54 protein-coding genes, 1 tRNA gene and 1 pseudogene (2 of these 56 cut by a window edge) are annotated in these 57,364 nt (G+C 60.1%); 42 read left to right on the top strand and 14 right to left on the bottom strand.

Going from position 1 to position 57,364, the window contains the following annotated elements; genetic code table 11:
• Positions 1-27: the 3' end of a DUF6491 family protein gene (locus tag AB6B39_RS10955; RefSeq protein ID WP_284370440.1), read on the top strand. Its footprint begins 456 nt before the window's first position; the window shows 27 of its 483 coding nt (coding positions 457-483); its start codon lies off the left edge, out of view; the stop codon is at positions 25-27.
• Positions 28-101: 74 nt separating this feature from the next.
• Here AB6B39_RS10955 and lysM read toward each other — a convergent pair whose 3' ends face one another.
• Positions 102-551: a peptidoglycan-binding protein LysM gene (gene lysM / locus AB6B39_RS10950; RefSeq protein WP_284370442.1), complete on the bottom strand. Its 450-nt coding sequence runs from the start codon at positions 549-551 to the stop codon at positions 102-104.
• 270 nt (positions 552-821) lie between these two features.
• On the opposite strand from lysM, the gene AB6B39_RS10945 reads away from it, so the two are divergent.
• The 11 genes and pseudogenes from AB6B39_RS10945 to AB6B39_RS10895 all read left to right on the top strand — a co-directional run bounded on the left by AB6B39_RS10945 (position 822) and on the right by AB6B39_RS10895 (position 8,501).
• Positions 822-953, top strand: coding sequence for a hypothetical protein (locus AB6B39_RS10945; protein WP_284370444.1), 132 nt, complete (start codon positions 822-824; stop codon positions 951-953).
• Between the two features lie 15 nt (positions 954-968).
• Positions 969-1,943, top strand: coding sequence for a calcium/sodium antiporter (locus AB6B39_RS10940; protein ID WP_284370446.1), 975 nt, complete (start codon positions 969-971; stop codon positions 1,941-1,943).
• A 10-nt stretch (positions 1,944-1,953) separates the two neighbouring features.
• Entirely contained in the window at positions 1,954-2,319 is a 366-nt protein-coding gene (locus AB6B39_RS10935) for a 6-pyruvoyl trahydropterin synthase family protein (RefSeq protein WP_284370448.1), read from the top strand.
• A 21-nt stretch (positions 2,320-2,340) separates the two neighbouring features.
• Positions 2,341-3,057: pseudogene (locus tag AB6B39_RS10930) on the top strand (SDR family oxidoreductase); the annotation flags it as partial.
• Entirely contained in the window at positions 3,057-3,488 is a 432-nt protein-coding gene (gene folB / locus AB6B39_RS10925; protein WP_284370452.1) for a dihydroneopterin aldolase, read from the top strand. The pseudogene AB6B39_RS10930 and the gene folB, both read left to right, overlap by 1 nt.
• Complete coding sequence (locus AB6B39_RS10920; protein WP_284370454.1) at positions 3,485-3,868, top strand: DUF2237 family protein; 384 nt, start codon at positions 3,485-3,487, stop codon at positions 3,866-3,868. Before folB ends, AB6B39_RS10920 begins: the two co-directional genes overlap by 4 nt.
• Positions 3,869-3,877: 9 nt before the next feature.
• On the top strand, positions 3,878-5,752 hold the full coding sequence (uvrC, locus tag AB6B39_RS10915; protein WP_284370456.1) for an excinuclease ABC subunit UvrC: 1,875 nt from the start codon (positions 3,878-3,880) through the stop codon (positions 5,750-5,752).
• A gap of 4 nt (positions 5,753-5,756) precedes the next feature.
• Complete coding sequence (locus tag AB6B39_RS10910) at positions 5,757-6,425, top strand: CDP-alcohol phosphatidyltransferase family protein (RefSeq protein WP_284370458.1); 669 nt, start codon at positions 5,757-5,759, stop codon at positions 6,423-6,425.
• Positions 6,422-7,048, top strand: coding sequence for a CDP-diacylglycerol--glycerol-3-phosphate 3-phosphatidyltransferase (gene pgsA / locus AB6B39_RS10905; protein ID WP_284370460.1), 627 nt, complete (start codon positions 6,422-6,424; stop codon positions 7,046-7,048). The genes AB6B39_RS10910 and pgsA overlap by 4 nt, the downstream gene beginning before the upstream one ends.
• Before the next feature lie 74 nt (positions 7,049-7,122).
• A complete protein-coding gene (surE, locus tag AB6B39_RS10900; RefSeq protein WP_371398573.1) occupies positions 7,123-7,878 on the top strand; it encodes a 5'/3'-nucleotidase SurE in 756 nt (251 codons plus the stop codon).
• The gene (locus tag AB6B39_RS10895) at positions 7,875-8,501 is read left to right on the top strand and encodes a protein-L-isoaspartate(D-aspartate) O-methyltransferase (RefSeq protein ID WP_284370463.1); all 627 of its coding nucleotides are present in this window, start codon (positions 7,875-7,877) and stop codon (positions 8,499-8,501) included. The genes surE and AB6B39_RS10895 overlap by 4 nt, the downstream gene beginning before the upstream one ends.
• 25 nt (positions 8,502-8,526) lie before the next feature.
• Here the strand turns inward: AB6B39_RS10895 and AB6B39_RS10890 are convergent, their stop codons facing one another.
• The 3 genes from AB6B39_RS10890 to tsaD are packed head-to-tail and all read right to left on the bottom strand — an operon-like array spanning position 8,527 to position 10,866.
• Entirely contained in the window at positions 8,527-8,769 is a 243-nt protein-coding gene (locus AB6B39_RS10890; RefSeq protein ID WP_284370465.1) for a hypothetical protein, read from the bottom strand.
• Positions 8,770-8,782: 13 nt separating this feature from the next.
• Complete coding sequence (locus tag AB6B39_RS10885; protein WP_348520159.1) at positions 8,783-9,784, bottom strand: NAD(P)H-dependent glycerol-3-phosphate dehydrogenase; 1,002 nt, start codon at positions 9,782-9,784, stop codon at positions 8,783-8,785.
• Positions 9,778-10,866: a tRNA (adenosine(37)-N6)-threonylcarbamoyltransferase complex transferase subunit TsaD gene (gene tsaD / locus AB6B39_RS10880; RefSeq protein ID WP_348520160.1), complete on the bottom strand. Its 1,089-nt coding sequence runs from the start codon at positions 10,864-10,866 to the stop codon at positions 9,778-9,780. Before tsaD ends, AB6B39_RS10885 begins: the two co-directional genes overlap by 7 nt.
• A 71-nt stretch (positions 10,867-10,937) precedes the next feature.
• Here tsaD and hemC point away from each other — a divergent pair, with 71 nt between their 5' ends.
• From hemC to AB6B39_RS10850, 6 genes are all read left to right on the top strand, one after another.
• Positions 10,938-11,873: a hydroxymethylbilane synthase gene (hemC, locus tag AB6B39_RS10875; protein WP_284370471.1), complete on the top strand. Its 936-nt coding sequence runs from the start codon at positions 10,938-10,940 to the stop codon at positions 11,871-11,873.
• A complete protein-coding gene (locus tag AB6B39_RS10870; protein ID WP_284370473.1) occupies positions 11,863-12,519 on the top strand; it encodes a uroporphyrinogen-III synthase in 657 nt (218 codons plus the stop codon). Before hemC ends, AB6B39_RS10870 begins: the two co-directional genes overlap by 11 nt.
• Before the next feature lie 9 nt (positions 12,520-12,528).
• Positions 12,529-13,317, top strand: a complete 789-nt coding sequence (locus AB6B39_RS10865; RefSeq protein WP_284370475.1) for a hypothetical protein — start codon at positions 12,529-12,531, stop codon at positions 13,315-13,317.
• Positions 13,314-14,789 carry a heme biosynthesis protein HemY gene (locus tag AB6B39_RS10860; protein WP_284370477.1) on the top strand — a complete coding sequence of 492 codons (1,476 nt, stop codon included), beginning with the start codon at positions 13,314-13,316 and terminating at the stop codon, positions 14,787-14,789. Before AB6B39_RS10865 ends, AB6B39_RS10860 begins: the two co-directional genes overlap by 4 nt.
• Positions 14,790-14,850: 61 nt before the next feature.
• Positions 14,851-14,926: transfer RNA gene (locus tag AB6B39_RS10855), tRNA-Thr, on the top strand.
• A gap of 121 nt (positions 14,927-15,047) precedes the next feature.
• On the top strand, positions 15,048-16,316 hold the full coding sequence (locus tag AB6B39_RS10850; protein ID WP_284370478.1) for a hypothetical protein: 1,269 nt from the start codon (positions 15,048-15,050) through the stop codon (positions 16,314-16,316).
• Between the two features lie 45 nt (positions 16,317-16,361).
• On the opposite strand, the gene AB6B39_RS10845 is transcribed toward AB6B39_RS10850, so the two are convergent.
• Together AB6B39_RS10845 and rimK are read right to left on the bottom strand one after the other, a co-directional pair.
• Positions 16,362-16,664, bottom strand: coding sequence for a YggT family protein (locus AB6B39_RS10845; RefSeq protein ID WP_284370481.1), 303 nt, complete (start codon positions 16,662-16,664; stop codon positions 16,362-16,364).
• A gap of 50 nt (positions 16,665-16,714) precedes the next feature.
• Positions 16,715-18,115, bottom strand: coding sequence for a 30S ribosomal protein S6--L-glutamate ligase (gene rimK / locus AB6B39_RS10840; RefSeq protein WP_371398572.1), 1,401 nt, complete (start codon positions 18,113-18,115; stop codon positions 16,715-16,717).
• A 105-nt stretch (positions 18,116-18,220) separates the two neighbouring features.
• Here rimK and AB6B39_RS10835 point away from each other — a divergent pair, with 105 nt between their 5' ends.
• From AB6B39_RS10835 to AB6B39_RS10820, 4 genes are all read left to right on the top strand, one after another.
• Positions 18,221-19,906 carry an electron transfer flavoprotein-ubiquinone oxidoreductase gene (locus tag AB6B39_RS10835; protein WP_284370484.1) on the top strand — a complete coding sequence of 562 codons (1,686 nt, stop codon included), beginning with the start codon at positions 18,221-18,223 and terminating at the stop codon, positions 19,904-19,906.
• Positions 19,907-19,997: 91 nt separating this feature from the next.
• Positions 19,998-21,704, top strand: a complete 1,707-nt coding sequence (locus tag AB6B39_RS10830) for a tetratricopeptide repeat protein (protein WP_284370486.1) — start codon at positions 19,998-20,000, stop codon at positions 21,702-21,704.
• Positions 21,705-21,728: 24 nt separating this feature from the next.
• Positions 21,729-22,547, top strand: a complete 819-nt coding sequence (locus AB6B39_RS10825; protein WP_284370487.1) for a 4-(cytidine 5'-diphospho)-2-C-methyl-D-erythritol kinase — start codon at positions 21,729-21,731, stop codon at positions 22,545-22,547.
• Positions 22,544-23,602, top strand: coding sequence for a glycosyltransferase family 4 protein (locus tag AB6B39_RS10820; RefSeq protein WP_284370489.1), 1,059 nt, complete (start codon positions 22,544-22,546; stop codon positions 23,600-23,602). Before AB6B39_RS10825 ends, AB6B39_RS10820 begins: the two co-directional genes overlap by 4 nt.
• On the opposite strand, the gene AB6B39_RS10815 is transcribed toward AB6B39_RS10820, so the two are convergent.
• Positions 23,599-24,612: a polyprenyl synthetase family protein gene (locus tag AB6B39_RS10815; RefSeq protein ID WP_371398571.1), complete on the bottom strand. Its 1,014-nt coding sequence runs from the start codon at positions 24,610-24,612 to the stop codon at positions 23,599-23,601. The genes AB6B39_RS10820 and AB6B39_RS10815 overlap by 4 nt on opposite strands.
• 119 nt (positions 24,613-24,731) lie before the next feature.
• Here AB6B39_RS10815 and AB6B39_RS10810 point away from each other — a divergent pair, with 119 nt between their 5' ends.
• The 6 genes from AB6B39_RS10810 to AB6B39_RS10785 all read left to right on the top strand — a co-directional run bounded on the left by AB6B39_RS10810 (position 24,732) and on the right by AB6B39_RS10785 (position 32,398).
• The gene (locus tag AB6B39_RS10810; RefSeq protein ID WP_371398570.1) at positions 24,732-24,950 is read left to right on the top strand and encodes a DUF2007 domain-containing protein; all 219 of its coding nucleotides are present in this window, start codon (positions 24,732-24,734) and stop codon (positions 24,948-24,950) included.
• 111 nt (positions 24,951-25,061) lie between these two features.
• Positions 25,062-25,961 (top strand): glycine--tRNA ligase subunit alpha, encoded by a 900-nt coding sequence (locus AB6B39_RS10805; protein ID WP_284370495.1) that lies wholly within the window; start codon positions 25,062-25,064, stop codon positions 25,959-25,961.
• Positions 25,958-26,395: a hypothetical protein gene (locus tag AB6B39_RS10800; protein ID WP_284370497.1), complete on the top strand. Its 438-nt coding sequence runs from the start codon at positions 25,958-25,960 to the stop codon at positions 26,393-26,395. The genes AB6B39_RS10805 and AB6B39_RS10800 overlap by 4 nt, the downstream gene beginning before the upstream one ends.
• The gene (gene glyS, locus AB6B39_RS10795) at positions 26,395-28,608 is read left to right on the top strand and encodes a glycine--tRNA ligase subunit beta (protein ID WP_371398569.1); all 2,214 of its coding nucleotides are present in this window, start codon (positions 26,395-26,397) and stop codon (positions 28,606-28,608) included. Before AB6B39_RS10800 ends, glyS begins: the two co-directional genes overlap by 1 nt.
• Before the next feature lie 130 nt (positions 28,609-28,738).
• Positions 28,739-31,390 (top strand): pyruvate, phosphate dikinase, encoded by a 2,652-nt coding sequence (gene ppdK / locus AB6B39_RS10790; RefSeq protein ID WP_284370501.1) that lies wholly within the window; start codon positions 28,739-28,741, stop codon positions 31,388-31,390.
• Positions 31,391-31,651: 261 nt separating this feature from the next.
• The gene (locus tag AB6B39_RS10785; RefSeq protein ID WP_284370503.1) at positions 31,652-32,398 is read left to right on the top strand and encodes a cell wall hydrolase; all 747 of its coding nucleotides are present in this window, start codon (positions 31,652-31,654) and stop codon (positions 32,396-32,398) included.
• Positions 32,399-32,499: 101 nt separating this feature from the next.
• On the opposite strand, the gene AB6B39_RS10780 is transcribed toward AB6B39_RS10785, so the two are convergent.
• The 3 genes from AB6B39_RS10780 to AB6B39_RS10770 all read right to left on the bottom strand — a co-directional run bounded on the left by AB6B39_RS10780 (position 32,500) and on the right by AB6B39_RS10770 (position 35,183).
• Positions 32,500-32,976, bottom strand: a complete 477-nt coding sequence (locus tag AB6B39_RS10780; protein WP_284370505.1) for a hypothetical protein — start codon at positions 32,974-32,976, stop codon at positions 32,500-32,502.
• 87 nt (positions 32,977-33,063) lie between these two features.
• On the bottom strand, positions 33,064-33,783 hold the full coding sequence (locus AB6B39_RS10775) for a Crp/Fnr family transcriptional regulator (RefSeq protein WP_284370507.1): 720 nt from the start codon (positions 33,781-33,783) through the stop codon (positions 33,064-33,066).
• On the bottom strand, positions 33,780-35,183 hold the full coding sequence (locus AB6B39_RS10770; RefSeq protein ID WP_284370509.1) for a flavin monoamine oxidase family protein: 1,404 nt from the start codon (positions 35,181-35,183) through the stop codon (positions 33,780-33,782). Before AB6B39_RS10770 ends, AB6B39_RS10775 begins: the two co-directional genes overlap by 4 nt.
• A gap of 112 nt (positions 35,184-35,295) precedes the next feature.
• Between AB6B39_RS10770 and AB6B39_RS10765 the strand changes: the two genes are divergently transcribed.
• From AB6B39_RS10765 to AB6B39_RS10755, 3 genes are all read left to right on the top strand, one after another.
• A complete protein-coding gene (locus AB6B39_RS10765) occupies positions 35,296-36,744 on the top strand; it encodes an MFS transporter (protein ID WP_284370511.1) in 1,449 nt (482 codons plus the stop codon).
• Complete coding sequence (locus AB6B39_RS10760; protein WP_284370513.1) at positions 36,725-37,522, top strand: hypothetical protein; 798 nt, start codon at positions 36,725-36,727, stop codon at positions 37,520-37,522. Before AB6B39_RS10765 ends, AB6B39_RS10760 begins: the two co-directional genes overlap by 20 nt.
• 607 nt (positions 37,523-38,129) lie before the next feature.
• Positions 38,130-39,080 carry a hypothetical protein gene (locus tag AB6B39_RS10755; protein WP_284370515.1) on the top strand — a complete coding sequence of 317 codons (951 nt, stop codon included), beginning with the start codon at positions 38,130-38,132 and terminating at the stop codon, positions 39,078-39,080.
• A gap of 58 nt (positions 39,081-39,138) precedes the next feature.
• Here the strand turns inward: AB6B39_RS10755 and AB6B39_RS10750 are convergent, their stop codons facing one another.
• The 3 genes from AB6B39_RS10750 to AB6B39_RS10740 all read right to left on the bottom strand — a co-directional run bounded on the left by AB6B39_RS10750 (position 39,139) and on the right by AB6B39_RS10740 (position 43,643).
• Entirely contained in the window at positions 39,139-41,490 is a 2,352-nt protein-coding gene (locus AB6B39_RS10750; protein ID WP_284370517.1) for a 3-hydroxyacyl-CoA dehydrogenase NAD-binding domain-containing protein, read from the bottom strand.
• A gap of 25 nt (positions 41,491-41,515) precedes the next feature.
• Entirely contained in the window at positions 41,516-42,724 is a 1,209-nt protein-coding gene (locus AB6B39_RS10745; protein ID WP_284370519.1) for an acetyl-CoA C-acetyltransferase, read from the bottom strand.
• A gap of 166 nt (positions 42,725-42,890) precedes the next feature.
• Positions 42,891-43,643, bottom strand: coding sequence for an HpcH/HpaI aldolase family protein (locus tag AB6B39_RS10740; protein WP_284370521.1), 753 nt, complete (start codon positions 43,641-43,643; stop codon positions 42,891-42,893).
• A gap of 150 nt (positions 43,644-43,793) precedes the next feature.
• On the opposite strand from AB6B39_RS10740, the gene AB6B39_RS10735 reads away from it, so the two are divergent.
• The 3 genes from AB6B39_RS10735 (at position 43,794) to AB6B39_RS10725 (ending at position 49,415) form a co-directional block, all read left to right on the top strand.
• Positions 43,794-46,451 carry a TonB-dependent receptor gene (locus AB6B39_RS10735; protein ID WP_371398568.1) on the top strand — a complete coding sequence of 886 codons (2,658 nt, stop codon included), beginning with the start codon at positions 43,794-43,796 and terminating at the stop codon, positions 46,449-46,451.
• 219 nt (positions 46,452-46,670) lie between these two features.
• Complete coding sequence (locus AB6B39_RS10730; RefSeq protein ID WP_284370525.1) at positions 46,671-47,828, top strand: acyl-CoA dehydrogenase family protein; 1,158 nt, start codon at positions 46,671-46,673, stop codon at positions 47,826-47,828.
• Positions 47,829-47,843: 15 nt separating this feature from the next.
• The gene (locus tag AB6B39_RS10725; RefSeq protein ID WP_284370527.1) at positions 47,844-49,415 is read left to right on the top strand and encodes an acyl-CoA synthetase; all 1,572 of its coding nucleotides are present in this window, start codon (positions 47,844-47,846) and stop codon (positions 49,413-49,415) included.
• A gap of 40 nt (positions 49,416-49,455) precedes the next feature.
• On the opposite strand, the gene AB6B39_RS10720 is transcribed toward AB6B39_RS10725, so the two are convergent.
• Positions 49,456-49,800, bottom strand: coding sequence for a hypothetical protein (locus AB6B39_RS10720; protein ID WP_284370529.1), 345 nt, complete (start codon positions 49,798-49,800; stop codon positions 49,456-49,458).
• Between the two features lie 310 nt (positions 49,801-50,110).
• Between AB6B39_RS10720 and tolQ the strand changes: the two genes are divergently transcribed.
• From tolQ to ftsH, 8 genes are all read left to right on the top strand, one after another.
• Entirely contained in the window at positions 50,111-50,806 is a 696-nt protein-coding gene (gene tolQ, locus AB6B39_RS10715) for a protein TolQ (RefSeq protein WP_371398763.1), read from the top strand.
• A gap of 1 nt (position 50,807) precedes the next feature.
• Positions 50,808-51,254 carry an ExbD/TolR family protein gene (locus tag AB6B39_RS10710; protein ID WP_348520145.1) on the top strand — a complete coding sequence of 149 codons (447 nt, stop codon included), beginning with the start codon at positions 50,808-50,810 and terminating at the stop codon, positions 51,252-51,254.
• Positions 51,254-52,072, top strand: a complete 819-nt coding sequence (locus AB6B39_RS10705) for a hypothetical protein (RefSeq protein ID WP_371398567.1) — start codon at positions 51,254-51,256, stop codon at positions 52,070-52,072. Before AB6B39_RS10710 ends, AB6B39_RS10705 begins: the two co-directional genes overlap by 1 nt.
• 14 nt (positions 52,073-52,086) lie before the next feature.
• Positions 52,087-53,397: a Tol-Pal system beta propeller repeat protein TolB gene (tolB, locus tag AB6B39_RS10700; protein ID WP_371398566.1), complete on the top strand. Its 1,311-nt coding sequence runs from the start codon at positions 52,087-52,089 to the stop codon at positions 53,395-53,397.
• 135 nt (positions 53,398-53,532) lie between these two features.
• Positions 53,533-54,108 carry a peptidoglycan-associated lipoprotein Pal gene (gene pal, locus AB6B39_RS10695; protein ID WP_284370538.1) on the top strand — a complete coding sequence of 192 codons (576 nt, stop codon included), beginning with the start codon at positions 53,533-53,535 and terminating at the stop codon, positions 54,106-54,108.
• 85 nt (positions 54,109-54,193) lie between these two features.
• Positions 54,194-55,057 carry a tol-pal system protein YbgF gene (gene ybgF / locus AB6B39_RS10690; protein WP_284370540.1) on the top strand — a complete coding sequence of 288 codons (864 nt, stop codon included), beginning with the start codon at positions 54,194-54,196 and terminating at the stop codon, positions 55,055-55,057.
• Positions 55,051-56,220, top strand: a complete 1,170-nt coding sequence (gene tilS, locus AB6B39_RS10685; RefSeq protein WP_371398565.1) for a tRNA lysidine(34) synthetase TilS — start codon at positions 55,051-55,053, stop codon at positions 56,218-56,220. Before ybgF ends, tilS begins: the two co-directional genes overlap by 7 nt.
• Positions 56,221-56,340: 120 nt before the next feature.
• Positions 56,341-57,364, top strand: partial view of an ATP-dependent zinc metalloprotease FtsH gene (ftsH, locus tag AB6B39_RS10680; RefSeq protein ID WP_284370544.1) — the 5' portion only. 923 nt of this gene lie beyond the right edge of the window; only the first 1,024 of its 1,947 coding nucleotides appear in the window; it begins with the start codon at positions 56,341-56,343; its stop codon lies off the right edge, out of view.

Below are 57,364 nucleotides of genomic sequence, written 5' to 3'. Positions count from 1 at the left end.
GTGTCTGATATAGAGGGCGACGGCTGATACCGCTCTACAGACATGATAAAAGCCCGCTCCGAGTGATCGAAGCGGGCTTTATTTTTGGGTGAACGCGGCGTTTAGGCCGTCTTGATGTCCGGGATGCGCAGGACCTGACCGGGATAGATCTTGTCGGGGTCTGAGAGCATCGGCTTGTTGGCTTCGAAAATCTCGGGGTACAGCTTCCATGTGCCGTAATAGGTCTTTGAAATTGCAGACAGTGTATCGCCGGATTCAACCGTGTGGAAGCGTGAGGCGCGTCCAACCATGCGGGTCGACGCTTCGTCCTTGACGCCGCCGACACCTTCGACATTGCCCACGGCCAGAATGATCTTTTCCTTCATTTCCTGGCTGACGGCTTCGCCCTTGACGGTGACGACACCGTCATCATCGACATGGATATCAACCCCGTCCGTATCGAGATCATAGCTCTCGACTTCCTTCTTGAGTTTATCTTTCGCGTCGTCGCCGCCGAAAATCTTGCCGAGGCCGCGACCGGCCGCTTTGACGAATGGGATCATGCCGAACATGAAGGTCTCCTTGATGGTTTTAGGTGTTGATAAGCATTGCAACGCGTGCCGCCAAGGATGTTTCCGTGAAATAAGGATGTTTCCGTCAAATCGCAGACCGCTGACCGTCATCCTGCCGATGATCCCTCAATTCAGCCACGAGCTGCCGATGATCCCTCAATTCAGCCATTGACGCACATAAGTGTTGGCGAAGGGCAGGGGGTTCGCTAAGGCCGCGTTCACTAGCGGCTAGGCATATAGCCGACCGAATCTTCCAAGGGATCGAACCCAATGGCCTATCTTATCCAAGCCGGCGTCAGCATTTTCGGACTTTTCTACATGGATCCGGCCCTGCTGGCTTTCGGCATGATCTTCACCGTCTTCGCGGTCCTGAACCTGATCGATAAGAAGCGGATCGACTAAGAGGTCTGACGCGCCGTGGCGCTGCTGCTTCCCATTCTGCTGCTCATTCTGGGTCTGGTCATCCTCGTGGTGGCCGGTGACGTGCTTGTGCGCGGCGCGGCTGCGCTTGCCCGTCACTGGGGCGTTCCGGCTCTGATCGTCGGTCTGACGATCGTCGCCTTCGGGACATCCGCGCCTGAATTGGTGGTCAGCGTGAATGCGGTGCTCGATGGTGTCGGGCAGATGGCGGCGGGCAATGTCGTCGGGTCCAATATCGCCAACATTCTGTTGGCGCTCGGTCTGCCGGCGCTCATCATGGCGATCCCGACCAATATGAGCGGTGTCGCCCGCAACACAACCGTCTGCGTGGTCGCGACGCTGATCTTCGTCATCCTCGCTTTCATCGGCAATCCGCTTATATTCTGGCAGGGCGCGATCCTGTTTGCCGGGATCGTCATCTATCTCAGCTGGATGTTCGTACTGGCCCGGGCCGGTGTCGACGAGACAATCCTCGAAGAAATGGCCGAGATCGAGGAAGGCCGTGGTGGTCTGCCCAAATCGGTCTGGCTCGACTGCGTCTATGTCGTTGCCGGCCTGATCGGCCTGTTCCTCGGCGGCGAAATGATCGTCAATAATGCGGTCATTCTGGCGGGCGGGCTCGGCATTTCGGAAACCATCATTGGCCTGACAATCGTGGCGATCGGCACTTCTCTTCCGGAAATCACAACGGTAATCGTGGCTTCGCTGCGCGGTCATTCCGAAGTGGCGCTCGGCAATGTGTTGGGGTCTAACGTCTTCAATCTGTTTGCCGTGATGGGGGCTGCGGCGATGACGGGTCCGGTTCTGGTCGAACCCGGCCTGTTCGCCTTCGACTTCTGGGTCATGCTGGCGGCGACGTTCGCGTTGCTGATCTTCGTGATGTCGCGACGTCCGATCGGACGCAAGACCGGTTTGATCTTCGTGGTCGCCTATATTCTCTACATGCTCGCGATCCTGCGCGGGGTCATGTAAGGGCACGGCCATGCTCTTTGAGATCGAGAAAGACTTTCAGTTCGAAGCCGCGCATTATTTCGTTCACGACGACGCGAATGATCTGTTCAAGCGTGTCCATGGGCATAGCTTTCGCGGCACCGTGACCGTTCGCGGCAATGCGCAGGACGAAAAGGGCTGGGTCCGTGATCTGTGGAAGATCGAGCAGATCGTAAAGGATGTCGTTTCGCCTCTGGATCACGCCTTGCTGAACGATGTTGAGGGGCTGGAGCAACCCGCGCTGGAACAGATCGCCGCCTGGATATTCGAACGGCTTGGCCCGAAGCTGCCCGGCTTGCATTGCGTCGAAGTCGGCCGACCCAGTTGCGGCGAGCGCGCCCGGATCGTCGCCCCATGAGCGACGCAGCATGAGCATTGGACAGTGAAAACGGTTCTGATCACAGGCGGCGCGGCCCGGCTCGGCGCACGTATTGCGCGTGGACTTGCGGCAGACGGCTGGACGGTCTGTGTCCATTACCGCACATCCGTCGCCCCCGCCGAAGCGCTGGCCGCCGAGATTGGCGGCGTTGCTGTCAAAGCCAATCTGCGTGTGCCCGCCGATGTTGCGGGTCTGATCGAAGCTGCCAGACAGTCGCTTGGCGCTCCGCTCTACGCACTCATCAACAATGCCTCGACCTTCGATCCGGATACAGCCGATGCCTTCACCAACGGCACGTTCGATCACCATATCGATGTCAATCTGCGCGCTGCCCTGCATCTGTCGCGCGACTTTGCAGCGCAGGCGCCGGGTCAGGGCGCGATCATCAATATGATCGATCAGCGCATGCTGAGCCCACGTCCGGACTTCTTCACTTACGGCGTTGCCAAGGCGGGGCTGCTCTGGGCGACACGGACAATGGCACAGGCCTTTGCGCCCGATGTCCGAGTCAATGGGATCGGACCAGGTCCGACGCTGCGCAACCACACCCAGTCAGTCAACGCATTCGATGATGAGGCCCGCTCCACGCTGCTCGGCAATGGGTCCCCGCCTGAAGAGATTGTCGGTGCGGTGAAATATCTTCTCAACGCTCGCTCCGTCACTGGGCAGATGATCGCCGTCGATGGCGGTCAGCATCTGAACTATGAGGCACCGTGATGGGAAAACGCCCCATGTTCCGCCGTCTGTCGCGCCAAGGTGTTGGATTGTCCGCAAGATATGCGAAGGGAAAAACCTCCACGCGCATCTTCGTCCGCGGATTACAGATTCAGGCCAGCATCGGTGTGCATCCGCACGAACATGAACAGACGCAGCCCGTCATTATCGATATTGAACTCGATATGGGCGACATGGCGCTGCCCGAAGAAGACCGGCTGCATGAGACGCTGGATTACGGGCTGGTTGCAGACCGGGCCGAAGCCATTGCCCTGCAGGCCCATGTGCAACTGGTCGAAACCTTGGCCGAACGGATCGCGGACTGGGCGCTGTCGGCTGATCCGCGCGTCAATCGCGTTGCCGTGTCGATCGCCAAGCCGCAGGCGTTACTGAAAGCCGATGCGGCAGGCGTGGAAGTCGTGAAAAGCCGGTGAGGCGGTCGCGTTCCCGCAATGTGCTCGGCACAGCGCTGCAGGCCTGTTCGCTCGATCCGATGACAGGCTATTTCCGGGATGGGTGTTGCGAGACGGGCCCGTCGGACCGGGGACGACATATTGTCTGTGCCGTCATGACCGATGAGTTTCTGGCCTTTTCAAAAGGACAGGGGAATGATCTGTCGACGCCCCGACCCGAGTTCCGCTTCCTTGGACTGAAGGCTGGGGATCGCTGGTGTTTATGTCTGGAACGCTGGCGCGAGGCTTACAAGGCCGACTGCGCGCCGCAGATCGTGCTGGAGGCGACCCATGAGATCGCGCTGGAAAGGCTTGAACTTTCTACACTGCGGGCATTTGCAGTGGAGCCGCTGGACTCCTAGCTTCCACCTGTGAAGCCACCCGAATCAAATGCCAAGCCGGAGCGACGGTCCGCCAAGACGGGACCTGACAGGATCAAGCAATATGTGAAGCGCCTGCCGAACAAGCCGGGCGTCTACCGGATGACGGATGAGCATGGGACGGTGCTCTATGTCGGCAAGGCCAAGGACCTGAAGAAACGCGTCACGGCCTACACGAAATATGACCGTCATCCGACGCGGCTCCGCCGCATGATCCGGGCGACGACAAATATGGAATTCGTGGTCACGGTGAGCGAGGTCGAGGCCCTGCTACTCGAAGCACAGCTGATCAAGAAGCTGAAGCCGCGCTACAATATCCTGCTCCGCGACGATAAAAGTTTTCCCTATATCCTCGTGCGGAAGGATCATCCGGCGGCGCAGGTGGTAAAACATCGTGGCGCCAAGCGCATCAAGGGCGACTATTACGGTCCCTTTGCCAGCGCGCATGCCGTCAATCGGACGCTGGACACGCTGCAGCGGGCCTTTCGGCTGCGCAATTGCTCCGACAATATCTACGAATCCAGGACGCGGCCCTGTCTGCAATATCAGATCAAGCGCTGCTCTGCGCCGTGTACCGGTGTGATCACGCTGGACGATTATGACAAGCTGGTCACGGACGCCGAAGATTTTCTCAAAGGCCGATCCGAAGCCCTGCGTGAGCGCTTACAAGGCGACATGCAGACCGCATCAAAGGCGATGCAATTCGAAAAGGCGGCGGAACTGCGTGACCGGCTACATGCGTTAGCCCGGATCAGCACAGGCTCGCTCGGGAAGATCAATCCGCGCACCTTCAGTGACGGCGACGTCATTGCAGTGCACACGGATGGCGGTCAGTCCTGCGTGCAGGTGTTCTTCTTCCGGGCGGGACAGAATTGGGGCAATAGCGCCCATTTCCCGCGCCACGAAAAGGATCAGGGTCCGGCAGAAGTGCTCGATGCCTTTATGGCGCAGTTCTATACGGACAAGCCGATTCCAAAGAATATCTTCGTCTCGCACGATCTGCCGAGCCATGATCTGATCCAACGCGCCCTGTCCGAACGGGCGGACCGGGTCATCCAGATCACGCGTCCGCAGAGGGGCGAAAAGAAAGCGTTGCTGGATACGGCGCGGCGCAATGCGCAGGAAGCGCTCGGGCGCCGCATGGCCGAGACGAAGAACCAAGCCAAACTGCTCGAAGATGTGCGCGACTTGTTCGGCATGGAGGATCTGCCCCATCGCATCGAAGTCTATGACAATAGTCATAATCAAGGCAGCAACGCCATCGGAGCCTTCATCGTCGCCGGGCCGGACGGATTTCGTAAACGCGACTATCGCACGTTCAATATAAAGGCAGCGGACGTCACGAATGATGATTTCGGCATGATGCGCGAAGTGCTGTCCCGCCGCTTTTCGCGACTGGTCAAAGACGACACGCTGGAATGGCCGGATCTCCTGCTGATCGACGGCGGGAAGGGGCAGCTCTCTGCCGTGACGGGCGTGCTGGACGAACTGGGCGTGCTGGGGCGGATCACGCTGGTTGCCATCGCCAAGGGACCTGACCGCAATGCCGGACGCGAGACCTTCTATATGAATGATCGCGACCCGTTCACCCTGCCACCGCGCAGTCCTGCCCTCTACTATTTGCAGCGATTACGCGACGAAGCGCACCGATTCGCTATCGGCACGCATCGGGCGCGCCGGAAAAAAGATATGAAAGCGAACCCACTTGATGGTATTCCCGGAGTCGGTCCGGGGCGGAAACGCGCATTATTGGCGCATTTCGGGTCAGCCAAAGCCGTCAAGAACGCGGCCTTGGACGATCTATCTCGTGTGGAGGGCATCAGCCAAAAGCTGGCGCAGCAAATTCATGACTACTTCCTTGGATAATGATGTGACAGACAACGACGCGGCAACATCGCCGAACGAGGCTGGCGGCGCGTTCGCAGACGCGCTGACGCTGGTACGATTTGCGGTCACGCCCCTCGTCATGGCGCTGATCATCTGGCAATGGCCGGATCCGCAGGTTGCCATTCTGGCAAGCTTCCTGTTTATCATCGCCGCGCTCAGCGATATTTTCGATGACTACTTCGGTGGCGCTGCCCGCAGCGCTGTACGCCGCCTCGGCTATCTGGATGATGTCGCCGATACGGTTCTGATCGTCGGCGTTCTTACCGCGCTCTCGATCGTGCTCTGGCAAAACGGCCTCTTTCACTGGGCATTTGCGGTTCCCGTCATCATTCTCATCTTGCGGGAGGTCGTGGTCGGTCTGTTCAAGGGGTATGAACTGTCGCGCTATGGCTGGCCGGATAACATTCTGTCCAATCTGAAGGCGGGTCTGTCCATGCTGGGAACCGTTCTGCTCGTCGGCGCGCCCTGGCTGACCCAGATGCTGGACCGCCTTCGCGCCGGGTCTGACAACGCCATGGCCGTCTACGATACCGTTTCGCCTGCGATCTGGATCATTGGGCAGGGCTTTCTCTGGCTCGCCATGATCGCTTCGCTTCTGTCCGGCTATAAGATCCTGACCCATATACGTGATGAGGAGGTCTCGGACCCGTGACGGATCTCGACGTCTCTGCACGCCATTCCCTGTTCTGGCTTCCCAATGCGCTGACCGTGTCGCGTATCCTGCTGATCCCGGTGTTCATTATCGGCATTCTCTCTTTGGAGTTTGGCTGGGGCAGCCCGTTCGGGCGGCTCTTCGTTCTTGGTCCACTCTTCATCATCGCAGCTTTTACAGACTGGCTGGACGGCTTTCTGGCGCGCCGATGGAACGTGGTGACGGGGTTTGGCCGCATGATCGACCCGATTGCGGACAAGCTGCTGGTCGCGGGCTGTCTGATCGCCTTCATGATCGCAACGCGCGGACACTGGATCTTCCTGATCCCGGCTCTGACCATCATCGGGCGGGATATTCTTGTATCCGGCGCCCGCGAGCATGCCGCTCTGACCGGCCGGGTCATGTCGCCGACGAAGCTCGCGAAATGGAAGACAGCTTTCGAACTGCTGGCCATTGCCGCGCTGCTGCTCTGGATCCTGTCCAAAGCCTATCTACCGATCGATAGCGTCATTCCCGACATATCCATTGTTTCCCGTCAGATCGGGCTTGTCCTGTTGTGGCTGGCGGCCATTCTATCGGCTTACACGGGCAGTCTCTATCTGCGGGATGCGATTCGGGACTGACCAGGGTCGCCACGTCCAGCAGGCTGCCCCTCACGGCGCTTTCACTGGCTCACATTTCCGAATAGGTCCGGCCCATGCAAATCCTTCTGACCAATGATGACGGCGTCCGGGCGACGGGGCTGCAAGTGCTGCGACGGATCGCGGCGGAGCTTTCGGACGATGTCTGGGTCTGTGCGCCCGACACCGAACAATCCGCCGCGTCGCGCGGAGTCTCGCTGCACAATCCGGTCCGCCTCAGACATCTTGACGACCGGGTCTATTCGGTCACGGGAACCCCGACCGATAGCGTGATCGTCGCGATGCGAGACCTGTTGGATGATCATCCGCCCGATCTGGTGCTGAGCGGGATCAATCGTGGCCAGAATCTGGCTGAAGATGTGACCTTCTCGGGCACGGTTGCGGGCGCGTTGCAGGGTATGCAAATGGGTGTTCCGGCCATCGCGCTGAGCCTGGCACGCGGCTTTCAGGGCGCGACCTCGCTGCCTTGGGAAACGGCGGAAGCGCATGGGGCCAATGTCATCCGAACGTTGCTGGATCAGGGCTGGCCGAAGCGGGTCATATTCAATGTCAATTTCCCGGATGTGGCCCCTGACGCAGTGCGCGGGGTCCAGTTCACCCGCCAGGGACATCGCGATTTTCAGATGAGCCATATCGACAAGCGCGATCATCCGCGCGGCGGCGATTATTACTGGCTGACCTATGGCGCGAAGAAGTCCAATCCTGATGCTGGGACGGATTTGCGTGCCATCTATGACGGCTATATTTCCGTTACGCCCCTGCATACGGACCTTACCCATGAGGCGACGCTCGCGCGGCTTCAGGAGTCGTGAGCTTCGACCCCCGGCTTGTCGATCTGGTCATGCGGTTGCGGTCGCGCGGGATCAGTGACGCCAACACGCTGCGGGCCGTCGAACAGGTGCCCCGCAAGGCCTTCATCGCCCCGGACCTGTTCGAACAAGCCTATGCCGACATCGCGTTGCCGATTGCTTGCGGGCAGCAGGTTAGCGCGCCGATGACGACCGCTCTGATGATGCAGGTTCTGGCCGTGACGGATCAGTCGAAAGTGCTGGAGATCGGGAGCGGCTCAGGATGGATGTCCGGCATGCTGTCGCGCATCTGTCGCCGGGTCTATGCGGTGGAACGCTATGTGTCGCTGGTCGGTGAGGCGGAAGCGACGCTGCTGGCTATGGGGTTGCGCAATGTCGAGATCCGGCACGGGGACGGTCGTTATGGCTGGCCCGGTCAGGCTCCGTTCGACCGTATAGTTCTAGGCTGTGCCGTCAGGGCCGTTCCGGACAAGGTGATGGATCAACTGGCCCCGAACGGGCGGCTCGTCGCCGTGGTGGATGGCGTTCTGACCTTGCATGAAAAGGCGCGCAAACATGTGACTGAGACCGAAATCATGCCGCTATCGCTGACCATGATCGAAGCCGGAAAGTCCAAGACGCTCTAGGCCCTGACACTATGGGCCGAGACGCTCAGGCGACGATAATGACGCCCAGATTGAACAGTATGAACAGGACGAGCAGGATGCTCAAACTGGTCTGGATCGGAAAGAGGCGCGGTAGGGTGAGCGCGGACTGGCCGTCCTGAGGCTTCACCATGGTTGCGATCCGCCGTTCGATCCGGCCCGTCAGGGTCGGGAAGATGGCAAAGAGAAGATTGAACAACAGTGTCGCCGCAATCGCTGCGATCAGCAATATCAGTGCGAGCTGGCCCATTTTGTTCTCTCCTCTACTCCGTTTCGGAACGGTGCTCCCGCGACATGAGGCGGATCATCGCATCATCAACTGACAGGTCGCCGCTGAGAATGTCAGCCAGAGCGAAACTGATCGGCATTTCGACATCATTGTCCAAAGCCAACGTCTTGAGGGCCGGTGCGGTTGCAACACCTTCGGTCACAGCGAGGCGATTTTCGAGAATATGGTTAAGACTTTCCCCCCGTCCTAGTGCCAGACCGCAGCTCATATTGCGGCTCATTTCGCTGCTGCAGGTCAATACCAGATCGCCCAGACCGCATAATCCGGTCAGTGTTTCCGGACGTGCGCCGAGCGCTTTGCCCAGACGCGTCATCTCTGCAAACCCGCGCGCCATGATTGCGGCATGGGCCGAGCGGCCGAGGCCCTTGCCCAGCACGATACCGCAGACGATGGCGAGTACATTCTTCACAGCGCCGCCAATTTCTGCGCCGATCACATCGTCCGTCAGATAGGGGCGGAAGGTCGGTGCGGCGCAGGCTTCCACTAGCTGTTCGCCGACCCGGGCATCCTCACAGGCCAGCGTCACGGCCGTCGGCAGCCCGCGGGCGACGTCGGCAGCAAAGGACGGCCCGGACAGGACGGCGGGCACAGCGTCCGGCAGCACGTCGCGCAGCACGCCCGCCATGAAGGCTCGGCTGCTGATTTCGATGCCTTTGGAACAGAGCAGGACGGGCGTTCCGGACGCGATATGCGGCGCAAATGATTGCAGGGTTGCGCGTGTGTGCTGTGCAGGGGCGACGGACAGTATGGCGTCGGATCCGGCGAGATCGGCTGGTTCCGAGGTCGCTTTCAATCGCGGGTCGAGTGGGACACCGTCAAGATAGCAGTCATTGACGTGCCGCTTGTTGATCGCATCGGCACAGTCGGGTTCGAAACTCCAGATCGTGACGTCGCGCCCGCTGCTGGATAACGTCTGCGCAAGGGCCGTGCCCCATGCTCCTGCGCCGATTACGCCGATGGTCTGGTAGCTCACGATTTCGGTCCTTTCCGGCCCGCACCCGATGCAGGCGCCTGTTTCGCCGCCTCCGCATCCAGCGGCCAGCGGGGCCTTGCGGGTGCGTTCAGAGGATCAACGTGGCCCGCCTGCAACCGTTCCAGACCCGCCTGGGCAATCATCGCGGCATTGTCGCCGCAAAACCGGAGAGGCGGAAAGATCGCGTCGAAACCCCGTTCAGCCGCAACAGATTTGAGCCCGTCTCGCAAGGTCGCGTTGGCCGCGACGCCGCCGGCCACCACAAAGCGGTAGGGGCCGTCTCGCCCCTCTGCGAACTGTGTCATTGCGCGGGCGACCCGGTCATTCAGACAATCCGCGATGGCCCGCTGAAAAGACGCCGCCAGATTGGCCTTGGCCGTGTCGGATCCGTCCGATGCCACGTAAGCCCGCGCGACTGCAGTCTTGAGCCCGGCAAAGGAAAAGTCGCAACTGTCACGGTCGAGCAACGGGCGGGGGAGCTTGACCGCATGGTCGTCGCCCTTGGCGGCCCAGCGCTCCACATTCGGTCCGCCTGGAAAACCCAGCCCCATGACCTTGGCCGTCTTGTCGAAGGCTTCGCCCGCCGCATCGTCGATGGTCGAGCCAAGGCGCGTATAATCGCCCAGTCCGTTGACAGAGAGGAGCTGGGAATGACCGCCGGACACGAGCAACAGCAGATAGGGAAAGGCGCAGTCTTCCGTCAGTCGCGGAGACACAGCATGACCTTCGAGGTGATTGATGGCGATAAGGGGCTTGTTCAGGCTGAGCGCCAGCCCCTTTGCCGCCATGAGGCCGGTAATCACCCCGCCGATCAATCCCGGTCCGGACGTTGCCGCGATACCGGTGAGGTCGGAATAGGTGAGGCCGGAGTCCTGCACGGCCCGATCGATGATGGCGTCGATTTTCGACATATGGGCGCGCGCAGCGATTTCCGGAACGACGCCGCCATAAGGTGCGTGCGCTGCGTCCTGTGAGGCCACGATATTCGACAGTAATCCGGCATCCGAGCACAGCACGGCAGCCGCCGTTTCGTCACAGCTGCTTTCAATGCCGAGCACGCGGACAGGCGCAGCCCTGTCTTGCAGAACTGGCGATTGTAAGGTGGGCTGGGATACGGCTAAAGACACCTCGCACACGTAAGGGAGGGCCACGCGCCTTGCAACCAGTCCGGCAACCGACCCGCCATATTGGCACGCGTGGCAGTCCGCTCGCACTCTATCAAGCAGAGTGGGTGCAACGGCTGTTGCGTGACCGCGATCCGGAGACGGACTGGCAGCTGCGGATCCTCAAAACGTCCGGCGATACGATTGAGGGTGAATTGAAGGACTTTGGCGGCAAGGGCCTGTTCACGCGGGAACTGGAAGAGGCGCTTCTGGATGGTCGGATCGATCTGGCCGTCCATTCGATGAAGGATGTGCCTACGGTCGGGCACGAACGACTTGTCATTCCAGCCTTGTTGCCACGCGCGGATGTGCGGGACGCTTTCATATCGGTCCAACACGCATCGATCGATGCTCTGCCCGAGGGCGCGCTGGTCGGTTCTGCCAGTCTGCGGCGTCGCGCGCAACTGGCGGCGCGGCGTCCGGATGTCCGCTTCTGCCTGCTGCGCGGCAATGTTCAGACGCGACTGCGCAAACTGGAAGAGGGAGTGTGCGATGCGACTTTCCTGGCTGTGGCGGGCCTGGACCGGCTCGGTGCGAGTGACCGAATCACGCAGGCCGTGCCGACGGATGTCATGTTGCCGGCCCCGGCGCAGGGCGTGGTCGGCATCGAAATCCGGCGCGAGGATCAGCGTATGCGCGATATGCTCGCCGGATTGAACGACAAGAGGGCCGAGCTCTCGATTACGGCGGAACGGGCGTTTCTGCGGGCGCTTGACGGCTCCTGTCGGACACCGATTGCGGCGCTGGCCGAGTGGAACGGGTCCACCCTGCAGTTTCGCGGCGAAGTCCTGTCGACCGATGGGGCGTTGCGCTTTGGTTGCGCGGATGCGCGGACCATTGAGACGGTTGGCGAGGCCTATGATTTTGGCTTCGTCCACGGCGAGGTTCTGCGGAGCGACATTGGCGGACGGATTACGTTTGACATCTAGGGTCTGGATCACACGCACACAGCCTGGTGCCACAGCCAGTGCCCGCGCCTGGGCCGAGGCGGGATTCGATCCGGTCATTGCGCCTTTGCTGAGCGCCCACCCTGTTCAAGATGCGCACGAGATTGCGCTGGACGCCCATCTGGTGTTCACGTCGGCTCACGCGGTGCGACATTGCGGCGTCAATCCGGATGATCGGCCTGTCTATACGGTGGGTGACGCGACGGCGGAGGTGGCCCGGCGCTACGGTTTTACGCAGGTCGTGTCTGCCAAGGGCGATTGGACCGACTTGCTGGCAACCATTCCGAACACGGCCGCGCCGATCGTTCACCTGTCTGGGCGGGTCGTTCGCGGCGCACTGGTTGCCGGACTGCAGAAGCGCGGCCTGAATGCGTCGCGAATCGTTGTCTATGACACCCGGACTGTGGAGGACTGGCCGCTCGACCCCGCCTCAGTACAGGCGGTCGCCTTCTACTCGCCCATGGCCGTACAGACATTTCGGGCTCTGCCCGCACGTCCGGTAAGCCATATGACAGCTTATTGTCTCAGCTCCGTCATTGCCGACGGATTAACCGGACTGACCAAAAAGATTGCCGACCGACCCGATGAGGCCGCGCTGATCGCTTGCAGCCGCGCCATTGACCCTTAAGTTAAGGACGTGACCGACTCTGATGACATCATCGTTCTGACACCGGACGAACCGGATGATTTCAGTGACACCGCGCCTTTGGCGATGCATGCGCGGCGTCCGCTCTGGCCGTTTTTCCTGGGCGGGGGGCTTCTGCTGGGTTTCGTGATCGCCATGGGTGTGAGCTGGTATCTGCGCCCTGCGGACATGAATATCGCACCGCTCGAAGCCGAGATCGAGACGCTGCGAACGGAATTGGCGTCCTTGCAGACGCAGGAACCCGTCGCGGCCCCGACGGTGGACCTCGGTCCCGTGACGCGGCGCATTGCGGCGCTGGAGGCCCGGCCTGTGGTCGATCCGCTCAACGAAGAAATCGTCGCCCGTCTCGAAGCCTTGCAGGCGGACGGGTTCGAAATTCCGGATATGCCTGAGATGCCGGATATTGATGCGCTCAATACGCGCATTGCTGCGCTCGAAACATTGGTTGCAACGCTGGATGCAAGGATCAGCGCAGGATCGCCGACGGTTGCAGTCAGCGACATCGCTGCCATCGACCCGGACAGCCTGCCGCGTTTTCCCGCCGATCGCCTCCGTGAGGGCGCGCAGCAGCTGTCGGGCAGTGGATTTTTCCGCCGAACTTTTTCGCGTCATGTGCGTCTGAAAGGCTCGAACGATCCCGAAACTTTGATTGCGGGTATTGAAACCGATCTGGCTAACGGTAAGGCGCAGGCGGCGCTGAACAAATTCGACCGCCTGCCGCCCCGGCTGCAATCATTGGCGCGCGGCTGGCGCGCCGATATGGAGGACGCCCTGCCATGATGAAATATCTCGTCGCGTTTCTGGTGTTTATCGTCCTGCTGGCGGCCATGCTGCTCTATGTCGGTGACGATGCAACGCTGTTGCTCAGCTCTACTTCGGGCAAGCCGCCTTTCGCCTTGCCCCCCATGGAGCTAACCTGGCAGGCCGTTATCCTGTTCGGTACGGCCTTCATCGTCGCAACCATCACGCTTTGGTCGGTCTTACTGTGGATCTGGCGGCTGCCACGCAGACTGAAATCCGGGGTCGGGATGCGTAAGCGCAACCGCGCCATCGATGCGATGGAAGATGCGCTGATCGCTGGTGCGGAAGGCGACATGGACCGCGCGCGTAAAGCGTCTGCGCGCGTCAGGGATCTGACCGGATCAACGGATCTGGGTCGGATTATCAGCGCGACCGCAGCAGAAGCTTGCGGCGACCATGAAGAAGCCGTGGCGCATTATACGGCGATGATGGATAGCGACAAGACACGCCCGACGGCGCAGCGCGGTCTGGCGCAATCCAAACTGGCCACCGGCGATCTTCCAGGTGCCGTCGAGGCGGCGCGCGACGCCTTCGATCAGAATCCACGGGCACGCTGGGCGTTCGATACGCTGTTCAAGGCATTGGTTGCAGATTATCGCTGGACCGAAGCTCGCGACGCGTTGGACAAGGGCAGGGCAGCCAAACATGTCGATGGCAGTCTATATGATCGTCGTAAGGCCGTGCTGCTGACGGCTGAGGCGGATTACTGGCTCGACAATGGGCAGCATGACAAGGCCTTGCAGCTGGCGCAGGCTGCGTTGAAACATGCAGCCGACTTCGCTCCCGCAGCCGTGATTGCGGCCTATGAGCTGGCGCGCGCAGGTGGACAGAAAAAGGCGGCGTCATTGCTGGAACGGGCCTGGGCGAGCCATCCTCACCCGGCCTTGGCGATCGCCTATCTTGACCTCTATCCAGGGGAGAGCGTTGAAACGCAGGGCGGACGCATCGACCGCTTCATCGCACCGGAGCCCGATCACCGCGAAGCACGCCTGCTGCGTGTATCCCATTATCTGCGCGCCGGAGATCCGGTCGAAGCGCTCTCCATCCTGTCGCCTATGCTGGAAGAAGAGACGCCGACGGCGCGGCTCTGCCTGCTCGCTGCCGAAGCCGAACGCGTGCTGGGCAACCGGGTCGACGCGGCGCTCTGGACCGAACGCGCCGCAACCGCCGCGCATGAGCGTGACTGGTCCGATCTCGATCCGGACGGACCCGGGTTCGATTATGAACCGCAGGATTGGCGACGTCTGATTTTCTCCTTCGGCGATACGGGAGAGCTGGTTCATCCGCGCGGCGACCGTAGCAAGGCCGTCCGCCGTCCAACCCCTGATCCTGAGCGCGACCCGCTGCGTCTGGCAGGGCCTGACGAGTCAGCTCAGGATGATGAGGATGACGATCTGGCCCGCCGCTTCGACGATCTGCTTGACGGGTCGGGCGAAACGGAGCGAGACTGACGAATGCGACTTGCAGGCCTTTGAGCAGGTCGCTATAGCGCCGCCTCGCCAAGGCTGCCGTGCCGCATTAGCTCAGCTGGTAGAGCATCACATTCGTAATGTGGGGGTCGGGTGTTCAAGTCACCCATGCGGCACCAGCCTGGCGATATCGTCTTCTGCGAGCGCACAATACAGGTCTGTTTCTGTCGTGCAGCTCAGATTTGACAGCCGACCGACCGCGCCTAAGGTGTCGCCTGTTCGTTGACGGGAGACGGGACGATGATGCGTTTGAGCTTACTCTTATCTGCGATGTCGCTATTGGCGACGCAGCCAGCCCTTGCACAGGACGAAGCCGCTCCTGAGCTCTCGCGCGGGGCGGCACTTGTCGCTGCGAACAGTTTCGCGATGGACCGGGACGGAGATGTCTGGAGCGGCGCGGGTGTCGCGCGTCTGAGCAGCGATATGGATGATGCGCGCTATCTACTGATTGCCGAGCCGCATAATATGCGTGATGTGAATGCGTTCACAGGATGGGCCTACAACCATTTCTCGCGAGAGGCGGGCGTTAATCGTCTGGTTATCGAACAGGATCCTGTGCTCGTATCTCAGCTCGAAGCCATGGCTGAAGTGCTGGACCGGGACACATTTTTCGGCTTCGCGGCGCAGAATTATTTTTCGCTCCACTTTTTCACCGATAGCGAACTCGACCTGATCTACGATGTAGCGCGCAGCGACATGGGCGGTCTGCCGAATCTGTGGGGTGTCGACCGGGCGCTGGGCGTGATGCCTTCGCTCAAAGTCATGGCGGAGATCACCGAAGATGGTGCAGAGGCAGCACTCGTATCCGAAGCGCTCGACATGGCAGCCGCACATAATGGCGCCATCGATATTCTCAGCGACCCACAGGGTGCGCCGCAACGTCGCTTCATGACGCAGGACAATGCGCAGTTCGATGCGATCTTGGAAAAGCTGGCCGCGTCGGAACAGGTTGAACTGGCGAAGCTCGCCAAGACCCTGATGATCAGCCGCTCGAACATTCGCGACTACGAAATCGATCATGGCGGTGCAGCGTGGGGCTATTCGAACAATGCCGAACGCGAAGAGCTGATGAAACATAATCTGTCGCAGCATTTGGCCGGCGACGGCGACATGCGATCCAAGGCGATCGTCAAGATGGGCGGCTGGCATGTGTCGAACGGACATTCGCCTAATCGCCTGTCGACTTTGGGCAATGCAATGGACGGACTCGCGACGCTAGAGGGTAGCGACGCCGTTTTCATGACGATCCTGGCGGTAAACCGTCCGGGCGTGTCCTATTCGATTACCGACAATGATGATTACGATATTTTCGACAGCGTCGCGGATCCGGACGCAACCGTTCTGGTCGATCTTCGGGCCCTTCGCGACGATCTCTATGCCGGTAACATCAAGGTCGAACCGTCGGTTAGCAAGATGATCTACGGCTATGATTATGCGCTACTGGTTGGCGGTCTCTCAGCTGGCGGCTATGATCGGCTCTTCACGATTGCCAGTCAGGGTTTACAGTAAATCAGGGCGCTGCGGCAATAACGATAGCGGCGTGCAGCCGATCGCTCAGCCCAGCATTCGCATGACGATCTGACCCAGCACATACTGGTTGAACCAGCCGATCAGCAGGATCGCGGCAATGGGCGACAGGTCGAGCCCGCCCATGGGCGGGATGATGCGGCGAAATGGATCGAGAATCGGGTCCGTGAAACGCGACAGACCGTAGCGGATCTGTGCGACCATGCCGCCGCGATCGGCAATGCCGAAGGCGATTACCCAGCCGAGAATGATTTCGATGATGATCAACCAGACGATCACACTCAGGATCGGCATGATGATCATGGCAAGTATGGACTGTGCGAATGTCATGACTGCCGCCTAGCTAGGCCGTGCATTGCGATCAAGCAGGGATTACCGCCCTAACCCTTCTGCCCGACGCGATAGATGGTCGGAACGTTCGCTTCGATACACTCGATGATAGACCCGGCAATATCCTTACCGGTGGCCTGCTCAATGCCCTGAAGTCCGGGCGACGAGTTCACCTCCAATATCTTCGGGCCTGAGTCCGACCGCAGAATATCGACACCGGAAACGTCCAGCTTGAGAATTTTCGCGGCGCGGATAGCGGCGCGGCGCTCGTCGCGGGTCAGCCGCACGGTCTTGACCGAGCCGCCCTGATGGACGTTGGAGCGGAAATCCCCAGGCGCGGCGGTCCGCATCATGGATCCGACAACCTTGCCATTGACGACGAAGCAGCGAATGTCGCTGCCAGCCGCTTCCTTGACGAATTCCTGCACCAGAAAGTGAGCGTCCAGCCCCCGGAAGGCATCGATCAGCGCGGACGCCGACTTGCGTGTTTCGGCGAGAACGACGCCACGGCCTTGGGTTGATTCCAGCAATTTGACGACGGCGGGGCTGCCGCCGACCAGATCGAGAATGCCTTTCGTGTCGCGCGAGCTTTTGGCAAAGGCTGTGGCCGGCATGCCTAGACCATGCTGACCCAGCAGCTGGTGGGCTAGCAGCTTATCGCGTGACTTGCCGATCGAATTGGCGCGGTTCAGCACATAGACGCCCATGGCTTCGAACTGACGGACGACGGCCATACCGTAAAATGTCAGCGATGCGCCGATCCGCGGAATGATCGCATCATAACGTTCCAGCGGTTTGCCGTCATAATGGACTTCCGGCTTGTGCGCATTGATCGCCATATAGCAGCGCGACGTATAGATGCAGTCGATCGTATGGCCGCGCGATTCTGCGGCTTCGATCATGCGGCGATTCGAGTAGTTTGACGGGCTCTGCGTCAGGATGCCGATCCGCAAGGGGCGCTGCTTGACCGAGGACTTCCGGCGTTTCTTGTAGACGGAATAGGAGAGCTGACCCTGCAGGAAACTTTCCGTCGGGCTGACGATCATGCCGTCATCGATGGCAGAACGCCCCAGCAGCATGCGGTAGCCCATAGTCTCGCGATTGGTCAGGCTGATATCGATAGGCATGGTCTTGTCGCCGATCGTGGCATTGGCCTGAATGATGTAGCGCAGTTCGGTCTGCCCGTTTGACGAGGTGACGGAGCGGCGATCCTTGACCCGTGCGGAACAGACGACCTCGATGGTCGGATCATCGGGATCCGGATGCATGATGAAGCGGACTTGCGGCTTGGCTTCCGAGCCAAAAGGTTCGACCCGGACAGCGTGCAGAGCGGATGTCTTGGCGCCCGTATCGATCTTCGCCTTGATGGCGGGTAGTCCGAGATCCGGCAGGGCCAGCCATTCTTCCCAGCCTAAACGAAACTTGGTCGGCTCAATCGGGGCGTTGGTCATTCAAGTCCTCATTTCATGCGGTATCGCACAGCTTGTCGCGCGGCCTATTACGCAGTAGTCCAGCCTGCACAAAGAAAAACAACCGGAAGCGGGACTAGGCTTTTCATGGTCAATAACGAAATGAGTGACACAATCGATCCGGTCATGCGCGAAAGCATGGAATATGATGTGGTTATCGTCGGCGCTGGCCCGGCGGGCCTGTCTGCGGCCATCCGGCTTAAACAGCTCAATCCCGAGACATCCGTGGTCCTGCTGGAAAAAGGCTCGGAAGTGGGCGCGCACATTCTGTCGGGGGCCGTACTTGACCCGATTGGTCTGGAACGGCTGTTTCCCGACTTCCGAGACGATGCGTCCTGTCCGGTCAAACAGCTGGTGACGTCCGATCATCTGGCCGTGCTGGGTAAATCGGGGGGCTTGCAGCTTCCGAACATCATCATGCCGCCCCTGATGAGCAATCACGGCAAATATGTCGTCTCCATGGGCGCCGTCGCGCGCTGGATGGGCGATCAAGCCGAGGCGCTCGGCGTCGAGGTCTTCCCGGGCATGGCCTGTTCGGAGCTGATCTACCGCGAAGATGGCAGCCTGAAAGGCGTGATTGCGGGTGAGTTCGGCTATGAAAAAGACGGCTCCAAAGGGCCGAACTACGAACCCGGCATGGAATTGCACGGCAAATATGTGTTTCTGGCCGAAGGGGCGCGGGGATCGCTGTCCCAGATTGCGATGAAGACCTTCAATCTCCGCGACGGGGCAGACCCGCAGAAGTTCGGTCTGGGCATGAAGGAAGTCTGGGAAATCGATCCCGCCAAGCATGATGCAGGCAAGGTCTATCACTCGACGGGCTGGCCGCTTGGTCTGAAAAGAGGCGGCGGATCATTCCTCTATCATGCGGAAAACAATCAAGTTTATCTCGGCATGATCGTCGATCTGAACTACGAAAATCCGCACGTTTATCCCTATATGGAATTCCAACGCTGGAAGCATCATCCGGACATTGCGGACGTGCTGAAAGGCGGGAAACGTATTTCCTATGGTGCGCGTGTCGTGACCAAGGGTGGCTATCAGTCAATTCCCCAAGCGGCGTTCCCCGGCGGGGCATTGCTCGGCTGTTCGGTCGGTCTGGTCAATCTGCCGCGGATCAAGGGCAATCACAACGCCATGCTGTCGGGCGTTGCGGCGGCTGAAGCGGCGGACCGCGCGCTGCGTGCGGGCCGGTCGGCTGATACGCTTTCCGACTATGATAACGAAATCCACAATGGCGACATCGGGGCGGACCTCAAACCTGTTCGCAATGTCGCGGCGCTGAATGGGCGTTTTGGTCCGTTTCTCGGCGGCATGTTGATGGGCGGTGTCGATATGTGGCTGCAGACTCTGTTCAAATTCAGCCCGTTCGGCACGCTGAGCCACAAGAAGAACGATGCGAAATCGACTCAGAAAGCGGCCAAGCACAAGGTCATCGAATATCCGAAACCCGACGGCGTGCTGTCCTTCGACAGGCTGACCAATGTCAGCTTCACCAATACATATCATGGCGAGAACCAGCCGAGCCATCTCAAGCTGCTGGACCCAAGCGTGCCGATCGATGTCAATCTGCCGGAGTTCAACGAACCCGCGCAGCGCTATTGTCCGGCCGGGGTCTATGAAGTCGTGGTTGAAGGCAATGAAGGGCCGAAATTCGTCATTAATGCGCAGAACTGCATCCACTGCAAGACCTGCGACATCAAGGATCCGTCAGAGAACATTCTCTGGACGGTGCCGGAAGGTGGCGGCGGCCCGAACTATGCGGGCATGTAGGGTTGCGGCCTCAGGACAAAGTCCGCAGCCTGACGGAATGGTAAAGACAACGTCGCTGTCAGCCGGACAGCAAAGCTGGTAGGGCCGTGACATGATGCTTCGTTCTCTTCTACTGGCCGCATGCCTGACCTGTCTGCCGATTTCGTCAGCACGATCTGCCGAGCCGGATCTGCGGACGGAGCGGGCGCGCATATTGGGCGACTATCTGGCGGGCAGCTATGCGCGCTATCTGAACGATCCCAAGGCCCAGTCGCGTTTCTATCAGGACGCTTTCGTCCTCGCCCCTGACGATATCCGGATCGGTCGCCTGGCACTTTATTCCGCACTATTTGCAGGGGATCAGGCGCTGGCCCGCGAGACGGCGGCCCGCATTCTGGAAACCGATCCAGATGAAAGCATGGCCCGCGCCATCATGAGTGTCGATGCCTTCGCGCGGGGGCGAACCGCGCGAGTGCGCAAGTTTGCGACCAAACCGACGGCGGATTTTACCATGGGTCAGGCGATGAAGATCGTGCTGGGCTGGACGCTTGTCGATGAAGGCAAATATGCGCGTGCGCGCGAGGTGTTCGGCGATATGGGCGATTCCGCCTATTTCGGCGCGCTCGGACAGCTGCAGATCGCCAAGATGGAAGCGCAGCAGGGCAATATGAGCGAAGCGCGCAAGGCTTTCGATCTTGTTGCGGCGTCAGGTGTCGCGCCGCAGGAATATACGCTGGCGCGTGCGCGATTCGAGGCGGCATCCGGTGACGTTCAGGGTGCGAAAGCGCGGCTGAAGGCTGCGATCGCGGATAATGGTCGGGCTGATATCGGTCCCGCCGGCGCCTATCTGCGCCGTCTGGATGCGGGCAAACGTCTGCCGCGCCTGTCGGAGAAAGCGCAAGCGGCCCGCGCGCTGACGGAGCCGGCCTTCGGATTTTTCGTTCGCCGCAAGAGCGCGGACGGAGCGGAGACGTTCCTGCGATTCTCACGCTGGATCGATCCGGATTACGACTTGTCGGCCTTGTGGCTGGGCGGTCTAATCGAGGAGACACATCCGGATATCGATCCCGGGACACGCGACGACGTGCTGGAACTCTATCAGTCCATCGATGAGCGGAGCTCCTATTTCGTCAATGCGCAGATGAGCGTTGCCAACATCTATTTCGACCAGGAAGAAGACGAACGGGCGCTGGTCATTCTCGAAGCGCTCGCCGAAAGCCACCCGTCCTATTTCACGCGCGAAGTTCTGGGTCGCGCCCGGTTCTTCCGTGAACAGTGGGCAGAGGCTCTGCCCTTCTATGACGCCTTGGTGGAAAGTCTGAGTTCGGATGAGCTCCGCATCAATCCTGAGCCACTGCGCCTGCGGGGGATTATTTTCGAACGGCTGGATCGCTGGTCGGAAGCGGAAGCCGATTTCAAGCGCGTGCTCGACTATCAGCCGGACGATTCGCAGACGCTGAACTATCTTGGCTATACTTGGGTGGATCGCGGCGAGCATCTTGATGAGGCCTTCACCCTGATCGAACGGGCTGTCGAACTGGAACCTGAATCCGGCGCGATCGTCGACAGTCTCGGCTGGGCGCACTACAAGCTCGGTCGCTATGCGGAAGCCAAGACGCATCTGGAGACGGCCGTTCTCCTGACGCCTTATTCGGCGACCATCATCGATCATCTGGGTGATGCGTACTGGCGGCTGGGTCGCAAGCGCGAAGCCACCTATCAGTGGCAGCGCGCCCTGGAATATGATCCGACCGATGAAGAGCGTGTCGCCATTCAGGCTAAGCTGGATGCAGGCGTCGACGCCGTTCCGGCCAGTTGAACCCACCTTTCGCGGGGCGAATAGATGGTTGAGGTGCTCTGTCCGGCAAAGGTCAATCTGACACTGCATGTCGGGGCTGCCATCGCGTCCGGTGATCGGGCGGGCTACCATCCCGTCGACAGTCTGGTCGTGTTCGCCGATATGGGTGACGCGATCCGGTTCGAGCCGTCCGAGGCGTCAATGCTGGAGATAGACGGACCCTTCAGCTGCGGCCTGTCCGCGGATACAGACAATCTGATCCTGCGTACACTCACCGCCTGTGACGCGCCACCGCAGCGTGTACGGCTGACGAAGTGTCTGCCGGTATCAGCAGGTCTGGGCGGCGGGTCGGCCAATGCGGCTGCGGTTCTGCGGATGTTCGATCCGAACAATCAGGTCGACGGCGCCCGGATCGGAGCCGATATTCCTGTCTGCCGCCTTTCCAGAACGGCGATGATGCGCGGGATCGGAGAGCGCGTAACAGCTGTGCCCGGACTGGGGCAGGTTCCGGCGGTTCTGGTCAATCCAGGTATTGCTGTCTCGACAGCAAGGGTCTTTTCGCGCTTCGATGCTGCGCCGCGTGCCGCCGAGCCTGTATCGACAGCGCAGACGGGGTCCTTGCTGGACAGAGCGTTGTCCGGGAGGAATGATCTTCAACCCGTGGCGATTGCCGATGTGCCGATCATCGAAATCGTGATTGCAGCCATTGCCGATCAGCCGGGATGTCAACTTGCTCGCATGAGCGGATCGGGCGCGAGCGTATTTGGCCTGTTCGATACGGACGCAGCCGCGCAAGCTGCTGCCAAAGTCCTGTCAGCGCGTGGATGGTGGTCGGTCGCAACCCGGTTGGGTGATCCGGCGTGAATTTTGGCGTAGCTGCTGATATGATCATGGCGCTGCAGATTGGCGGTATGGCGTTTTTCGTCTCGCTGGGCGTAACAGGCTTTGCGCGTCTGGGCGGATTGGGCGATGTGCCGGATCATCGCTCCAGCCATGCCCGCCTGACACCGACGGCTGGCGGGCTCGGACTGGTCGCGGGGATCGGCGCTGCCATCCTGACCGCGGGTCTGTTTTATGCCGACTCCTTATTGGCCCAGCCCGGCAGCACGGAAAAGCTGGCAACCCTGATGTCCCTGGCATTCGGCGTGTCATTTCTTGGTCTGCTGGATGACCGTTATGTGCTGCCGTCGAAGCTGAAATTCGGACTTCTCCTGATCTCCTGTGCCTTGGCGGCGGATGCGCTCGGCTCCGTCACCATGCTGCCTTTCCGGGGCGACCATATCTATCTGCTCTGGTGGTCCGGGCTGGCCGGGACCATTTTGTGGCTTTTCACAGTGACCAATGGTGTGAATTTCATGGACGGCATCAACGGCCTGTTCGGCCTGTCCATGGCGATCGCTTCGGGCGCGCTCTGTCTGCTGGCCATCAAGGTGAGCGCGCCTGTCACGGCGCTGCTGACGGGTACGCTCTGCGCGGCATTGCTGGGCTTTCTGCCTTATAATCTGAGACCGAAAGCGGCTGTCTTCTCCGGGGATTGTGGATCGCTCAGCGTTGCGTTTCTCTATGCGGGATCGGTGCTGTTTCTGGTCCATGAACAGCCGGAATTGCGGTTGCTCTATGCCGGGCCGCTGCTGATCCTGCCTCTTCTGACGGATGTGCTGATCACGCTTCTGCGCAAACCGCTCAAGGGCATTGGTCTGCTGGAACCGCACAACACCCACATCTATCAGCGTTGGTCACGCCATCGCGGCGGTCATGTCAGTGTGACGTTAATCTATGGGGCGATGATGCTGATCATGGCCGGACTGGTTCACTTCAGCTTCGGCAATGGCACATTGGGCTCTCTGTCGGGACTGGCCTTGCTGTCCGGACTATTCGCCTGTCTCTACATCATGCGGTCGGCGACCTTGCCGCGCTAGGAAGCGCGCGAGACGACGAAAGCGGCCAGATTCTGCAGGCAGTCCCGCAGCGGCGTTTTTTCGAACATGTCGAGCGCTTCGATTGCTTCGACCGAGAAGCGCCGCGCCATCTGTACGGTTTCTTCGAGCGCGCCGGACTTGCGGACATAGGAGACGGCGCGCTGCAGATCGAGATCGTCCTGATCGCGCTCGACGATGACCTTGCGCCAGAAGGCGATTTCAGCCGCATCGGCCCGGGTCAGTGTACGAATGACGGGCAGGGTCATCTTGCCTTCGCGGAAATCATCGCCGACCGATTTGCCGAGCGCGGCCTGCTGTCCGCCATAATCCAGCACATCGTCGATCAACTGAAACGCCAGGCCGAGTTTCAGGCCATAGGTTTGCAAGGCTGCGCGGCGGTCATCATCCAGTTCAGCAATGACGGGTGACACTTCGGTTGCCGCCGCGAACAGCGCCGCCGTCTTGGCCTTGATGACGTCCATATACTCCGCTTCGGTCATTACGATGTTGCGGAGGGCGGCCAGCTGCTGCACCTCGCCTTCGGCAATGACGGAGGCGGCGTTGGACAGGATGCCGAGTGCGTCCATCGATCCTGTTTCGACCATCAGGTTGAAAGCGCGGGCAAAGAGGAAGTCGCCGACCAGAATGGAGGCGCTGTTACCCCAGATCAGATTGGCGGGTTTCTTTCCCCGGCGCAGATCCGACTCGTCGACTACATCATCATGGAGAAGGGTTGCGGAATGAATGAATTCGACGGCGGCGGCCAGTTTATGATGCGCGTTGCCCGTATAGCCACAGAGTTGCGCGGTCGCGACCGTCAGCAGCGGACGCAGGCGTTTTCCACCGGCACCGACCAGATGGTCCGCCAGATCGGGGATCAGGCCGACGGGCGAATGCATCCGTTCGAGAATGATTGCATCGACTGCAGCCATATCGTCGGCATTCATCGACCACAGGGTCTGGGCCGGTGACAGCGCGTCGTCGCTTTGTATCTGTGCCGGGGCGTTCAACGGATTGCGTCCTTCAAAGTCTGACCCGCTAGTTAGGTGCGTGACCACTCGCGCACAAGTGACAAAGCGTGACGGGACACAGGCTTGCAAAAGCGCCGTACATGGCAGACGTGAGACGTATGATAGCTTTGATAGTCACGACCGACCCGGCCACGATTGCCTTTGCACAGGCGGTTCTGCGCGATGCAGAGATCGAATGTTATGTCATGGACCAGAATATGAGTGTGCTGGAACCCGGTATCATGATCCCGAAACGGGTGATGGTCCTGAAAGAGGATGTGGCTGAAGCGCGCGACATCCTGACCGATGCCGGTATCGCCAAAGAGCTGGAAGTCTGAGCTGCCCGCCCGCACAGGCTGAGCCGCAATCTCGTATGGAGCGGATCACCTCTGTCGTTTCATCCGCCAACCATGCTTGAAACTCGCGCGTAACGGCGTAAAGCCGCCGCCATGGCGAACTCTGTCAACAGACCCGACTCCTTTCAGGATCTGATTTTGCGGCTGCAGGCCTACTGGTCCGGCCAGGGCTGCGCGATCCTGCAGCCTTTCGATACGGAAGTCGGGGCTGGAACATTGCATCCGGCGACCGTGCTGCGCTCGCTCGGCCCGAAGCCGTGGAACGTCGCCTATGTGCAGCCGTCACGGCGTCCCGCCGATGGCCGTTACGGCGAGAACCCCAACCGGCTGCAGCATTACTATCAGTTCCAGGTCATCATGAAGCCGAACCCGGTCGATCTGCAGGAACGCTATCTCGGCAGTCTCGACGCCATCGGCATCGACCGCACGCTGCACGATATCCGCTTTGTCGAAGATGACTGGGAAAACCCGACCGTCGGAGCCTGGGGGCTGGGCTGGGAAGTCTGGTGCGACGGAATGGAAGTCAGCCAGTACACCTATTTCCAGCAGGTCGGCGGTCTGGATGTGGACCTCGTCTCCGGCGAGTTGACCTACGGGCTGGAACGTCTCGCAATGTATGTATTCGGCGTCGACAATGTCTATGACTTGCCATTCAACGCGCCCGGCCTGCCGACCAGCCTGAGCTATGGCGACGTGTTCCACCGCAACGAGGTGGAGCAGAGCACCTATAATTTCGAACATGCCGACACGGATAATGTGCTGGAGCGCTTCCGCATGGCCGAAGCCGAGTGCCAAGCCCTGCTGGCCCTGCCGGAGCCGCTGCCGCTGCCAGCCTATGAGCATGCGCTCAAGGCCTCGCATAATTTCAACATTCTCGATGCGCGCGGCGTCGTCTCGCCGACCCAGCGTCAGGAATATATCAAGCGCGTCCGCGACCTCGCCAAAGCCTGCGCCAGCGCCTGGGTCGAGGGCGAGAAGGCGAGGGCGGCGTGAGGGGGTTCCTGATTATCGCTGCCATGGCCGGTCTCACGGCCTGCCAGCCGCCTGCAGATGACACGCCGGGCATGTTCGAGCCGTTTGCGGCGACCCGGGTCGCGGATGCGGCCTGCATGTTCTTCGCCGATGGGGACGCGTCGCAGGATCAGTATATGTTTGCCACACGCGAGGATGATGTCGACCATATCGCCTATGTTCAGTTCAAGGGGGAACTGCTCAAGCTGATCCCGCGCGACGTGCCTGATTTTGCCGGCGAGCCGCTCGACGTCACCTATGACGTGCTGGATTATCTGAATTGGAAAGTCCGTCTGCAAGCCGAGCCGACAGGCACGGATGCGGGCAGCGCCGGTTATGACGGGTCACTGACACTCATGCTCGACAGTTCGGAGCTTTCGACCAGCGCCGATATTTACGGGGAATGCCGCGTCTGATGGCCGAACTGCTTTTTGAAATCTTCTGCGAGGAAATCCCGGCGCGCATGCAGGTGCGGGCGGGAGGCGACCTTGTCCGCCTGATGGACAGCGCGTTGAAAGAGGCAGGCCTGTCACCAGGGGACAGCACCGTCCTGACCGGGCCGCGCCGATTGACTTATGTGACGGATGTCGAGACGCGGTCGCCGGATGTCTCGGAAGACCGCAAGGGCCCGCGTGTCGGAAGCCACGAAAAAGCCATTGAAGGCTTCATGCGCGGGGCCGGGATCAGCGATATTTCCGAGGCCGAAATCCGCACGGACAAGAAGGGCGATTTCTATGTCGCCGTGATCCGCTCTGAAGGCCGTGAGACGGTCGATATTCTGCGCGAGGCGATACCCGCTGTGATGGGGGACTTCCCCTGGCCGAAAAGCATGAAATCCGGCGATAGCGATTTCCGCTGGGTGCGTCCGTTGCGCGGTCTGACGGTCCTGCTGGACGGTAAGAGTGTCGATGGAATCACCGTTGGCGGCATCACGTCCGATGATCAGGTTCACGGGCATCGCCAGATGGGGCCCGGGCCGTTTACCGTCACCTCGCTTGCGGACTATCGTGCGCAGCTGGAAGGCGAGGGGCGCGTCTATCTGGACCGCGAACAGCGCAAGGCTCTCATCCTGGAGCAGGCGAGCGCCGTGTGCTCAGAGGTCGGGCTGGAACTGGTCGACGATGCCGGACTGCTCGACGAAGTGGCCGGGCTGGTCGAATGGCCGGTGGCGCTTCTGGGCGACATGGATCCGGATTTTCTCGAACTGCCGGACGAGGTGATCCGCCTGACGCTCAAAAGTCATCAGAAAACCTTCACGGTGCGCGACCCGAAGACGGGCAAGCTGGCCGCGCATTTCGTCATCATCGCCAATCTGGAGACGCCGGATCAGGGCGCGACGATCAAGGCGGGCAACGCCAAGGTGATTTCTGCCCGTCTAGCGGATGCACGCTTCTTCCAGGAGGAAGACCGGAAGAAAAAGCTGCAGGATTATTACGATCAGCTGGACGAGGTGGTCTTCCACAAGAAGCTCGGTTCCGTGCGTGACAAGGCCGAACGCGTCGCCGCCCTCGCAAAGGAAATCGCGCCGCATGTCGGGGCCAATCCGATTTTGGCCGAAAAGGCGGCCCGCCTCGCCAAATGCGACCTCGTCACCCAGACCGTGATCGAAGCCACCTCGCTACAGGGCAAGGTCGGTCGCTGGATGTATGAAGCCGAAGGCGGCGACCCCAAAATCGCCGTCGCGATTGAAGATCACTACAAGCCGCAGGGGCCAAGTGATGCCGTGCCAAACGAGCCGATTGCAGTCGCCGTGGCGCTCGCGGACAAGATCGACACGCTGGTCGGATTCTGGGCGATTGGTGAGAAGCCAACGGGGAGCAAGGATCCCTATGCGTTGCGCCGAGCTGCGTTGGGTGTGATCCGGACCTTATCGGAAAATCGACTACGTTTAGGCCTGCAAAAATTGCTCTTTTGGCACCACGACTTCATCGAAACCGAAAAATACTATGAAGAGCGTTTGGAGCATCTTCAAAAAATCGAAGACGTTAAGAGACTTGGAGTAGATTCCACCGAAGCATCCTTACGTTTTCAAGGGGCTACGAAAGCTGTAGATTCCAGAGATGGGGGAATACTATCAATAGGTGGGTTTGAAGATTTAATCGAAACAAATGAGTTGCTCTCCTTCCTCCTCGATCGCCTGCGCGTCTACCTTCGTGACCAAGGCCACCGCCATGATGTGATCGACGCGGTGATTGCGCAGGGCGAGGATGATCTGCTGGCGATTGCGCAGCGGGTGGAGGCGCTGGGCGCGTTTCTGTCCGACAAGGACGGCGAAGACCTTGTGCAGGGCTATAAGCGTGCGGCGAATATTTTGCGGGCGGAGCAGAAGAAGGGTGATCTTGATCTCACCGATTTCGACACGCTCTCTGGTTTTACTGCTGATGATGCGACAGGGCTTCAAAGGGCTCTCGCCGAGACACGGCCAGCCATTGATGTCGCCCTCGACGCCGCCGACTACCCTGCCGCTCTCTCCGCGCTGGCGGACCTGCGCGAGCCCATCGATGCCTTCTTCGAAAACGTTGTCGTCAATTCGGACGATGCGGATGAGCGCGCACGGCGGCTGGCTCTGCTGTCCGCGATCGTGGAGACATTCCATGGTATCGCCGATTTCTCGCGCCTTGATGGATGATTTATCGCTTGCTGCTACTGTCCTCTTTGACAACGCTGTCAGACTTGCGGTGCGGTGGGGCTGGCCTATTGGGCTGTAACGATTGCGACGGAGAGTTGATCCGGTGCAGCGCGACAAGGGATTTCAATCGATGAACCAGTGGGTTTACAAGTTCGGCGGTGGCTCTTCCGAAGGCGATACGTCGATGAAGAACCTGCTGGGCGGGAAGGGTGCCAATCTGGCCGAAATGGCCAGCCTCGGCCTGCCCGTGCCGCCGGGCTTCACCCTGACGACCGATGTCTGCACCTGGTACTATGATCATGACGAGACCTATCCGGACGATATGAACGATCAGATCGAGACCGGGCTCAGCCATATCGAGGCGCTGACCGGCAAGACGTTCGGTGATCCGACTAATCCGCTGCTCGTCTCGGTCCGATCGGGCGCGCGCGCCTCCATGCCCGGTATGATGGATACGGTATTGAACCTTGGCCTGAACGACGAAACGGTCGCGGGGCTGGCAGAGCTGTCAGGGGATCGCCGCTTCGCGCTGGATAGTTATCGCCGCTTCATCACCATGTATTCCGATGTCGTGATGGGCGTGCATCACCACACATTCGAAGACATTCTCGAAGATGCGAAGCTCGATGCGGGCTATCGCAACGATACGGAGATGACGGCGGATGACTGGGCCGGTGTCATCGAACAGTATAAGGCCGCTGTGCGCGACGCGCTGGGCCGAGACTTCCCGCAGGATGCGCGCGAACAGTTGCAAGGCGCCGTCGATGCCGTCTTCGGTAGCTGGATGAATGAACGAGCCGTCGTCTATCGCCGCCTGAACGACATCCCCGCCGCCTGGGGCACTGCCGTTAATGTGCAGGCCATGGTGTTCGGCAATATGGGCGACACGTCCGCCACCGGCGTGGCGTTCACCCGCGATCCGTCGACGGGCGAGAACCGCTATTACGGCGAATTTCTGATCAATGCACAGGGCGAGGATGTGGTCGCAGGCATCCGCACGCCGCAGACTTTGACCCGGGAATCCCGTCTGTCGATGGGCGAGGACGCGCCGTCCATGGAAGAAGCGCTGCCCGAAGTCTATCAGCAGTTGGCCGACGTCTTTGTTCGCCTTGAAGCCCATTATCGCGACATGCAGGATATCGAGTTCACCGTGGAACGGGGCAAACTTTGGATGCTGCAGACCCGGACGGGCAAGCGCACCGCCCGAGCGGCGCTGAAAATCGCCGTCGATATGGCCGAGGATGGCTCGATCTCGACGGATGAAGCCCTGATGCGGGTTGATCCGTTGTCGCTGGATCAGCTTCTGCACCCGACGCTGGACCCGGACGCGTCGCGCGACATCATCGCCAGCGGCCTGCCAGCCTCTCCGGGCGCGGCGATCGGCGAAGTCGTCTTCACCTCGGATGATGCCGAGGCCATGGTGAGGGCCGGGCACAAGGTCATTCTGGTGCGCGTCGAGACCTCGCCTGAAGATATTCACGGCATGCATGCTGCCGAAGCCATCGTAACCGCACGGGGCGGCATGACCTCTCACGCAGCCGTCGTGGCCCGCGGCATGGGCACGCCCTGCGTCTCTGGTGCAGGCGACATCAAGATCGACTATGCCGCCGGGCAGTTCACCTGCGCAGGCCGCACGATAAAGCAAGGCGATATCGTGACGGTGGACGGCGCAACTGGCCAGGTCTTCGCCGGTGAAGTGTCGATGATCCAGCCGGAACTCTCAGGCGATTTCGCCAAGGTGATGGGTTGGGCCGATGCGGCCCGGACGCTGCAAGTGCGCACCAACGCCGAGACGCCGCTCGACGTCGAGACGGCCAAGGGTTTTGGGGCCGAAGGGATCGGCCTGTGCCGGACCGAGCACATGTTTTTCGAAGCCGATCGTCTGGCCCATTTCCGAGAAATGATCCTGGCTGACAGCGAAGAGGCGCGCCGGGAAGCGCTCGCCAAGATTTTGCCCGTACAGCGCGACGACTTCGCTGCCATATTCCGGGTCATGGAAGACCGTCCCTGCACGATCCGACTGCTGGATCCGCCCTTGCACGAATTCCTGCCGCACGCGGAAGCCGATATTGCGGCAGTCGCGGAATCCATCGGTGTGCCGGCCAGTGAATTGATGAGCCGGGCGCGGGAGCTGGAAGAGACCAATCCGATGCTGGGTCATCGCGGTTGCCGCCTCGGCATTTCCTATCCGGAGATCTATGAAATGCAGGCGCGCGCCATTCTCGAGGCGCAAGCGCTTGTGGCGAAGGAGACGGGAACGACGCCTGTCGCCGAAATCATGATCCCGCTGGTGAGCGGCGAAATCGAGCTGAGGCTTCTGCGCGAGCGTATCGACGCGGTCGCGCGGGATATCGGCGTATCAGATTATACAGTGGGCACGATGATCGAACTGCCACGGGCGGCTCTGCGGGCCGGTGCCATCGCCGAATTTGCCGATTTCTTCAGCTTCGGAACAAATGATCTGACCCAGACGACGTTCGGCCTGTCGCGTGATGATGCGGGCAAGTTCCTGCCGGACTATGTCCGCGCGGGAATCATGGATAAGGACCCATTCGTGACGCTGGACCAGGACGGTGTCGGCGATCTGATCCAGATCGCGACGGAACGCGGGCGAGGCCGGAAATCCGGACTGAAACTGGGTATTTGCGGCGAACATGGGGGCGATCCGGCCTCGATCGACTTCTGCCAACGAACCGGGCTCGATTATGTGTCCTGCTCGCCCTATCGCGTGCCGATTGCGCGTCTTGCGGCGGCTCAAGCGGCGATTCGCGCGAAGCGCTGAATTAGAAAGCCTTTTCTAACAGCATGTTAGCTGATCTTGCATTTGCGCGATCAGGCCTTATATGGTGCTCACGAAACAATGAGCGGCCATAACCGATAACGGATGGCCAGACGCCCCATGACGGGCTTTATTCGATTTTAACCTTAATTCGCAAAGCGGCGTGGCAAGTTTGTCACAGCACTCGTTCACAAAGCTGACGCAGACCGAAAGGATCGGCGCGTCGCTTGCAAGGCCGCGGCGAAAATTGCAGGGAGCGACGGTATGAGACCGAAGCGTCAGATTTTTGCAGGATGGGCCTTGGGCCTTGCGACAGTTGTCGCAGGTTCCATCACCTTGCCTGCTGCGGCCGACAAGGCCTCCAACCAGCGCGCAGAGGTCGTTCTGACCAACGCTGCGATGGATTTCCGCCGCGTGGCGGAACCCACAAGCGACAGTGCGACCGTGCGCCGTCTGGCTGAACTGTACGGCCCCGACGCCATGGTCGAGACACCGTTGCAGCGTGTTCATTTCGATCTGGGTGATGTCGACCGCGATACGCGCTCGCTGCGCCTGCAAAGCGATGCCGAAATGCGCGAAGCGCTGTGCCTGGCCGAAGCCGTCTATTATGAAGCGCGTTCTGAGAGCCGTTCAGGGCAGGTCGCCGTGGCCCAGGTCATTCGCAACCGCGTTGCATCCAAGCATTTCCCCGATTCCATCTGTGGTGTCGTCTATCAGGGCTCCGAACGCCGGACAGGTTGTCAGTTCAGCTTTACTTGCGACGGATCGATGGACCGCGTCCCGACAGGCGAATCGTGGACGGAATCACAGGATGTCGCCCGTTTCGTGCTGACACAGTCCCCGCGCAGTCTGGTCGGCCGGTCGACACATTATCATACGACACAGGTTTCACCTGTCTGGTCGGCTACGCTCGAACAGACGCGTCAGGTCGGCAGCCATATTTTCTACCGCTTCCCATGGCGCGAACGCCCCACAGCGACGGCGTCCCTGCGGGCCGCACCGCCGAGCTGATTGCGCGGCAAAACCAGACATGAAAAAGGCGCGCTCTCGAGCGCGCCTTTTTTGTTGGGATCGAGCTTATCGAGCCCAGATTGCGGCGGTTGGGGCCGGGTCTATTGACCCGTCCAGTCGTCGCTGACCTTATGCTCATCGACGAGCGTTCTTGAAATCAGCTTGTCGTTCTTGAACCACTGCCAGACGCGGGCCCGCTTCTGGCCATCGTCACTGATCTGGATCATCTCGTAAAGATAAAGATCGGGCTCTCCCGTGCGGGTCCAGTTCAGCATGGTGGACCGCCCGAAATCATCGAGCTGCACATCCGCAGCCCAGCCCTGAATGAACTCATTATCCCAGCGAAGACGTCCGCCCTCGACCGTGGCTGGGAAATCACGCGTATCCGTACGGCCATCATCCCAGGTATAATAGTTCGTCTGATGATAGGGGTGGCCTTCATCCGGGAAGCGACAGACGAGCTTGGACTTGTGCTCATCCGTCTTGTTGCCGTCCGCATCATAATGGCGGTAGACGCCCTCCCAGACGCCTTCGTGGCGCGCGAGTGTCGGCATTTGTTCTTTCAGCGGATTGGTCATGATGTCTGTCCCTTATTGATAGGGGCCGTTAGTAGCGCGCCTGATCGATCGGCGTTTGACCTATTCCAAGACGACGGGATGCAGCGCTCAGGCGCGACCGCGATGCTCTGTGAAGTCTTCCCGGCCACCCAGTTCCCGGATCTTGTCCAGATTGACGATCTCGCAGGAATGGCTGTCCTTGAAGGCTATGATCCCGGATCGTTTCAGCGACGAAAAAGCGCGGCTGACCGTTTCGATCGTCAGACCGAGAAAGTCGGCAATGTCGAGCCGGGTCATGGGCAATTCGATATGGGTCGACTTGTCGCGCGGGCCGACGGGATCGAACCGGGCCTGATTGGCGCGCAGATAGAGCAGGAAGGACGCGACGCGTTCGACCGCGCTGCGCTGGCCGATCGTATAGACATGGTCGTGCGCGCTTTCCAGAATACGGGTCAGCACCGTCCGGAATTCGGACGCAAATCCGGGCGTCGTTTCGAGCACGCGTTCGAGCGCATTGCGCGGATAGCAGATCGCCTTCACTTCGGTCAGTGCGGTTGCCAGATTGGGATAGCGCTCGGTCGAGCTCGCGCCCAGGAACTGCCGCGCGCCGAGAAAGGACAGGATCTGCCGCCGTCCGTCCCGGCCATTGCGGGCCAGGGCGACCGTGCCGTCCAGCACGTCGTAGAAATAGTCCGTCCGCTCGCCTTCCGTGATCAGATGCTCGCCGGGCTGGAATGTTCGCTCCCGGCCTTCTGCGAATAGAAAGTCCAGTTCTGCGCTGGATGCCCCATCGGCCATTTCTGCCAGATGTCCCTTCCGGTTACTCACGTATTCCCCTCTATGATGTCGAGCGCGGTGCGTTCTGCCGACTCCATGGCGGCTTCCATACCCGTGTGCAATAGACCGAGATGTTCGCCGGCGAAACGCAAAGGACCGATCGGCCGTCCCATATCGCGCCCAAACCGCGCAGCCTGACCGGGTTGCCAGTGATAATAGGCCCCGCCTGCGAACGGATTATTGGTGGTCCAGTCGATCAGGGCGAGCGGGTCGAGCTGACCCTGCGAGGCGGGCCGTAATTCCGCCAGGCGCTGGACATAACGCTGCTGCGCACTCGCCGTGTCGTGCATCCAGTGCGCGACGCCCGTGCCATTGACCCATCCGCGCTGGAAGCCCGACAGGCTGCCGTCCCGGCCCGAATCCGCGAAGACGCGTTCCAGGTCCGTATCGGTCCAGAGGCTCGGGGCCAGATCATCCGTCGTCCAATAGTCGGTTTTGGCGCGCATATGGACCTGCATGATCTGCGTGTAGGCCAACCCGTCAATGGCTTCGGTCAATGGCAGCGGCGTATCGAAGCCCGACAGTCGGATCCGGCGCAGCGCCGGGAAGGGCAGGGTGCAGACGATGTGCGCGCCCGTAAAGGACCCACGCGATGTCCGGACCGTGCCGCGACCGGCTTCCAGTGCAATCTCCGTTACGGGATGGTCCGTCAGGACGGGCTGGTTGAGGCTCGCCGCCATGGCTTCGGGCAGACGCTGACTGCCGCCTTCGACATATTGTGTCGCGCCCATTCCGGCGCTTTGCTGGTAGAGCTGCCAGGTCCGGTGCAGATTGAGCATGGAATAGCTGGACAGGTCATTGGCATTGAGCGCGCGATCGATCAGCCCTTGTGCTGCCTGAGAAAAGCCGTTCTGCGTCAGGAATTGCGCGGCGGAGATGTCCAGCTCCGGCGCGGGGTCGAGCCAGCCATCGGGCCGGTCGAAACCTGGCGTCCGGGCCAGCAGGCGGAACAGAACGGACCCCGGCGGCGTGTTGCGGAACGGCTCCGGAAAGACCGGAATGTCGACGCTGCCCAATTGCCACGCGTCGTTGAGATAGTGGGACGTGGCCGGACCCCGCCCGGTCTCGGCATAGAGCGGGACGCCCAGTTCCGCCGCCACATCCAGAACGCGCGCATAGCTGGCCCCGATCTGCTGTCCGCCGCCTTCCGTATAGCCATCGCCGTGATCGAGGGTGAACATGCGTCCGCCGACACGTGGCAGGGCTTCGATCACCCTGACAGTGAAACCCGAATCTTCCAGCAGCATGGCAGTGTAGAGACCGGACAGGCCGGCCCCGAGAACGATCACATCGGCGTCCAGCTTGCGGCTGGAAGGCTGGCAGGCAGGCATCAGCAGAGACGAGGCGGCCAGCCCGATAAGCGTATGTCGGCGTGTCAGATCACAGGTCATGAGACGCATTGCCGAGCAGAAGACCCACTTCGCCTTGTCATGTCGCAAGTCATGGGAGATGTTGTCGGGCAGAAGCGCGCTTGTCGCAAACAAAAAATTGGGGGGACGCTACATGGCGGATTTAGCCGGAGACGACGCCGGAACGTCGAAAATGGGTGAATGGCGGCGAGGCTGGCCGATCGTTTTGGCCAGTCTGGTCGGTATCGCTCTGTGCCTCTCGCCTCTGCCCTATTGGGCACTGATCATTATCGGCCCGGAATTAGCCAGAGAATTTGGGTGGTCGCGTGAGGTCATCACCGCCGGATTTCTATTCATGACGTCAGGTGTGTTGATCGGTGCGCCCGTCGCGGGACAGCTGGTTGATCGATATGGCGCCCGGAAAGTCCTGCTGCCCTCCATCGTCGCGCTGGGTCTTGGGACCATGGCCTTTTCCCAGATGACGAATGATCCGCGCGTCTTCTACCTGATTTTCTTCATCACGGCGGTGCTCGGCTCGGCGACGCTGCCGATCACCTGGACCAAGGCCATCGTCAATAATTTCGACCGCTATCGGGGATTGGCCCTCGGGATCGCCCTGACTGGCACCGGACTTTACGGCTTCATTGCGTCGCCCACGATCCAAGCCATGATCAACGCGTTCGGATGGCGCTGGGCTTATGTCGGCGTCGGGGCTCTACCGTTGATCCTGTCACTTCCACTCGCCATCATTCTGTTCAGGGACGAGAAGGAAGATCGACAACTCGCCGATGTCGATACGTCGATGGAGCGCTCACTGATGAGCTGGATCTGGGTGCCAATCCTGATCGCCATCGCCCTGTGTGCGGTCGTCATTACCGTGCTCAGCACGCCCAACGGTGCGCAGAAAGCGATCGCTCTGATGGCGGCCTTCTTCCTCGCCTATGTCGGCTATGTTTACATGAAATCGAAGCAGCAGGACGTCAATCCGATGCCGGGACTGACGGTCAAGGAGATTTACGCCGACTACCGCTTCTGGGTGATCCTATTCTGTTTCATGCTGCTCGGCGCGGTCGTCTCCGGCATTATCGCCAACTCCAAATTCATTCTGCTCGACAAGGGCTATACGGCGAACCAGTCGGCCAGCCTGCTGATCGGGGCTGGCGTGATCGGTCTTTCCACCATGGTTGGGCGGCTGGTGGGGGGCTATCTGGTCGACCGTATCTGGGCACCGCTGATCGGCTTCGTGTTTCTGTCCGTGCCGGCGGTCGGCTGCTGGATATTAATGGGGAACCATCCCGTCGCCCTGAACGTCGTCGCGCTCATCCTGGTGGGGCTCGCCGCGGGGGTCGAGTTCGATCTGATGGCCTATTTCGTCAGCCGCTATTTCGGGATGAAATCCTATGGCCGCATCTACGGGCTGATCTATGCTGCTTTCGGGCTCGGATCGGGCACCTCGCCGATCATCTTCAACCTGATCCGCGGTGACAGTCCTGACTATTCCGGCGTTCTGATGCTGGCGTCCTTCGGTTTCCTGATCGGCGGAGCGTTGCTGCTCACGCTTGGCAAATACAGGGATTTTGGCCTTGATCCGCACGCTCACTAAGGCGGTCGCGCTGACGCTGCTCCTGTCGGCCTGCGCGACGGCGCAGGACTATCCGGCGCTGTTTCCGGACGCGCCGGAGCGCACGGGCACGGACATTATGCGCGCGGCGCACGCAGCGGCAGGTGGCGAGAACTGGGTCCGACCGGAGACGCTCTCCATGGACGGCTACGCCGTTTTCTATCGGGGCGGCGAAGCGACACGGCATGAGCGCCACACCATGTACCGGGTTTATGAGTCCGGGAAGGCGGACGCGCACCGCGCGGACGGCAAGGTCCGGATCACATCCTTGCGCGACGGTGTGCCGATCATCGATGTCGCCTTTGACGGGGCGGTCACCTCAACGGCGCAGGGTCCGCAGCCCGAAAGTGCCTCTGACGCGCGCTGGGCCTCCAATTTTGGGTTTGGCGTCATCCGTCACGCACTGGATGAGGGCTATACGCTGTCGCGCCTGCCGGATGATCTGATCGACGGCAAACCGGCTTATTGGGTGCGCGTCACGGACCCGGCAGGCGGCGAAACCCAATTCGCCATCGCCCATACGGATCACGCCATTCTCAGTGTTGCCTTCGACACGGAACGCGGCTGGCATCAGCGTATCTATTCGGACTTCTATTCAAACCCGGGCGTGAACTGGGTGCAGCCGCGGCGCGTCCGGCTCTATTATGATGGGGTGAAGGCCAATGAAGTGATCTGGACCCGGCATCACATCGATGCGGAACTGGATGACTGCCTGTTCAGCCTGCCGGAAGTGGAGGGTTGCGACGGGCCGTTCGACTAGCGCGCAGCCGCCAATGTCCAACCGCTGATCTGGCGGCAGAGGAAAAAGATGCGGAGGGCGTCCGCGGCGTCGGCCTGTCCAGCGACCGGCCAGGGTGGCTATGGCGGTGGCGATTGCTGCCGCCGAAAACGGGCTTTCACCGCAGCACGGTTCTGATCATCCGGAGCCTTCTGTCCTTCAACGGTGTCTCCGGACTGGCTGAGCGTGGGGGCAAACCCACATCACAGCCGAACCGTGATCTCCGGCTCAAAGGTCGGTTAGCGTCCTACCCGCCCTCCGCATGACCGAAGATACGAGGGTAAAGTAGCCTCGCGTTTCGCAAGCGGGGGTTGGGTTTCTGCAGGTCGCGGCAGCCAGGCAGGTTTCAGCTGGTTTAGCCGTGGGTTGAGCTAGCAAACAAGGCGCCTGGTCGCGGGACAGTTTACTTAACATGGTTTGTCATTTGAAGCGCCCGAAGACTTTGTCGATAGTCATACGCATCGTGAAACGTCGCCGTAGAAACAACCCTGGGCCGGAAGCATAAAGTATGCTGAGATTTGTAACCCTATCCTGCGCCGTGCTTCTTATCGGAACCGGTCAGCCCAGTTTGGCGCAAGATGAACATCCGATGGTCGAAGCGCAAAGGCGCCTGTCCTATGTGAAGACCATAAAGCCGCCTGATAGATGGTTATGCAAGTCGACGCCGCGCTATGCGACAGGCGTGCCCATGGACTACGTTCTTTCCATGAACTTCAATTTCACTGATGTGGCGGCGCGTATCCAAAGTGCAGCCGAATTGGAGGGGAAGATCTATCAGTCCAACATTATCATGTATGGAACCGGGTCGGCGAACATTCTCAAAGGAACCGCCAAGGTCGTACTCAACCGCGCCGGGGAAGCCCAGTTGGATCCGTTGCCATCCTATGCGGAATGGGGCGATGTCAGCAAGGATGCTTACGAGCTTTCCATTGTGCCGAGCGCTAACCCGAAAAGCGATAAACCTTACAATCTGGTGGGAACAAGAACATCCGAATTCGGTATTGAGGATATAAGCTGTATCGCCTTTCCGGCACCGCGTCCTGCCGTCGTTTCGATACCCTCGCCGGTGGACTATCTCGTTAGCGTCAAGGCGAACCAGGACCATTGGCGGTGCGATGTCGATCCTGCCCCGGTTGTGAAAGACTCTGACGGGCGAATACTTCTACGACCCGACGTTTATCACATCAATTTTCGCCGACTAAAATCGGGCCAGATCGCCGCAGATATCTGGTCGCGCCCGAAAGCGCTCGGGTCATCATATCTATCGAAATTTTCCAAGGTCGCCGAAAGCCCTCGTGAAGATACGACCCGGCTGACCTTCAAGGCGGCCTATAATATCGAGCGAGACGCCGCCGGACCCCTTGGTGTTTTCTGGTCTGATCCTTTCAGCGAAGTCTTTCAGATCAACATCAAGCCAAACCCACGTGCAAACGCCAAATCGCCCTACGTTTTGACGGGGGCTGCACAATATGAAGGCCAGACGTGGGGGAAAACTCACAAAGGCGGTGAAACGACCTTTAGCTGCTCTGTTGACGAATAAGGCCGTAAAAAAGGCCGCCTATTGGGCGGCCTTTTGATTTCATAAGCTTGAGGGTCGTTTAAGCGGCCTTCTTCCCCGCCTGTGCGTTCAGGATCTTGGCGATCGTGTCGGCTTTCAGATCATCGACGCTGGCGGCGATACCCATGCCGTTGGCGATCTTGACCACATCGGCTTCCAGCATCCGCTCTAGCGCGGATTTGGAGTAGGTCGTCGGCGCGCCGCCATAGATCGTTTCACCATTTTCAGCCATATCGCGCAGACCCTGCGGCGGGGTGAAGCGTGCGCCGTGGCGCTGGGCCAGCATGTCGGCAGTGGCGACGAAAGTGCCGACGCCGATCGTGTCGATGTAGCTCATCGGGCCGCCTGTCCAAGGCGGGAAGCCAAGGCCGAAGATCGCGCCCAGATCGGCGCTTTGCGGGTCGGGAACGACCCCTTCGGCATAGGTGCGCGCACTCGGGACCAGAAGCGCATACATCAGGCGTTGCTGCACCTCTTCCTGCGTCGGTTGGTCTTCGAGCAAAGGATAGTGATCGGTCATGCCTTTCCACAGGCCCAGGCGTTTGCCGGTCTCGTCATAGTCATAGAAACCCGCGCCGAAACGACGCCCGGCCCGGTCCCATTTGGTGACCATGTTTTCCATGAAATCTTCGATACCAGACGGGACGTAATCCTTGCCCATTTCTTCCTGGGTCGAGCGCATGATGTCGTAACCCAGCTTCAGCGTGGTATCGTCGGACACGGCCAGCGGACCGATCGGAAGCCCCATATTCAGGGCGCTATTCTCGATCAGGGCCAGAGATACGCCCTCCGTCACCATCAGGGCCGCTTCGTTGATGTAGGGCGGGAAAACCTGATTGGTGAAGAAGCCGCGCACGTCCTTCACGACGATCGGCGTCTTTCTGATCTTGCTGTTATAGTCGAAGGCGACAGCCAGCGCGCGATCGCCCGTGCCGTCATGCGGGATGATTTCCAGCAGCGGCATACGCTCAACGGGGCTGAAGAAATGCATGCCGATAAACAGTTCGGGGCGCTCGGAATGTTTCGCCAGACCGCCGATCGGCAAGGTTGATGTATTGGACGCGAAAACGACATCGTCGCCAATCACCGCTTCGGTTTTCTTGATGACGTCGGCCTTGACGTCGGGGCGTTCGAAGACGGCCTCGATGATCAAATCGACATCTTTCAGATCGTCATAGTTGGATGTCGGCGTGATGCGCGCGAGAAAGGCATCGGCTTTTTCCTGCGTCATGCGACCGCGTTTGACCCGCTTGTCGAGGATCTTCTTGGTATAAGCGACGGATTTCTGCGCCTCCTCATCCGTGCGGTCGAGGCTGATGACCTCCATACCGGCTTTGGCGGTGACATGCGCAATGCCGGAGCCCATCAGGCCAGCGCCGAGAACGCCGACTTTGCGGATCTCGACCTTGTCGATGCCGTCGGGGCGTCCCGCACCCTTTTCCGCCGCCTGCTTGTTCACGAACAGGGTGCGGATCATGTTCTTGGCAACCGGATCGCCGAACAGGGAGAGGAAATATTTGGTCTCGACTTCGATCGCCTTGCTCATCGGCAACATGGTGCCCTCATAGAGGCAGGACATGATCGCCTTGATGGCCGGGAAATTATCCTTGGACTTGGCCAGTGCCATGGCATTGGCCGCCGAGAAGAATTGCACGGCCTTGGGATTGGTTGCGCCTGCGCCGCCCGGAACCTTGAAACCTTTCACGTCCCAAGGCTGCAATGTGCCGGCCATATTGTCCTTCACCCAGGCTTTGGCGGCGTCGATGGTTGTCCCGGGCTCGACTACTTCATGGACCAGACCTTGCGCCTTGGCTTTCTGAGCGTTGAGATTGGTCCCGGTCGTGATCATCTGCGCGGCATTCTGCAGTCCGATCAGACGCGGCACGCGTTGCGTGCCGCCGCCGCCGGGCAGAAGTCCGACCAGCACTTCCGGCAGGCCGAGCTTCACCTTGGGGCTGTCTGCGACAACGCGGTAGTGGCCGGCCAGCGCCAGTTCCAGGCCGCCGCCCAGCGCCAGACCTTCCAGCGCGACGGCAACGGGCTTGGCTTTCTTGCCTTCACGCTGAATTTCGCGATCCGTATGACCGCCCGTTTCCAGTTTCCGGAAGGCCCGGTTGAGCGTCATGCCCGCCTCAAAAGCAGCCTTGTCGAGCGTGCCGTCCTGCTTTTCCAGCATGCGCAGATCGGCGCCCGCCATGAAGGCGTTCTTGCGCCCGGATGCGATGACGAGCCCCGTCATCGTTTCAGAGGCGATGAATGCGTCGAAGAAACGCGGCATTTCAGCCATGAAATTTTCGTCGATGACGTTCATGCCCTGATTGGGCACGTCGATTGTCATCAGGGCGATGCCGTCCGCGTCCGTTTCGACGGAAAAAGTTGTGTAGTCTGCCATTGTCCTGTCCTGTCGTCCTTTGGGCCTAAACGCGCTCGATGATGGTCGCGATGCCCATCCCGCCGCCGATGCAGAGCGTGACGAGGGCGGTTTCCTTGTCGGCCCGTTCCAGCTCGTCCACCATGGTGCCGAGCACCATCGCACCCGTCGCGCCCAGCGGATGGCCCATGGCGATCGCCCCGCCATTCACGTTCATGATCGAATGATCCACATCCATCGCCTGCATGAAGCGAAGCACGACAGCGGCAAAGGCTTCGTTGAGCTCGTAAATATCGATATCGGTCGATTTCATGCCAGCCCGTTTCAGGGCTTTTTGCGCCGCCACTTCCGGACCCATCAGCATGATGGTCGGTTCAGAGCCGATGGACGCCATGGACACGATGCGCGCTCGCGGCTTCATGCCGAGGCGCTCACCCGCATCCTTATTGCCGAGCAGCACCGCGGCCGCCCCGTCGACGATACCGGAGCTGTTGCCGGCATGGTGGATATGGTTGATCGCTTCGACTTCTGGATAGCGCAGTTTGGCGACGTCATTGAAGCCGAAGTTCTGTCCCAGCATGGCGAAGGACGGGTTGAGTGCTCCGAGGGCCTGCATATCCGTCTTGGGACGGATCGTTTCGTCACGGGCCAGGATTTCGACGCCCATCACATCCTTGACCGGAATGATCGACTTGTCGAAACGGCCTTCGTCCCAGGCCTTGGTCGCGCGCTTATGGCTTTCGACGGCATAGGCGTCCGCATCGTCGCGGGAAAAGCCGTATTTTGTTGCAATCAAGTCTGCTGAAATGCCCTGCGGCACGAAATAGAGGTCGAACATGGCTTCCGGGTCGGCCACCATGGCGCCGCCGTCGCTACCCATGGGTACGCGGCTCATGCTTTCGACGCCGCCGCCCATGGCGATGTCGCATTCGCCGGACATGACCTTGGCTGCTGCAATGTTGGTGGCTTCCAGCCCCGAGCCGCAGAAGCGGTTGACCTGTATACCGGAGGTCTGGATCGGATAGCCCGCCTCGAGCACAGCCGTGCGGGTGATGACCGATCCCTGCTCGCCGACCGGGGACACACAGCCAAAGGCGACATCTTCGACTTCGCCCTTGTCGATGTTCAACCGCTCCGGAATGGCTTTCATGACCTGTGCGGCGAGCTGTAGAGGCGTGATTTCGTGCAGGCTGCCGTCTTTTTTGCCTTTGCCGCGCGGTGTTCTCACCGCGTCGTAGATGAATGCTTCGGCCATGGTCGAAACTCCCTTGCTCCGAGTGTGTCAGTTAAGTTGCGCTGCCTCTAATACGCGGCAGCCGGGCAAGGGAAGGGCCGGTAGCTGTGATTCCACGCTTCATCCGTGTTGTGTTGAACCCCAACTTTGCATGAAGGATGCAGGCAAAGGGGACAGTTTCAGCCCGTCAGCCATGCTCACGGATCTGTGATGCCAGCCCGTTGGCACCTGCGATCAGCAGGCTGATATCAGATCCCATCAAAAAGAAATGGACACCATGTGCGCGCCATTTCGGGATTTCGCTGGCCGTTCCGACAAAGGTTCCGATCCTTTTTCCGTGGCGACGGGCCGTCTCGGCAATGTGGATGACGGCGTCTGTGACGGCCGGGTCGTCCCGATCCGTTTTCCCCATCGAAACGGTCAGATCGGACCGACCGATGAAGATCGCATCCAGTCCCGGCGTGGCGCAAATGGGCTCGACATGGTCGAGCGCGTCGGCGTCTTCGATCTGGGCGATGACGGCAATATGGCGATCGGCCTGTACGATCTGTTCCGTCAGAGACTGCGCGCCATAGGCCGCTGATCGGACCGAGCCCGAAAAGCCGCGGCCCGTAGCGTAACGGGCGTGACTTGCGAGCGATTGGGCATCATCAGCCGTGCGGACGTGGGGGCAGAGAATGGCATCGGCCCCCGAATCGAGCGCAGCCCCGATCAGGGACGGATCGTTCTGGGCGATCCGGACTATTGCCGCCCGACCGGCGGCCCGCAGGGCCAGAATGCCCAGATTGAGATCGATCCTGTCGAAAACGCCGTGTTCGCCGTCCAGGCAGACGCAGTCGCAATCGATCCGGGCTGTCGCTTCCAGATGGGCGATTGCAGGGGATGTGTAGAAGGGACCCCAGATAAGGTCGCCGGATTCAAGACGGTCACGAAAGCTCATGGGCCCGTCTTGCCCGGCCTGTGGCATGAAAACAACAGCTGGCCGAGATTCCATGATCCATGACAAACAGAGCTTGCGAGATTGTCATCCTCTGCCTATTCGGGTCCAAAGCCGCACAAAGCGGCCTTGGACAATAACCACGGGAACCCCATGACTAAGACACGTTCGCTACTTGCGACCTCTACGGCTGCGCTGGCTCTTCTTGTTACACCGGCTTACGCTCAGGACACATTCGATGACGAGATCATCGTCACGGCCACGAAGCGTCAGACAACGCTGCAGGACACACCCGTTGCGGTGACCGTCACGACCGCGGATGTGATCGAAAAGGCACAGATCCTCGACATCAAGGACCTGCAGTCCGTCGTTCCGACCTTCAGGGTTTCGCAGCTGCAGAACTCGGCCAACTCGACACTGATCATCCGCGGCTTCGGCAATGGCGGTAACAATATCGGGATCGAGCCATCCGTCGGCCTGTTCATCGATGGTGTCTATCGGTCGCGCGCCGCGGCTCAAATCGCCGACCTGCCCAACCTGCAGCGGATCGAGGTTCTGTCAGGGCCGCAGTCGACCCTGTTCGGTAAGAACGCTTCAGCGGGTGTTGTCAGCGTCATCACGGCAGAGCCGGACTTTGAGGGCAATGGTTACGTTGAAGGCGGTCTCGGCAATTACGGCCTCGGCTATGTCAAAGGCTATGCCTCGACGGGTCTGAGCGAGAATGTCGCTTTCAGCCTGGGCGGTGGTTATCAGTATCGCGATGGTTATTTCGATCCGGCTCCCGGAACGGCCGGCGGCAAGTTCAATGATCTGAACCGCTTCAATATTCGCGGCCAGCTGCTCTGGACGCCAACCGACGATCTGTCAGTCCGCATCATTGCCGACCGCTCGACGATTGACGAGAATTGCTGTGGTACGACCACGGTCGTGGCGGGTCCGACAGTCGGTATCATTCAGGCTCTGGGCGGAACGGTTCCCGGTCTGACCGATACGTTCAGCTATCAGACGACAGCCAATCGCGCGACAAACAACGAAATCACGGATGAAGGCCTGTCGCTGCAGATCGACAAGGACTTCGATTGGCTGGGCGGCGTCACCATGACGTCGATCACAGCGCAGCGTGCCAATAATGCCTTCTATGAAAGCGACAATGACTTCACGTCACTGGAACTTCTGGAAGATGTTTTCCAAGGCGTCGACATTTCGACCTTCACCCAGGAATTCCGACTGGCTTCAACAGGCGGTGGCCCGCTGAGCTGGCTTGTCGGCGGTTTCTATTTCAACGAATTGATCGATCAGAACTCGGGTCTGGATTACGGCAATCAGCTGCGCGGCTATATCGATGCGTTGGCATCGGGTGGTCAGTCACTGGTTCTCGGCCCAGCAGCGTCTCCGCTGGCCGGTATCGAAGCGTCACTGGGCTTTGCGCCGGGGACGTTTTTCAACGATAATGTTCAGATCAACGAGACCTTCACACAGGACAATGAGAGCTTCTCGCTCTTCGCCAATGTCGATTATGAACTGACGGACCGCTTTACGGTCACGCTGGGCGGCTCCTACGTGAACGACAACAAGCAGGTCACTGCGTCCACCGTCAATAATGACGTGTTCAGTAACCTGTCGCTAACAGGCGCTGATGGGACACAGGTCATCTCGACCGGTCTGTTCCTGAACGGCAATGCGGCGGCGGGTATTCCGTCCTTCCAGCAGGCGCTTGGCATCGCGTTTACGCCCGCCAACTTCCAGGCTGCGGCCTCGGGCGCTTTCGGTCCAGCTGCACAAGGCTATGTCAATCTGGTGCTGGCAGGCTCTGCAGCCTCTGCTGCCGATCCGAACGGTCCGCTGGCCGGTCTTCTGCCGCTGCAGTTCCAGCCGCAATTCCTCGCTTTCGGCAATGCTGTCGAACCTGGCATCACGGATGATGATCAGTTCACCTACACGGTCAAAGGTGCATTCGAGGTGAGTGACAATCTCAACATCTATGCATCGACATCGACAGGTTGGAAGTCATCCTCCTGGAACCTGACGCGCGACTCCCGTCCGTTCATCAATAGCGGTCCTGCGCTGTTCGAAGCCGGTCTGCTGCCGACGAACTATAATGTCCGCACAGGTCGTAACTTCGGTACACGCTTTGCGGGTCCAGAAGAGTCCACAGTCTACGAAATCGGTCTGAAAGCCCGTTTCGGCTGGGGTGCGTTCAATATGGCGCTGTTCGATCAGACGATCGAAGGCTTCCAGTCGACCATCTTCCAGGGCACGGGCTTCGTTCTTGCCAATGCGGGTGAACAGTCGACACAGGGTATCGAGTTCGACTCGACCTTCACCCCTGTCGATGGTCTGACCCTCGGCTTTGCAGGTATTCTGCAGGATCCGACATATGACGACTATCGCGGTGCTCCGGTTGTTCAGGGCAGTGTCGAAGATCAGGCCTTCGGTCTGCCGAATGACGGGATTGGCGATCTGTCGGGCGAACAGCCTGCCGGCATCAACGAAGTCTCTCTGTCCTTCTCCGGCCAGTATGAGTTCTCGCTGTCCGAGAAGATCGATGCCTTCATCCGCGCCGATTATCAGTATGAAGACGAAATCCAGGTCGTCGACAACATTCCAGGCGTCACACGTGACACCAGCAATGTGAACGCGGCGCTTGGCTTCAGCCTCGACAGCGGACTGGATATCCGTTTCTGGGGTCGGAACATCTTCAACCACGAAACGCTCACCAGCGCCTTCCCGGGCGTCGTGCAGGCGGGTACGATCAGTTCCTACCCGAACCAGCCGCGCACTTATGGTGTCAGCCTTCGGAAGAACTTCTAAAACTTACTCACGGGGTGAGGCGGATCCCAGTCGGCTGCAAAGCCGACGCATCCGCTTCGTTGGGGAGGAGGGCCGTCCGGAGGGGGCGGCCCTTTTTTATGCGCGTTTGATTGTCGCGTGATGTCGTTGCCGTAAAGTGCATTGCCGTCATGAGCCCCCTTGTGATGGCGTCTCACATGTCATTGCAGCGCCCATGTCGTCCCGCTAGGCCTTCAGGTCATGACACGTCAGACACTTGCCAATCCGTTCGACACGGTTGAACGCCGCGCTTTCCGCGAGATGCTCCGTGATTTCATGGCGCGTGAGATTACACCCCATGCCTTCGACTGGGACGAGGCCGGTGAAGTGCCGTGGGCCATTCATGAGAAGTTCGGGGCGCTGGGGTTGTGGGGCTTTGGGATCGACGAGGCTTATGGCGGGCTGGGATTTGATGATCCGTTCATGCGTATGGATGCCGCCATCGAAATTGCGCGCTGCGGCGTCGGCGGCATTGGCGCGGCAATCGGCGGGCGGGGCATTTCGCTCGATCCGATTCAGCGCCTTGCCAATGATCGGATCCGGACAGAAATTCTCCCGGAGATCATTGCCGGACGGGTCGGGTCGTCCCTAGCGATCACCGAACCGGGCGGCGGATCGGATGTTGCGCGCCTTAAAACGACGGCCAGACGTGACGGCGATATGTGGGTCCTCAACGGCTCCAAGACGTTCATAACGGGCGGGATGGAGAGCGACTATTTCGTCGTTGGCGCGCGTACGGGCGGCGAGGGGCTGGCTGGGATTTCGCTGTTCTTCGTCGAAGCGGACCGGCCCGGATTTTCGCGCACGGAACTGGGCAAGAAAATGGGCTGGTGGGCATCCAATCAGGCGACGCTCTATTTCGATGATCTGCGCGTTCCGGCTGATAATCTGATGGGGCAGGAAAATTACGGCTTCATTCAGATCATGAACAATTTCAATTATGAGCGCCTGAGCCTGGCCTCGATCTCACTCGGCATGATGGAGGCGGCGCTGGAAGACAGTATCGCCTGGGCGCAACAGCGAGAAACCTTCGGTAAGCCATTGATTAAGCATCAAGTTATCCGTCACAAGATTGCGGATATGAGCGCCCGGATCGATGCACTGCGCAGCCATCTCTGGATCATCTGCGCGACGATCGAACAGGGCACAATGCCGGTAGCGGAACTCTCCAAGGTGAAGTTCTTCGCCACCAAGGCGCTCGAATTCGTCGCCAGCGAGGCGATGCAGATATTGGGTGGTGCGGGTTACTTGCGCGGAAACCGGGTTGAATCGATCTACCGGGATGTCAAAGTCATCGCGATCGGCGGTGGGTCCGAAGAAATCATGAGAGACTTGGCCGTCCGCCAGATGGGTCTTTAGAGTTGGGGTTATGAGATGACACAGAAAGCTTACAGCGATTTCAATCAAGTCATCGACTGGATCGAATATCACGCGGCGACCAAACCGGATGCGCGCGCCATGGTCGATCTCGCCAGCCAACGCGTCTTCACCTACGCCGACATGCATGAACGCGTGGCACGGGCGGCTGGCATGCTTAAGGACCGCGGGATCGCGCCCGGGGATCGGGTGGCTTTTCTGTGCCTGAATACTACCGATGTGATGGAATTGATCTTTGCCTGCTGGCGGGTCGGTGCCGTCTGTCTGGCGCTGAATTTCCGGCTGACACCGCCTGAGTTGATCTACATTCTGAATGACAGCGAAGCCTCGCTCGTCCTCGTCGATGAGCCGTTTGCCGGTGTCGCAAAGGCTTCGGTGGAGGCCTGCCCATCCGTTAAGTGTTGGATTCACACAACAGGCGTCGGCAAGGATAGCGATTACGAAGCGGGTCTGGCTCAGGCGAGCCCCGTCTATGATTTCCATCCGCAGACCTATTCGGAACAGGCACTGCTGATGTATTCGTCGGGCACAACGGGACACCCGAAAGGTGTGATCATTACGCATGGCATGATCGAATTCACCAATGCCGGGGCGATGCGCGTCGGAGATGCGCGACCGGATCGTGTCAGCCTCAACAATATGCCGTTGTTTCACATTGGCGGACTGGGCGTGACCGCCTTGCCCTGCCTCTGGATCGGCGGGTGCTGCGTCATCATGCGAATTTTCGATGTCGATGCGACACTCAAAGCGATCGATGACCCTGATCTGAGCGTCGCTGTTCTGTTCATGGTTCCTGCGGCGTATAACGCCATGCGGCTGCATCCCGATATCGACAAGATCGACTTCTCCCGGATCGAGATCGCACTGGGCGGTGGCGAAACCGTGCCGGAACCCTTGTCGCATTTCTGGCTCGAAAAGGGCTTGGTCATTCAGGAAGGCTACGGAATGACCGAAACCTGTGCCGCAGGGACGACACTACGAAAAGAAGATATTCCGCACCGGATCGGCAGTGCCGGGCGGCCCCTGTCGCATTCGCGCATCAGGGTCGTCGATGAGAACGGACAAGAGGTGCCACGCGGTCAGACTGGCGAAATTCTGTTCAAGGGCGCGTCCGTAACGCCCGGTTACTGGCGTAACCCCGAAGCCAATGCGGCCAGCTTTACCGATGATGGCTGGTTCCGGTCAGGCGATATTGGTCGCATGGATGCGGATGGCTATGTCTATATCGAAGACCGCGTGAAAGACATGTATATTTCAGGCGGAGAGAACGTCTATCCCGCTGAAATCGAAAGCGTTATCTTCGAAATGCCGCAATTTTCAGAGCTCGCCGTCATCGGCGTGCCGCACGAGAAATGGGGAGAAACCGGCTGCGTCGTCGGTGTCTTGGAACAGGATCAAAGCTGTACGCTGGATGATGTTCTGGCGCATCTGCAAGGACGCCTGGCGCGCTACAAGCTGCCCGGCCATCTGCATATCGTGACGGAACTGCCGCGCGGCGGCTCCGGCAAGGTTCTGAAATATCAGCTTCGCAAATCCGTGCCCGACATGTTGCGCCAGTCCGCTTCTTAGAGCGGCGTGCCGGAAACTCCGCAGCGCGATAGGAAGGGCCCTAGAAGGACCCTTCGCTCGTCATCCCGCTCGGATTGATCTCGGTTTCGCAAATATCGGTGACTTCCGCGCCGGCACTGTTGAGGAAGACTACACGCGCCGGTTCGATTTCCCGCACGATCGTCTCCTTCTTCTGGATCGGCTCATAGGGTTCGTTCTCGATTTCCGTGATCGCGGTGAAGGTTCGCGTCACAGCCGGAATTTCAACCCGTTGCAAGGCACTCATCGGTGTGCAGGTCCGCATCTCCGGGACGTCGATATTGACCGATGTGTCCATATCGTCGGGGACAGTCTGACACGCTGACAGAACCGTCAGGCAGGATAGGGATAGAATAAGCGCGCGCATGGTATCTCCAGCGGTAGGATGGTGTCGCTACATGGCCCACCATGGCGTCAAAATTGTGACATGATCACGGCGCAATCAAGCACCAATGGCACAGAATCGCATGACGTGATGGTTAAGACTTTCTTTCCCGAAACATGTTGAATTAACCGCGCAACAATGCAGTGCGCACGACCCTTCCGTCGTGAACTTGAAAGCCTTACGGCCCTTTAAGTTTCCCGCGCGGGCGCGTCGCTTATGAGAAGACGCCGCGGTTTCATCCGGCCCGGTTGATAAAGGATTGATGATTGTGAGCCTGATCGCCCTGAGTATCATGCAAGTCGAGCCCGCTTCGGTGGGGGATTACTCCTTCCTGTCGCTGTTCATGATGTCGGATTGGGTCATCAAGGCCGTCATGCTGATCCTCGTGCTGGCATCGGTCTGGAGCTGGGTCGTGGCGGTCGACAAATTCATCATGATCACGCTTTTGAAACGGCGCGCGACCGATTTCGAAGATACGTTCTGGTCCGGTCGCACGCTGGACGAACTCTCGGCTGCGCTGGGCAATGATGCGCGGGACCCGATGGCACGTGTTTTCGCCGCAGCGATGCGCGAATATAATGAGGGCAGCGGAACGCAGCGGATTGGCAGTACCAACGCCAAGCATGAACGAATCGACTCGGTCATGAACCTCGTGATCAACCGCGAACTGGCCAAAGCCGAAAAAGGTTTGCCCGTGTTGGGAACCGTGGCGTCCATCTCGGTCTTTATCGGCCTGTTCGGCACGGTCTGGGGGATCATGAACTCCTTCCGCGCGATTGCCGCGTCAGAGAGCACGAACCTGGCCGTCGTAGCGCCCGGCATTGCCGAAGCGCTTTTCGCGACCGCGCTCGGCCTGATTGCGGCGATCCCGGCCAAGATTTTCTACGATATGTATCTGACTGACATCGACAAATATGGCGGTCGCCTGGAAGGTTATGCGGACGAACTCTCCGCCATCCTGGGTCGCAAGTTGAACGCGGGCGGCTGATATGGGCATGTCGGTACAACGCGGCGTCGGCCGCAATGGCGGGCGCAGGCGCTATCGCCGCTCTCGCGTCAGTTCGGAGATCAACGTCACGCCGCTGGTTGACGTCATGCTGGTGCTTCTGATCGTCTTCATGGTCGCCGCACCGCTCCTCTCCGTCGGTGTGCCAATCGATCTTCCCAAGACCGACGCCAAGGCGCTGCCGTCCCAGCAGGACCCCTTGACCATCACCGTCGATGCGGACGGGTTGGTCTTTCTACAGGAAGAGGAAGTCCCGATCGAGGATCTGGTGGCCAAGCTCGTCGCCATTTCGGATGCGGGCTATGACGAACGGATCATCATGCGGGCCGACAAGGATTCCAATTATGGCGCCGTGATGCGGGTCATGGCGCGCGTAAATGCGGCAGGCTTCTCCAACTTGAACTTGCAGACGGATCCGATCAATCAGTAATGCGCGCAGGCCTGCCCATATCGCTGATCCTGCATGCAGGCGTCATCTTCGGGGCGGGGTTCGCCTTCACGGCCGTCGAACCGATGGAACAGGGCCGCATCGTCCCTGTCGAACTGATAACGGTCGACGAATTCACCAATATCCGTGCCTCGCTCAAACGCCCTGCGCCGCAGCCAGGCCCCGAGCCCGAGCCTGAACCCATGCAGGTTCTGACGGCTGCGGACAATGCGCCGGACGCGTCCGACACGACCAGGATCGCCCCCGATGAGATGGCCGAAATCACGCCGCCCCCTGTGGAGGCCGATGATGATCCGGTCGAGGATCCCGAACCCGAACCTGAAAAGGTGGCCGAAGCGCCAGCCTTCGATCTGGACCGCATTTCCAGCCTGATCGACAAGTCCAAGGACACATCCCTGGTCGCAAACTCGCAGATCGCCGAGGAAGGGCCTTCGGAGCGTCTCGTCTATTCCGACCGTGCCCGCGAAGGCATCGGGGCCGGCAATGCGATGACCCTGTCCGAACTGGATGCTTTGAACAGCGCCATGTATCGGTGCTGGCGCAAGCCCGTCGATGCCAAAGACCTCGAAAAGCTGGTGGTCCGCCTGCATGTCGACATGATTCCGGGTGGTTTTATCAAGGACGTGCGGGTGATCGATCGTGCCGCATCGCGCCGTGCCGCGCCGGGCAATCCGTTCTGGGACGTGGCGGAGATGCGCGCCATGCAGGCCGTCAAGAAATGCGCACCCTATGATTTTCTTCCAGCGGACAAGTTCGATCAGTGGGAATCACTGATCTTGAACTTCCGTCCGCAACTGTGAGACTGAGAGCGACCATGTTTCGTATCCTGACCCTGATCGCCGCGCTTGTCGGTTTGTTATTCACCCAACCGGCGATCGCGCAGATCGAAGTCGATATTACGGAAGGCAATATCGATCCGGTGCCGATCGCCGTTCCCGATTTTATCGGGACGGAGGCGAACACGCAGCGGCTCGGCGCGCAGATCGCGTCCGTCATTCGGTCCGATCTGGAAGGCAGTGCGCTGTTCCGTGCGCTCGACCCGGCCAGCTTCCTCGAAACCCAGACCGACATCGATTATGAGCCGACATTCGCGGACTGGCGCGTCATTCGCGCCGATGCTCTCGTTTCAGGACGTGTCGTGGCCGATGGGGCTGACAGGGTCCGGGTCGAATTCCGGCTCTGGGATGTGTTTGCGGGGCGGCAATTGCAGGGCATCCGCTTTTCCACGACGCCTGATAATTGGCGCCGGACCGCGCATAAGGCGTCGGATGCGATCTACAAGGCGCTGACGGGCGAAGAGGGCTATTTCAACTCGCGCATCGTGTTCGTGGATCAGCGCGGGTCGAAGACGGAGCGGATCAAGCGTCTTGCCATCATGGATCAGGACGGTTTCAACCCGCAATATCTGCTTGGCGGATCGGACCTTGTCGTCAGCCCGCAATTCGACCCGAGCAGCCAGACGATCGCTTTCATGAGCTACGAGACCTTGCCGCCTCAGGTCTATATCCTGGACATCGCGACAGGGCGTCGCGAACTGCTGGGCAGTTTTCCGGGTATGACCTTCGCGCCGCGCTTCAAGCCGGACGGGCAGGGCATGATCATGTCGATGGAACAGCGCGGCAATGTCGATATCTACGCCATGGACCTGCGAACCCGTTCGACGCAGCGCTTGACAACTGATGCCGGTATCGACGTGTCGGCCAGCTATTCGCCAGATGGTCGGCGGATCGTGTTTCAGAGCGACCGGGGCGGCACGCCACAGATCTACACGATGAATGCCGATGGCTCGAACCCCAAGCGGATCAGCTTCGGCGATGGACGCTACAACCAACCCGTCTGGAGTCCGCGCGGCGACAAGATCGCTTTCGTTCGCCAGAATCGCGGGCGCTTCGCCATTGGGGTCATGGATCCGGATGGCAGTGGCGAGCGCATTCTGACGGATGGATATCTGGTCGATATGCCGAGCTGGTCGCCGAATGGGCGGGTCATCATTTTCACGCGCGAGTCGCGCGGGCGGGATTCGCGGGCGGAATTATGGTCGATCGATCTGACCGGTCGCAACCTGAAGCGTGTCGACACGCCTGGACAGGCGACGGATCCGGCCTGGTCACCAATTCTGGACTGACGCGCGCCGAATTCAGCCGCAAAAAGCGGAAATGGCCACAATTTCGCCGCGACCCTTTTTAAAGTTTCACGAATTCGCCTTTGACGACACGGGCTAGACATAGTTGAAAGCAACAAACGAAAGACTGGACGGAACATGACTTCTACGCTTCGCTTGCTGGCCGTGACTTCGGTAACGGCACTTCTGATCACCGCTTGCGCCTCCGCGCCCGAGCCGATGCCCGAACCCGAACCGGAACCCATCGCAGATCTGCCTGAACCCATGGTCGAAGAGCGCGCGCCGGAAGTCATCCGACCGCTGCCGCCAGTGCAGACCCAGCCGCAAGGCCCGGTCCCCGGCTCGATCCAGGATTTTGCCTTCCAGAGCGGTGGCGAAGCGCGCGTCTATTTCGGGTATGATCAGTTCACGCTCACGCCCGAGGCCAGGGCGAAACTCCGACAGCAGGCGCAATGGCTGACGGCCTACCGCGGTTACGATGCCGTTATCGAAGGTCACGCCGATGAACGCGGAACGCGTCAGTATAATATTGCGCTCGGCGCGCGTCGGGCCAATAGCGTCAAGGCGTTTCTGGTCAGCCAGGGTGTCGACCCCTCCCGTCTGACGACCGTATCCTACGGCAAGGAACGTCCGATCGATGCGCGCAGCAATGAGGAAGGCTGGGCGCGAAACCGAAATGGCTTCACCAATCTGCGTCCATCCGGCCAGAGCTAAACAGGGTCGCCTATTGCGAGCGGCTATTCCGGGCGGGCTGCCATTCGGGGCAGCACTTTCCGGAATGGCAGTCTAGACTGGCCTCATGACGTCTTTCATCCGCCTTCTTCTCATCCCGGTTCTGATCCTCCTGATGGGGGCGCCCGCCTATGCGCAGAGCCGTGCCGAGCTGGCCGCGCAGAATGCCGCCCTGCGTGAGCGTGTCGACCGTCTTGAGGCGCGCATGCTGACGGGTGATCCAGCGGCGGAACGTCTGATGTCGCGGATCGACACGCTGGAGGCGACGATCCGGACATTACGCGGCGAGATCGAGCGTCTGTCGTATGAGGCGGAGATATCCGACCGGGAATTCACGGCGCTGCAGGATGATGTTCGCCTGATGCAGGACCAGTCGACCGCGATGAAAATCCAGCTCGACGAAATCGCGCGCGGCGTTCCCAGCCGTCCCGAACCGCAGGTCGATGAGACCTATGCGGACGGCCCGGCTACATTGTCGCCGATACTTGGTCCCCCTGAGGGCGGGCTCGAGGATTTCGTCTTGCCGCCCGCTGAAGACAATCCCGGCAATGACGCGTCGCAAATGGGTGAAACTGGAAAAATCCGTCTGGCCGAAGAGGATTATGCCGGGGCCGAAGCCGCTTTCATCCAGTATCTTCAGGCTTTTCCAGACGCATCTGATGCGGGCGAAATCCATTACTGGCTCGGCGAGAGCTACTTCGTGCGAGGGCGCTTCAATGCGGCGGCGGAAAGTTATGTGACGTCGCTACAAGTGGATCAGGAGAGCTCGCGCGCACCCGATGCGCTGGTGAAACTGGCGGCGGCCTTGCGCGAAATGGGCCAGCCCGAGCAGTCCTGCGCCGCGCTGGCCTCCTTTGATGGCCAATATCCGAATGCTTCTCAGGCCAGCCGCGACAAGGCTGCGCTCGAGGCCAGCCGAACCGGGTGCTGAGCGAGGCGGTCCGCGCCCATCTGGCAACGCGCTTGCCGGATGATGCCCCACATTTTGCTCTGGCTTATTCCGGCGGTGGCGACAGCCTGTCCCTGCTGGCGGCCCTGAAGGATCATCCTGGACTGAAAGCGGTGCTGCATGTCGATCATGGCCTGCGCGACAGTTCGGAACGCGAAGCGGCGATGGCGGGGCTTCTGGCCTCGCAATATGGGTGGGATGTGACCGTCCTGACTTGGCACCCCTATGAACCACCGAAAACCGGATTGCAGGCCAAGGCGCGGCGCGCGCGTTATCAGCTCATGGGCGATTATTGCCGGCGGCATAGGCTCGATCATTTAGTCACGGCGCATCATGCCGACGATCAGGCCGAAACCGTCCTGATGCGGCTGGATCGGGGGTCCGGATGGCGGGGTGCGGCCGGCATGCAGTCCCGTCGCTACGGGGCCGTCTGGCCGGAGCTGGCGGGCATCACGCTTGTGCGGCCCGTTCTCTCGATCAGTCGGGAGGCGCTCCGCGCTTCGACGCAGGCGCTGTCGCCGATCGAAGACCCATCCAACCGGGACATTCGCTTCAACCGCATTCGCACCCGACACTATCTGGCCAGCCGTCCAGATGTGCGCGCCGACATGCTGGCTCTGTCTGCGGATATGCAGGCCGGACTGGCGCGGGACCGGGAACATATGCGGCGTCAGCTGCGGGATTATCATTTAAGCCATGAGGGATTGCTGAGCGTGCCCCGGCTGATCGACGCGCCGACACTGGCCGCGCTGGCGCCGATCATTGGCGGGCAGGCAGGCCCGCCGGACCGAAGCCGCATCGCGGCCCATCTCACGTCGCTGAGCGCGCAGTCCCGCCTTGCCATCGGTCATGGCTGTCTGGCGCAGTGGGACGGACAGCGTCTGACCCTGTCGCGCGATCCCGTCGCCATGACGGGGCGGCAGGATGGTCGCCAGCCCCCAACCGCGATACGGCAGGAGATCGGCTCGGCGCCGATCGTCTGGGATGGCCGTTTTCTGCTGCGCGGCGGGGGGGAATCATTCAGCCGGAGCGGCGTGGTCACCATGTCGGATACCGCATTCTCTATGGCCGTGACGTGCGGATCGACAACCTTGTGGACCGAAGATTGCAAGCCCTCCTGCATGGATCGAACCCGAAAGACGTAAGTGCGACGTAAAAACCCGTCTCCACCGTATAAAAACAATGTGACATGACAGTCCTGTCGCTTTCAAAATGGCGCGACTGCCCTATGTATAGCGTCACGTCCCCCTTCTGCTGGAAGTCCCATGGCCGAGAAAAAGACACCGCCCCCCAATAATAACCGGCAGTTTGCCGTGTGGGGGCTGATCATTCTGCTGATGCTGATTGTGTTCACGGTCGCGCAAAGCGGGGCCTCGCGCCCCGCGCCCGGTGAAACCTTCACCTTCTCTGACTTCCGCGAACGGGTCGAAGCTAGCGAAGTCCAGTCCGCCAAGATCGACATCCCTGGCGGCGTGGTGACTGGCAAACTCCGCAATGGCGAAGATTATTCCGTCAATGTGCCCCCCGTATCGGCGGATCCGGCGGGTGAGATACTGGACGGCTCTGGCGTGCCCTATGAATATGCGGAAAAGACCGAGCCGTCCGTTCTGGCCAATATCCTTCTATCGCTTCTGCCGCTGCTGATCATTATCGGCCTGTTCTTCCTCGTCTTCCGCAACATGCAAGGCGGTGGCCGGGGCGGCGCGATGAGCTTCGGCAAGTCGAAGGCCAAGCTGCTGACCGAAAACACCAAGCGCGTGACATTCGAAGATGTGGCGGGCGTGGAATCGGCGAAGGAAGATCTGAAGGAAGTCGTCGAATTCCTGAAGGATCCGAGCAAGTTCACTCGCCTTGGCGCGCGTATCCCGACGGGTGCCTTGCTGGTGGGACCGCCCGGAACGGGTAAGACCCTGCTGGCACGCGCCGTTGCGGGCGAAGCGGGCGTACCGTTCTTCACGATTTCGGGCTCTGACTTCGTCGAAATGTTCGTTGGCGTAGGTGCGTCCCGCGTGCGCGAAATGTTCGCCGAAGCGCGCAAACATGCACCCTGCATCATCTTCATCGACGAAATCGATGCGGTGGGTCGTCACCGCGGCGTTGGCACATCCGGCGGACATGAGGAACGCGAACAGACACTCAACCAGCTGCTGGTCGAAATGGACGGGTTCGAAGGTCAGGAAGGCGTGATCATCGTCGCTGCGACCAACCGCCCGGACGTGCTCGACAAGGCATTGCTGCGTCCCGGTCGTTTCGACCGCCAGATCGAGGTGCCCTATCCGGATATTCAGG

Source organism: Algimonas porphyrae (genome assembly GCF_041429795.1).
Lineage (GTDB): Bacteria > Pseudomonadota > Alphaproteobacteria > Caulobacterales > Maricaulaceae > Litorimonas > Litorimonas porphyrae.
The sequence above is the reverse complement of the archived record's forward strand: the minus strand, read 5'-3'. Positions and strand labels throughout refer to the sequence as shown.

Excerpts from the sequence above, each read along its gene's own strand:
- lysM (WP_284370442.1), bottom strand. The coding sequence starts at position 551 with ATGTTCGGCATGATCCCATTCGTCAAAGCGGCCGGTCGCGGCCTCGGC.
- AB6B39_RS10945 (WP_284370444.1), top strand. The coding sequence starts at position 822 with ATGGCCTATCTTATCCAAGCCGGCGTCAGCATTTTCGGACTTTTCTAC.
- AB6B39_RS10935 (WP_284370448.1), top strand. The coding sequence starts at position 1,954 with ATGCTCTTTGAGATCGAGAAAGACTTTCAGTTCGAAGCCGCGCATTAT.
- folB (WP_284370452.1), top strand. The coding sequence starts at position 3,057 with ATGGGAAAACGCCCCATGTTCCGCCGTCTGTCGCGCCAAGGTGTTGGA.
- surE (WP_371398573.1), top strand. The coding sequence starts at position 7,123 with ATGCAAATCCTTCTGACCAATGATGACGGCGTCCGGGCGACGGGGCTG.
- AB6B39_RS10890 (WP_284370465.1), bottom strand. The coding sequence starts at position 8,769 with ATGGGCCAGCTCGCACTGATATTGCTGATCGCAGCGATTGCGGCGACA.
- AB6B39_RS10860 (WP_284370477.1), top strand. The coding sequence starts at position 13,314 with ATGATGAAATATCTCGTCGCGTTTCTGGTGTTTATCGTCCTGCTGGCG.
- AB6B39_RS10850 (WP_284370478.1), top strand. The coding sequence starts at position 15,048 with ATGATGCGTTTGAGCTTACTCTTATCTGCGATGTCGCTATTGGCGACG.
- AB6B39_RS10845 (WP_284370481.1), bottom strand. The coding sequence starts at position 16,664 with ATGACATTCGCACAGTCCATACTTGCCATGATCATCATGCCGATCCTG.
- rimK (WP_371398572.1), bottom strand. The coding sequence starts at position 18,115 with ATGACCAACGCCCCGATTGAGCCGACCAAGTTTCGTTTAGGCTGGGAA.
- AB6B39_RS10835 (WP_284370484.1), top strand. The coding sequence starts at position 18,221 with ATGGTCAATAACGAAATGAGTGACACAATCGATCCGGTCATGCGCGAA.
- AB6B39_RS10830 (WP_284370486.1), top strand. The coding sequence starts at position 19,998 with ATGATGCTTCGTTCTCTTCTACTGGCCGCATGCCTGACCTGTCTGCCG.
- AB6B39_RS10825 (WP_284370487.1), top strand. The coding sequence starts at position 21,729 with ATGGTTGAGGTGCTCTGTCCGGCAAAGGTCAATCTGACACTGCATGTC.
- AB6B39_RS10810 (WP_371398570.1), top strand. The coding sequence starts at position 24,732 with ATGATAGCTTTGATAGTCACGACCGACCCGGCCACGATTGCCTTTGCA.
- AB6B39_RS10805 (WP_284370495.1), top strand. The coding sequence starts at position 25,062 with ATGGCGAACTCTGTCAACAGACCCGACTCCTTTCAGGATCTGATTTTG.
- glyS (WP_371398569.1), top strand. The coding sequence starts at position 26,395 with ATGGCCGAACTGCTTTTTGAAATCTTCTGCGAGGAAATCCCGGCGCGC.
- ppdK (WP_284370501.1), top strand. The coding sequence starts at position 28,739 with ATGAACCAGTGGGTTTACAAGTTCGGCGGTGGCTCTTCCGAAGGCGAT.
- AB6B39_RS10785 (WP_284370503.1), top strand. The coding sequence starts at position 31,652 with ATGAGACCGAAGCGTCAGATTTTTGCAGGATGGGCCTTGGGCCTTGCG.
- AB6B39_RS10780 (WP_284370505.1), bottom strand. The coding sequence starts at position 32,976 with ATGACCAATCCGCTGAAAGAACAAATGCCGACACTCGCGCGCCACGAA.
- AB6B39_RS10770 (WP_284370509.1), bottom strand. The coding sequence starts at position 35,183 with ATGACCTGTGATCTGACACGCCGACATACGCTTATCGGGCTGGCCGCC.
- AB6B39_RS10765 (WP_284370511.1), top strand. The coding sequence starts at position 35,296 with ATGGCGGATTTAGCCGGAGACGACGCCGGAACGTCGAAAATGGGTGAA.
- AB6B39_RS10755 (WP_284370515.1), top strand. The coding sequence starts at position 38,130 with ATGGTCGAAGCGCAAAGGCGCCTGTCCTATGTGAAGACCATAAAGCCG.
- AB6B39_RS10750 (WP_284370517.1), bottom strand. The coding sequence starts at position 41,490 with ATGGCAGACTACACAACTTTTTCCGTCGAAACGGACGCGGACGGCATC.
- AB6B39_RS10745 (WP_284370519.1), bottom strand. The coding sequence starts at position 42,724 with ATGGCCGAAGCATTCATCTACGACGCGGTGAGAACACCGCGCGGCAAA.
- AB6B39_RS10740 (WP_284370521.1), bottom strand. The coding sequence starts at position 43,643 with ATGAGCTTTCGTGACCGTCTTGAATCCGGCGACCTTATCTGGGGTCCC.
- AB6B39_RS10735 (WP_371398568.1), top strand. The coding sequence starts at position 43,794 with ATGACTAAGACACGTTCGCTACTTGCGACCTCTACGGCTGCGCTGGCT.
- AB6B39_RS10730 (WP_284370525.1), top strand. The coding sequence starts at position 46,671 with ATGACACGTCAGACACTTGCCAATCCGTTCGACACGGTTGAACGCCGC.
- AB6B39_RS10725 (WP_284370527.1), top strand. The coding sequence starts at position 47,844 with ATGACACAGAAAGCTTACAGCGATTTCAATCAAGTCATCGACTGGATC.
- AB6B39_RS10720 (WP_284370529.1), bottom strand. The coding sequence starts at position 49,800 with ATGCGCGCGCTTATTCTATCCCTATCCTGCCTGACGGTTCTGTCAGCG.
- tolQ (WP_371398763.1), top strand. The coding sequence starts at position 50,111 with ATGCAAGTCGAGCCCGCTTCGGTGGGGGATTACTCCTTCCTGTCGCTG.
- AB6B39_RS10710 (WP_348520145.1), top strand. The coding sequence starts at position 50,808 with ATGGGCATGTCGGTACAACGCGGCGTCGGCCGCAATGGCGGGCGCAGG.
- AB6B39_RS10705 (WP_371398567.1), top strand. The coding sequence starts at position 51,254 with ATGCGCGCAGGCCTGCCCATATCGCTGATCCTGCATGCAGGCGTCATC.
- tolB (WP_371398566.1), top strand. The coding sequence starts at position 52,087 with ATGTTTCGTATCCTGACCCTGATCGCCGCGCTTGTCGGTTTGTTATTC.
- pal (WP_284370538.1), top strand. The coding sequence starts at position 53,533 with ATGACTTCTACGCTTCGCTTGCTGGCCGTGACTTCGGTAACGGCACTT.
- ybgF (WP_284370540.1), top strand. The coding sequence starts at position 54,194 with ATGACGTCTTTCATCCGCCTTCTTCTCATCCCGGTTCTGATCCTCCTG.